Annotated in this window: 52 protein-coding genes and 3 tRNA genes (2 of these 55 cut by a window edge); 26 read left to right on the top strand and 29 right to left on the bottom strand. The window is 68.3% G+C overall.

Annotation, left to right across the window (positions count from 1 at the left end):
• The 4 genes in view from HQ314_RS04270 to era are tightly spaced (at most 52 nt apart) and all read left to right on the top strand, a layout consistent with a single transcriptional unit that may run on beyond the window.
• Positions 1–589: the 3' portion of a PhoH family protein gene (locus HQ314_RS04270; RefSeq protein WP_056446329.1), read on the top strand. Its footprint begins 431 nt before the window's first position; only the last 589 of its 1020 coding nucleotides appear in the window; its start codon lies beyond the left edge, outside the window; it ends in the stop codon at positions 587–589.
• Between the two features lie 52 nt (positions 590–641).
• Positions 642–1205 (top strand): rRNA maturation RNase YbeY, encoded by a 564-nt coding sequence (gene ybeY, locus HQ314_RS04265; protein WP_027505720.1) that lies wholly within the window; start codon positions 642–644, stop codon positions 1203–1205.
• Entirely contained in the window at positions 1202–2539 is a 1338-nt protein-coding gene (locus HQ314_RS04260) for a hemolysin family protein (RefSeq protein ID WP_222649323.1), read from the top strand. Before ybeY ends, HQ314_RS04260 begins: the two co-directional genes overlap by 4 nt.
• Positions 2526–3434: a GTPase Era gene (gene era, locus HQ314_RS04255; protein WP_027505722.1), complete on the top strand. Its 909-nt coding sequence runs from the start codon at positions 2526–2528 to the stop codon at positions 3432–3434. Before HQ314_RS04260 ends, era begins: the two co-directional genes overlap by 14 nt.
• 54 nt (positions 3435–3488) lie before the next feature.
• On the opposite strand, the gene HQ314_RS04250 is transcribed toward era, so the two are convergent.
• Positions 3489–5858 (bottom strand): FdhF/YdeP family oxidoreductase, encoded by a 2370-nt coding sequence (locus HQ314_RS04250; protein WP_027505723.1) that lies wholly within the window; start codon positions 5856–5858, stop codon positions 3489–3491.
• A gap of 139 nt (positions 5859–5997) precedes the next feature.
• Between HQ314_RS04250 and HQ314_RS04245 the strand changes: the two genes are divergently transcribed.
• The 4 genes from HQ314_RS04245 to HQ314_RS04230 are packed head-to-tail and all read left to right on the top strand — an operon-like array spanning position 5998 to position 8548.
• The gene (locus HQ314_RS04245) at positions 5998–6498 is read left to right on the top strand and encodes an SRPBCC family protein (RefSeq protein WP_056445781.1); all 501 of its coding nucleotides are present in this window, start codon (positions 5998–6000) and stop codon (positions 6496–6498) included.
• Positions 6499–6556: 58 nt separating this feature from the next.
• Entirely contained in the window at positions 6557–7390 is an 834-nt protein-coding gene (gene recO / locus HQ314_RS04240; protein WP_027505725.1) for a DNA repair protein RecO, read from the top strand.
• A complete protein-coding gene (locus HQ314_RS04235) occupies positions 7341–8147 on the top strand; it encodes an isoprenyl transferase (protein WP_027505726.1) in 807 nt (268 codons plus the stop codon). The genes recO and HQ314_RS04235 overlap by 50 nt, the downstream gene beginning before the upstream one ends.
• Complete coding sequence (locus tag HQ314_RS04230; protein WP_027505727.1) at positions 8144–8548, top strand: hypothetical protein; 405 nt, start codon at positions 8144–8146, stop codon at positions 8546–8548. The genes HQ314_RS04235 and HQ314_RS04230 overlap by 4 nt, the downstream gene beginning before the upstream one ends.
• 1 nt (position 8549) lies before the next feature.
• Here HQ314_RS04230 and HQ314_RS04225 read toward each other — a convergent pair whose 3' ends face one another.
• Positions 8550–8954: a Fur family transcriptional regulator gene (locus HQ314_RS04225; protein ID WP_027505728.1), complete on the bottom strand. Its 405-nt coding sequence runs from the start codon at positions 8952–8954 to the stop codon at positions 8550–8552.
• Complete coding sequence (locus HQ314_RS04220) at positions 8951–9298, bottom strand: metalloregulator ArsR/SmtB family transcription factor (protein WP_027505729.1); 348 nt, start codon at positions 9296–9298, stop codon at positions 8951–8953. The genes HQ314_RS04225 and HQ314_RS04220 overlap by 4 nt, the downstream gene beginning before the upstream one ends.
• Positions 9299–9500: 202 nt before the next feature.
• Here HQ314_RS04220 and HQ314_RS04215 point away from each other — a divergent pair, with 202 nt between their 5' ends.
• Entirely contained in the window at positions 9501–10886 is a 1386-nt protein-coding gene (locus HQ314_RS04215; RefSeq protein ID WP_027505730.1) for a glycine--tRNA ligase, read from the top strand.
• A 3-nt stretch (positions 10887–10889) separates the two neighbouring features.
• On the opposite strand, the gene HQ314_RS04210 is transcribed toward HQ314_RS04215, so the two are convergent.
• The 3 genes from HQ314_RS04210 to HQ314_RS04200 all read right to left on the bottom strand — a co-directional run bounded on the left by HQ314_RS04210 (position 10890) and on the right by HQ314_RS04200 (position 14223).
• Complete coding sequence (locus tag HQ314_RS04210) at positions 10890–11321, bottom strand: SRPBCC family protein (RefSeq protein ID WP_222649322.1); 432 nt, start codon at positions 11319–11321, stop codon at positions 10890–10892.
• Positions 11322–11390: 69 nt separating this feature from the next.
• The gene (locus HQ314_RS04205) at positions 11391–12197 is read right to left on the bottom strand and encodes a hypothetical protein (protein ID WP_222649321.1); all 807 of its coding nucleotides are present in this window, start codon (positions 12195–12197) and stop codon (positions 11391–11393) included.
• Positions 12198–12201: 4 nt separating this feature from the next.
• Positions 12202–14223, bottom strand: coding sequence for a TPM domain-containing protein (locus tag HQ314_RS04200; protein WP_222649320.1), 2022 nt, complete (start codon positions 14221–14223; stop codon positions 12202–12204).
• A gap of 127 nt (positions 14224–14350) precedes the next feature.
• Here HQ314_RS04200 and HQ314_RS04195 point away from each other — a divergent pair, with 127 nt between their 5' ends.
• Genes HQ314_RS04195 through dnaG form a run of 7 tightly spaced genes read left to right on the top strand, consistent with a single transcriptional unit; the run spans position 14351 to position 21883 of the window.
• A complete protein-coding gene (locus tag HQ314_RS04195) occupies positions 14351–15265 on the top strand; it encodes an ABC transporter ATP-binding protein (RefSeq protein ID WP_056445775.1) in 915 nt (304 codons plus the stop codon).
• Positions 15262–16056, top strand: a complete 795-nt coding sequence (locus HQ314_RS04190) for an ABC transporter permease (protein WP_222649319.1) — start codon at positions 15262–15264, stop codon at positions 16054–16056. The genes HQ314_RS04195 and HQ314_RS04190 overlap by 4 nt, the downstream gene beginning before the upstream one ends.
• 35 nt (positions 16057–16091) lie before the next feature.
• Entirely contained in the window at positions 16092–17291 is a 1200-nt protein-coding gene (locus tag HQ314_RS21625) for a sensor histidine kinase (protein WP_162246772.1), read from the top strand.
• The gene (locus tag HQ314_RS04180) at positions 17288–17896 is read left to right on the top strand and encodes a response regulator transcription factor (RefSeq protein WP_222649318.1); all 609 of its coding nucleotides are present in this window, start codon (positions 17288–17290) and stop codon (positions 17894–17896) included. Before HQ314_RS21625 ends, HQ314_RS04180 begins: the two co-directional genes overlap by 4 nt.
• A gap of 46 nt (positions 17897–17942) precedes the next feature.
• On the top strand, positions 17943–18632 hold the full coding sequence (locus tag HQ314_RS04175) for a YdcF family protein (protein WP_027505738.1): 690 nt from the start codon (positions 17943–17945) through the stop codon (positions 18630–18632).
• Positions 18629–19900 (top strand): deoxyguanosinetriphosphate triphosphohydrolase, encoded by a 1272-nt coding sequence (locus HQ314_RS04170; protein WP_222630427.1) that lies wholly within the window; start codon positions 18629–18631, stop codon positions 19898–19900. Before HQ314_RS04175 ends, HQ314_RS04170 begins: the two co-directional genes overlap by 4 nt.
• Before the next feature lie 57 nt (positions 19901–19957).
• Complete coding sequence (gene dnaG, locus HQ314_RS04165; RefSeq protein WP_027505740.1) at positions 19958–21883, top strand: DNA primase; 1926 nt, start codon at positions 19958–19960, stop codon at positions 21881–21883.
• Here dnaG and HQ314_RS04160 read toward each other — a convergent pair.
• Together HQ314_RS04160 and HQ314_RS04155 are read right to left on the bottom strand one after the other, a co-directional pair.
• A complete protein-coding gene (locus HQ314_RS04160) occupies positions 21880–22116 on the bottom strand; it encodes a hypothetical protein (protein WP_027505741.1) in 237 nt (78 codons plus the stop codon). The genes dnaG and HQ314_RS04160 overlap by 4 nt on opposite strands.
• A gap of 129 nt (positions 22117–22245) precedes the next feature.
• Positions 22246–22318: transfer RNA gene (locus HQ314_RS04155), tRNA-Asn, on the bottom strand.
• A 167-nt stretch (positions 22319–22485) separates the two neighbouring features.
• On the opposite strand from HQ314_RS04155, the gene HQ314_RS04150 reads away from it, so the two are divergent.
• Positions 22486–23379 (top strand): siderophore-interacting protein, encoded by an 894-nt coding sequence (locus HQ314_RS04150; RefSeq protein WP_222649317.1) that lies wholly within the window; start codon positions 22486–22488, stop codon positions 23377–23379.
• Here the strand turns inward: HQ314_RS04150 and HQ314_RS04145 are convergent.
• The 8 genes from HQ314_RS04145 to treS form a co-directional block, all read right to left on the bottom strand.
• Positions 23346–23900 (bottom strand): hypothetical protein, encoded by a 555-nt coding sequence (locus tag HQ314_RS04145; protein WP_222649316.1) that lies wholly within the window; start codon positions 23898–23900, stop codon positions 23346–23348. The two genes, HQ314_RS04150 and HQ314_RS04145, sit on opposite strands and share 34 nt — an antisense overlap.
• Before the next feature lie 4 nt (positions 23901–23904).
• Positions 23905–24837, bottom strand: a complete 933-nt coding sequence (locus HQ314_RS04140) for an SDR family oxidoreductase (protein WP_051613353.1) — start codon at positions 24835–24837, stop codon at positions 23905–23907.
• Positions 24838–25007: 170 nt separating this feature from the next.
• On the bottom strand, positions 25008–26114 hold the full coding sequence (locus HQ314_RS21620) for a diguanylate cyclase (protein ID WP_222649315.1): 1107 nt from the start codon (positions 26112–26114) through the stop codon (positions 25008–25010).
• 51 nt (positions 26115–26165) lie between these two features.
• Positions 26166–27230 (bottom strand): YihY/virulence factor BrkB family protein, encoded by a 1065-nt coding sequence (locus tag HQ314_RS04130; protein ID WP_056445758.1) that lies wholly within the window; start codon positions 27228–27230, stop codon positions 26166–26168.
• 45 nt (positions 27231–27275) lie between these two features.
• Positions 27276–28310, bottom strand: a complete 1035-nt coding sequence (locus tag HQ314_RS04125; RefSeq protein WP_222649314.1) for an NAD-dependent epimerase/dehydratase family protein — start codon at positions 28308–28310, stop codon at positions 27276–27278.
• Positions 28311–28369: 59 nt separating this feature from the next.
• Positions 28370–29470 (bottom strand): diguanylate cyclase, encoded by a 1101-nt coding sequence (locus tag HQ314_RS04120; protein WP_222649313.1) that lies wholly within the window; start codon positions 29468–29470, stop codon positions 28370–28372.
• 103 nt (positions 29471–29573) lie between these two features.
• Positions 29574–30521 carry a methionyl-tRNA formyltransferase gene (locus tag HQ314_RS04115; RefSeq protein WP_056445750.1) on the bottom strand — a complete coding sequence of 316 codons (948 nt, stop codon included), beginning with the start codon at positions 30519–30521 and terminating at the stop codon, positions 29574–29576.
• A gap of 37 nt (positions 30522–30558) precedes the next feature.
• Entirely contained in the window at positions 30559–32742 is a 2184-nt protein-coding gene (treS, locus tag HQ314_RS04110) for a maltose alpha-D-glucosyltransferase (RefSeq protein ID WP_027505747.1), read from the bottom strand.
• A 197-nt stretch (positions 32743–32939) separates the two neighbouring features.
• On the opposite strand from treS, the gene HQ314_RS04105 reads away from it, so the two are divergent.
• Positions 32940–33680, top strand: coding sequence for a GAF and ANTAR domain-containing protein (locus HQ314_RS04105; protein WP_056445747.1), 741 nt, complete (start codon positions 32940–32942; stop codon positions 33678–33680).
• Positions 33681–33683: 3 nt separating this feature from the next.
• Here HQ314_RS04105 and HQ314_RS04100 read toward each other — a convergent pair whose 3' ends face one another.
• Together HQ314_RS04100 and HQ314_RS04095 are read right to left on the bottom strand one after the other, a co-directional pair.
• On the bottom strand, positions 33684–36002 hold the full coding sequence (locus HQ314_RS04100) for an EAL domain-containing protein (protein WP_222649312.1): 2319 nt from the start codon (positions 36000–36002) through the stop codon (positions 33684–33686).
• 223 nt (positions 36003–36225) lie between these two features.
• Positions 36226–36299 (bottom strand) — tRNA-Ile (locus HQ314_RS04095).
• A 67-nt stretch (positions 36300–36366) separates the two neighbouring features.
• Here HQ314_RS04095 and HQ314_RS04090 point away from each other — a divergent pair.
• Positions 36367–36513 (top strand): hypothetical protein, encoded by a 147-nt coding sequence (locus tag HQ314_RS04090; RefSeq protein WP_222649311.1) that lies wholly within the window; start codon positions 36367–36369, stop codon positions 36511–36513.
• 3 nt (positions 36514–36516) lie between these two features.
• Here the strand turns inward: HQ314_RS04090 and HQ314_RS04085 are convergent, their stop codons facing one another.
• The 4 genes from HQ314_RS04085 to HQ314_RS04070 all read right to left on the bottom strand — a co-directional run bounded on the left by HQ314_RS04085 (position 36517) and on the right by HQ314_RS04070 (position 41747).
• Complete coding sequence (locus HQ314_RS04085) at positions 36517–38346, bottom strand: bifunctional diguanylate cyclase/phosphodiesterase (protein ID WP_261781344.1); 1830 nt, start codon at positions 38344–38346, stop codon at positions 36517–36519.
• A 73-nt stretch (positions 38347–38419) separates the two neighbouring features.
• Positions 38420–40525 carry an Rv1355c family protein gene (locus HQ314_RS04080; protein ID WP_222649310.1) on the bottom strand — a complete coding sequence of 702 codons (2106 nt, stop codon included), beginning with the start codon at positions 40523–40525 and terminating at the stop codon, positions 38420–38422.
• A gap of 22 nt (positions 40526–40547) precedes the next feature.
• Positions 40548–41270 (bottom strand): hypothetical protein, encoded by a 723-nt coding sequence (locus HQ314_RS04075; protein ID WP_051613357.1) that lies wholly within the window; start codon positions 41268–41270, stop codon positions 40548–40550.
• A 69-nt stretch (positions 41271–41339) separates the two neighbouring features.
• Entirely contained in the window at positions 41340–41747 is a 408-nt protein-coding gene (locus HQ314_RS04070; protein ID WP_222649309.1) for a PAS domain-containing protein, read from the bottom strand.
• A 241-nt stretch (positions 41748–41988) separates the two neighbouring features.
• Here HQ314_RS04070 and HQ314_RS04065 point away from each other — a divergent pair, with 241 nt between their 5' ends.
• Positions 41989–43833, top strand: a complete 1845-nt coding sequence (locus HQ314_RS04065; RefSeq protein WP_222649308.1) for a bifunctional diguanylate cyclase/phosphodiesterase — start codon at positions 41989–41991, stop codon at positions 43831–43833.
• Here the strand turns inward: HQ314_RS04065 and HQ314_RS04060 are convergent.
• On the bottom strand, positions 43752–45992 hold the full coding sequence (locus tag HQ314_RS04060) for a molybdopterin-dependent oxidoreductase (RefSeq protein ID WP_222649307.1): 2241 nt from the start codon (positions 45990–45992) through the stop codon (positions 43752–43754). The genes HQ314_RS04065 and HQ314_RS04060 overlap by 82 nt on opposite strands.
• A gap of 71 nt (positions 45993–46063) precedes the next feature.
• On the opposite strand from HQ314_RS04060, the gene HQ314_RS04055 reads away from it, so the two are divergent.
• Together HQ314_RS04055 and HQ314_RS04050 are read left to right on the top strand one after the other, a co-directional pair.
• Positions 46064–46891 (top strand): serine hydrolase domain-containing protein, encoded by an 828-nt coding sequence (locus HQ314_RS04055; protein ID WP_308119222.1) that lies wholly within the window; start codon positions 46064–46066, stop codon positions 46889–46891.
• 147 nt (positions 46892–47038) lie between these two features.
• A complete protein-coding gene (locus HQ314_RS04050) occupies positions 47039–47542 on the top strand; it encodes a DUF3145 domain-containing protein (protein ID WP_027505753.1) in 504 nt (167 codons plus the stop codon).
• Between the two features lie 69 nt (positions 47543–47611).
• Here HQ314_RS04050 and HQ314_RS04045 read toward each other — a convergent pair whose 3' ends face one another.
• From HQ314_RS04045 to aceE, 6 genes are all read right to left on the bottom strand, one after another.
• Complete coding sequence (locus HQ314_RS04045) at positions 47612–49045, bottom strand: acyl-CoA carboxylase subunit beta (RefSeq protein WP_222630462.1); 1434 nt, start codon at positions 49043–49045, stop codon at positions 47612–47614.
• Positions 49046–49175: 130 nt separating this feature from the next.
• Complete coding sequence (locus tag HQ314_RS04040) at positions 49176–50426, bottom strand: KasA/KasB family beta-ketoacyl-ACP synthase (protein WP_027505755.1); 1251 nt, start codon at positions 50424–50426, stop codon at positions 49176–49178.
• An 8-nt stretch (positions 50427–50434) separates the two neighbouring features.
• Positions 50435–50746 carry a meromycolate extension acyl carrier protein AcpM gene (acpM, locus tag HQ314_RS04035; RefSeq protein ID WP_027505756.1) on the bottom strand — a complete coding sequence of 104 codons (312 nt, stop codon included), beginning with the start codon at positions 50744–50746 and terminating at the stop codon, positions 50435–50437.
• Between the two features lie 191 nt (positions 50747–50937).
• Entirely contained in the window at positions 50938–51855 is a 918-nt protein-coding gene (locus HQ314_RS04030; protein WP_222649306.1) for an ACP S-malonyltransferase, read from the bottom strand.
• A 128-nt stretch (positions 51856–51983) separates the two neighbouring features.
• The gene (locus HQ314_RS04025) at positions 51984–53348 is read right to left on the bottom strand and encodes a CdaR family transcriptional regulator (RefSeq protein WP_081821256.1); all 1365 of its coding nucleotides are present in this window, start codon (positions 53346–53348) and stop codon (positions 51984–51986) included.
• A gap of 35 nt (positions 53349–53383) precedes the next feature.
• Positions 53384–56170, bottom strand: a complete 2787-nt coding sequence (aceE, locus tag HQ314_RS04020) for a pyruvate dehydrogenase (acetyl-transferring), homodimeric type (protein ID WP_239533026.1) — start codon at positions 56168–56170, stop codon at positions 53384–53386.
• Between the two features lie 370 nt (positions 56171–56540).
• Here aceE and HQ314_RS04015 point away from each other — a divergent pair, with 370 nt between their 5' ends.
• From HQ314_RS04015 to HQ314_RS04000, 4 genes are all read left to right on the top strand, one after another.
• A complete protein-coding gene (locus HQ314_RS04015; RefSeq protein ID WP_027505760.1) occupies positions 56541–56963 on the top strand; it encodes a DUF3052 domain-containing protein in 423 nt (140 codons plus the stop codon).
• The gene (locus HQ314_RS04010) at positions 56963–57427 is read left to right on the top strand and encodes a peroxiredoxin (RefSeq protein ID WP_204868236.1); all 465 of its coding nucleotides are present in this window, start codon (positions 56963–56965) and stop codon (positions 57425–57427) included. Before HQ314_RS04015 ends, HQ314_RS04010 begins: the two co-directional genes overlap by 1 nt.
• A 31-nt stretch (positions 57428–57458) precedes the next feature.
• Positions 57459–57530, top strand: a tRNA-Val gene (locus HQ314_RS04005).
• 4 nt (positions 57531–57534) lie between these two features.
• Positions 57535–57671, top strand: partial view of a DUF1272 domain-containing protein gene (locus HQ314_RS04000; RefSeq protein ID WP_308119221.1) — the 5' portion only. It continues 166 nt past the right edge of the window; 137 of the gene's 303 nt are visible here — the first part of the coding sequence; it begins with the start codon at positions 57535–57537; the stop codon falls past the right edge of the window.

Raw genomic sequence — 57671 nt, 5'->3', positions numbered from 1 at the left:
GGCCATGGCCAAGGCGGTGCAGGCTCTGCAGGCGAAGCAGGTCAGCCGCATCATCCTCACGCGCCCGGCCGTCGAGGCGGGGGAGCGACTCGGGTTCCTCCCCGGCACACTGCACGACAAGATCGATCCGTACCTGCGTCCGCTCCACGACGCGTTGCACGACATGATGGACGTCGAAGCCATCCCGAAGCTCATGCAGGCGGGCATCATCGAGGTCGCACCGCTGGCCTACATGCGTGGCCGCACGCTGAACGACGCGTTCATCATCCTCGACGAGGCGCAGAACACCACGGCCGAGCAGATGAAGATGTTCCTGACCCGCCTCGGCTTCAACTCGAAGATCGTCGTCACCGGTGACATCACCCAGGTGGATCTCCCCGGGGGATCGCGTTCGGGACTGCGTGCCGCCACCGAGATCCTGGTGGACATCGACGACATCCACTTCGCCAAGCTCGACAGCAGCGACGTGGTCCGGCACCGACTGGTCTCCGACATCGTCGACGCCTACGACCGTTTCGACGCCGCGGACGCCAAGTCCGCCAACCGCGCTGCGCGTCGCAGTGGCGGTCCCCGCGCCGCGCACCACTGATGTGGGCGTGCACGGGCACGGGGGCGTCGCCGCGCACTAGTACGGTGTTCGCATGAGCATCGAGGTCTCCAACGAATCCGGGATGGACGTCGGAGAAGAGGATCTGATCGCGGTCGCGCGCTACGCCATCGCGCAGATGGACGTGCACCCGGCAGCCGAGCTGTCCATGGTCCTCGTCGACTCCGCCACCATGGCCGATCTCCACATGCGCTGGATGGACCTGCCAGGTCCCACCGACGTGATGTCGTTCCCGATGGACGAGCTCGAGCCGGGCGGTCGCCCGGACTCACCGGACCCCGGTCCGTCGATGCTCGGAGACATCGTGCTGTGCCCGTCGTTCGCGGCGGACCAGGCCGAGAAGGCCGGGCACCCGCTCGAGCACGAACTCGCACTCCTCACCGTGCACGGTGTGCTGCACCTCCTCGGCTACGACCACGCGGAGCCGGACGAGGAGAAGGAGATGTTCGGCCTGCAGAACAGCATCCTCGAGGACTGGTACGAGAGTCTGCGCCAGGCCGAGCGCGACGCTCTGTCGGCTGCGCGAGACGCGAAATTGTTGGGCAGCACCGGCTTCGCGAATCCCCGGACCGATGCCGGTGGTGAGTCGACCCGGTGACCAGCGCTCCGGCACTGATCGTGCTCGCGGTTGTCCTCGTCCCTCTCGGTGGCCTCTTCGCCGCCATCGACTCCGCCGTCAACACCGTCTCCTCAGCACGCGTCGAGGAGATGGTGAAGGAATCTCGGGGCGGGGCGAGCGAACTGCTCCGCATCCTCGAGGATCGTCCGCGGTACGTCAATCTGATGGTGCTGCTGCGCATCCTGTGCGAGATCGGGTCCACGGTTCTGCTCGCCGGAGCGTTGCTGGACCTGCTCGCGCCGGCGCAGGCACTGGCCATCGCCGCCGGCGTCATGGTGGTGGTCGACTACGTCGTCATCGGCGTGGGGCCCCGCACACTCGGCCGCCAGCACGCGTACTCCATCTCGCTGGGGTCGTCCTACCCGCTGCGCGCCATCGGCATCCTGCTGGGCCCGGTGAGCCGGTTGCTCATTCTCGTCGGCAATGCGATCACGCCCGGCCGCGGCTTCCGCAACGGTCCCTTCGCCTCCGAGATCGAACTGCGGGAACTGGTCGACATGGCGCAGGAGCGCGGCGTGGTCGCCGACGACGAGCGCCGCATGATCCAGTCCGTGTTCGAGCTCGGCGACACCTCCGCACGCGAGGTGATGGTGCCGCGCACCGAGATGGTGTGGATCGAGCGTGACAAGTCCGCCGGACAGGCGACCACCCTCGCCGTGCGGAGCGGGCATTCGCGGATCCCGGTGATCGGCGAGAACGTCGACGACATCCTCGGCGTCGTCTACCTCAAAGACCTCGTGCAACAGACGTACACGTCGTCCGACGGTGGTCGCAGCGTGCGTGTCGACGAGGTCATGCGTCCCGCGGTGTTCGTCCCGGACTCCAAGCCGCTGGACAGCCTGCTCGCCGAGATGCAGAGGGACCGCAAGCACATGGCCGTCCTGGTGGACGAGTACGGCGGCGTCGCCGGACTCGTCACCATCGAGGACGTGCTCGAGGAGATCGTCGGCGAGATCGCGGACGAGTACGACACCGATGAGGTGGCCCCGATCGAGGAACTCGAGGACGGCCGCTTCCGGGTGTCGTCCCGGCTTCCTCTCGAGGACCTCGGCGAACTGTTCGACATCGAGATCGACAACGACGAGGTGGACACCGTCGGCGGCCTGCTGTCCTACGAGATCGGGCGCGTCCCGCTGCCGGGCGCCCGAGTCGAGGCACACGGGTTGATCCTGGTGGCCGAGGGCGGCTCCGATGCGCGCGGACGAGTGCGCGTGAGCACCGTGACCGCCGAGAAGCTTCCCGAACCGGACGCCGACGACGAGCACTCCGAGTCGTCGGACGAGAGAGACGAGATCGACCATGACCGAGACTGACGATTTCCACTCCGGGTTCGTGTGCTTCGTCGGACGGCCCAACACCGGCAAGTCCACCCTGACGAATGCCCTGGTGGGGGCCAAGATCGCCATCACGTCCTCCCGGCCCCAGACCACACGCCACACCATTCGGGGCATCGTGCACCGGGACCACGCGCAGCTGATCCTCGTGGACACCCCGGGTCTGCACCGGCCGAGGACCCTGCTCGGGCAGCGTCTGAACGACCTGGTGCGCGACACCTACTCGGAGGTCGACGCCATCGGTCTCTGCATCCCGGCGGACGAGAAGATCGGCCCCGGCGATCGCTGGATCCTGGAGCAGGTCCGCCACAACGCGGGCAGGACAGCGCTGGTCGGTCTGGTGACCAAGATCGACAAGGTCTCCAAGCAGCGCGTCATGGAGCAGCTGATCGCCGTCTCCAACCTGCTCGGTCCCGACTGCGAGGTGGTCCCCGTGTCCGCCGCGTCCGGCGAGCAGGTGGAGGTCGTCGTCGACGTCTTCGCGAAGGTGCTGCCGCCCGGGCCTGCGTTCTACCCCGACGGTGAGCTGACGGACGAGCCGGAGGAGACCCTCATGGCCGAGTTGATCCGGGAGGCAGCGCTCGAGGGAGTGCACGACGAGCTCCCGCACTCCCTCGCCGTGGTCATCGAGGAGGTCGGGCCCCGCGAGGGGTCGGACACGATGCTGGACGTGCACGCCATTCTCTACGTCGAACGTCAGTCGCAGAAGGCGATCGTCATCGGCAAGGGTGGGGCCCGACTGCGCGACGTGGGCACCGCGGCTCGCGGTCAGATCGAGAAGCTGCTCGGCACCCGCATCTACCTCGACCTCCGCGTCAAGGTGGCCAAGGACTGGCAGCGCGATCCCAAGCAGATGGGCAAGCTGGGCTTCTGACCCCGCGCTACCGTGCCGCGATCGATCGTCGCGACACGGTAGCCGGGTGCAGGTTCAGGACAGGTGCTCAGGCTCCGTCTGGGTCTTGTGGTGCTCGTCGGAGCGCATGGCGTCCTGGCCGCCGTGCCCCACTCCCGGGCTGCCGGCCCTGGCCGGACTCAACGAGACGACGATCGACTTCGACGTGGGGCAGTTGCTGTCGGTCGCCGACGAGTCCAGCGGAACCAGCGGGTTGGTCTCCGGGTAGTAGGCGGCTGCGGACCCCTTGGGCGTCTGGTACTCGACGATCCGGAAGTTCTCGGCGACGCGCACCACGTCGTCGTCGTCCCACTTGGTGGTGATGTCGACGAAGTCGCCGTCCTTCATGCCGAGTTCCGCGATGTCGCCGCGGTTGACGAACACGACGCGGCGGCCGCCCTCGATTCCCCGGTACCGGTCGCTGAGTCCGTAGATCGTGGTGTTGAACTGATCATGGCTCCGGAACGTCTGCAGCAGAAGATGTTTCGGCGGCACCTGCAGAGCCTCGATGGGCGAGACGAAGAACTCGGCGAGGCCGGACTCCGTCTGGAAGGTCCGCGAGTCCCGCGGCGGGTGGGGGAGGACGAAGCCTCCGGGGCGCCGAGCGTTGACCTCGTAGCCCTGGCATCCCGGAACCACCCGCGAGATGTGCTGACGGATGGTGCGGTAGTCGTCGCGCATGCCCTTCCAGTCGAGACCGTACCGGTCGCCGATCGTGGCTTCCGCGATCTGCGTGATGATCTCGACCTCGGACTTGACGTGCGGGCTCGGCGGATCGAGCGGACCGCGGGAGGAGTGCACCGAGCACGTCGAGTCCTCGACGCTGATCCACTGCGGCCCGCTGGCCTGGATGTCCTTCTCGGTGCGGCCCTTGGTCGGCAGGATCAGCGCCACGTCCCCGGTGACGAGGTGCGAGCGGTTGATCTTCGTCGAGATGTGCACCGTCATGTTCGTCTTGCGCATGGCATCGAAGGTGACGGTGCTGTCCGGCGTGGCCTGGGCGAAGTTGCCGCCGAGACCGAGGAAGAACTTCACCTTGCCGTCGCGCATCCCGCGGATCGAGTCGATCGTGTCGAGACCGTTCTCGCGGGGCGGATCGAAGCCGAACTCGCTCTCGAGTGCGTCGAGGAAGTGCTTCGGTACCCGCTCCCAGATGCCCATCGTGCGGTCGCCCTGCACGTTCGAGTGACCGCGCACGGGCAGCACACCCGCGTTCGGCTTACCGATGTTGCCCTGAGCGAACGCGAGGTTGGTGATCTCCTTGACGGTGTTCACGGCGTTGCGGTGCTGCGTGATGCCCATGGCCCAGCAGAAGACGGTGGCCTTCGAGTCGCGCAGGAGCTTCGCTGCGTCTGTGATCTGGGCTCGGGAGAGACCGGTGACCGTCTCCACCTCGTCCCAGTCGACCGCCGAGACGTGCTGCTTCCACAGATCGAAGTTGTTGGTGTACTTCTCGATGAACTCGTGATCGAGGGCGTCCCACTCGACCAGCAGCTTGCCGATGGCCTGGAAGAGCGCCAGGTCGCCGTTGATGCGGATCGGCAGGTGCATGTCCTCGAGATCGGTGCCGGGTCCCACCATGCCCCGCGGGGTCTGCGGGTTCTTGAAGTTGATGAGGCCGGCTTCGCGCAACGGGTTGATCGCCAGGATCTTGGCGCCGTTCTGCTTGGCCTTCTCCAGCGCGGACAGCATGCGCGGGTGGTTGGTGCCCGGGTTCTGTCCGGCCAGGATGATGAGGTCCGCGCCGTACACGTCGTCGAGCACGACGCTGGCCTTGCCGATGCCCATCGACTCCTGCAGGGCGAACGACGTGGACTCGTGACACATGTTGGAACAGTCCGGCAGGTTGTTGGTGCCGTACGCGCGAACGAAGAGCTGGTACACGAACGCGGACTCGTTCGACGCGCGGCCCGACGTGTAGAACGTGGCCTCGTCCGGGTGCAGCGAGCGCAGCTCCTCGCCGATGAGGTCGAAAGCCTCGTCCCACCCGATCGCCTCGTAGTGGGTGCCGCCCGACCGCTTGACCATCGGGTGCGTGATGCGTCCCTGCTGACCGAGCCAGTGCTCACTGTGCGAGTCGAGGTCGGCGATGCTGTGGCGCGCGAAGAACTCCGGGGTGGCGCGGCGCTTGTCGGCTTCCTCGGCGACGGCCTTCGCGCCGTTCTCGCAGAACTCCGCGGCGTGACGGTGACCCGGATCCGGATCGGGCCACGCGCAGCTCATGCAGTCGAAGCCCTCCGCCTGGTTCAGGTCGAGCAGGGTCCGTGCTGTCCGCACCGGGCCCATGCGCTCGAGCGAGCGCTTCATCGAGACGGCGACGGCTGTCGGACCGGCGGCATGTGTCTTCGGCTTCTCGATCGACAGGTCGGCCTCGTCGTAGTCCCGAGAGTCGTGTGTGCGTGTCATCGATCCGTCACTCCTTCATGTCGCGCGTGCCCCTCTGGTCGAGGGTAGTGCGCGGCGCCGACACGACCGGTCGGACGACGCGCTTCCACTCCTGTCTACCCGCGCCGACGATTCCGTACCCGTCGCCTAGCGTGAGGCCATGACGAGAACTCGCACCGTGTCCGATCACGTCGACGTCGCGGCATCGCCCGACGAGGTCTACGCCCTGGTCAGCGACCCGACACAGACGCATCGGTGGAGCCCCGAGAACACGGGAGCGGTGGTGGACGAGCCGCGCCGTGGAGGTACCTACGAGGGTATGACGTTCGTCGGCCGCAACAAGCGCGGCCGGGCGACGTGGAGCACGCGGTGCGTGGTGACGGCCGCCGATCCCGCACGGCGGTTCGCGTTCCGGGTCGAGGTCATCGGACCCGGCAAGCCGATCGTCCGCGCACGGAACGCGAGCTGGGAGTACAGCTTCGCACCCGTGGACGGCGGCACCCGCGTCACCGAGACGTGGACGGACGATCGGCCGTGGCCCGACGCGGTGGCCGCGCTGTTCGACAAGGTGGCCACCGGGGGCAGTTCCTTCGCGTCCTTCCAGCGCCGCAACATCGCGCGGACGCTGGCGAATCTGCAGGCCGAGCTCGGCGCTCCCTGACCTCGCCCGGTCGTCCTGCGTGGGACAATGACATGGTGCCGGCGAGCAGAGGTGGAGTGTGAGGTCGTATCGCGATCATGCCGTCGTCCTGCGCCAGCACAAGCTCGGTGAGGCCGACCGCATCGTCACGCTCCTCACCCGCCGCCACGGACTGGTGCGCGCAGTAGCGAAGGGCGTGCGCCGCACGACGTCGAAGTTCGGCGCCCGGCTCGAGCCGTTCGCCTACATCGACGTGCAGCTGTATCCCGGTCGCAACCTCGACATCGTGACCCAGGTACAGACCGTCGAGTCGTTCGCGTCCGACATCGTCGCCGACTACGGCCGCTACACCACCGGGTGCGCCGTCCTCGAGACCTCCGAGCGACTGGCGGGTGAGGAGCATGCTCCGGCGCCTCGTCTGCATCACCTGACCGTCGGCGCGCTGCGCACCCTGGCCTCCGGGGCTCGCGACTCGGAACTGGTGCTGGACGCGTTCCTGCTGCGGGCGATGAACTTCGCCGGGTGGGCTCCGTCGCTGGACGAGTGCGCGACGTGCGCTGCGCCCGGTCCGCATCGCGCGTTCCACGTCTCCGCCGGGGGAGCGGTGTGCACCCACTGTCGCCCCGCCGGGTCCAGCACACCCTCGGTGGGTGTGCTCGACCTGATGTCGGCCCTGCAGAGCGGCGACTGGGCGGGTACCGAGGCGTCGACCGACTCGATGCGCGTGCAGGCGAGCGGTCTGGTGGCCGCGCACCTGCAGTGGCATCTCGAACGGCAACTGCGGACGCTCCCGTTCGTCGAACGCAGTGGCGGGTCCGGGACCGCCGGGTCCGCACCTGCCGGAGAAACTCCGGTCGGGCAGGATGAGACCCGTGATCCGTCGAAGTCCACGCGAGCAGCCCACCCGGCGTGAGGTCCGCGCGCCCGATCCGCACCCGTCCGGTGCCCGCGCGCCGATCCTGCAGCCGGAGCTGATTCCCCGCCACGTTGCGCTCGTCATGGACGGCAACGGGCGCTGGGCGCAGGATCGCGGACTGCCCCGCACCGCCGGTCACGAGCGCGGCGAGGCCGTCCTCATGGACACGGTCTGCGGATGCATCGACATCGGTGTGCGGTGGCTGTCCGCCTACGCGTTCTCGACGGAGAACTGGCGTCGCAGCCCGGACGAGGTGAAGTTCCTCATGGGCTTCAACCGCGACGTCATCCGCCGCCGCCGCGACGAGATGCACGAGATGGGGGTGCGCGTCCGCTGGGCGGGGCGCCGACCGCGTCTGTGGCGCAGCGTCATCAACGAACTCGAGACGGCCGAGGAGCTCACGAAGGACAACACCGTCATGACGCTGACGATGTGCGTCAACTACGGCGGCCGCGCCGAGATCGTGGACGCAGCCCGCGAGATCGCCCGTCGCGCAGCAGCCGGACAGCTCGATCCCGACAAGATCTCCGAGGCGTCCTTCGCGAAGTACCTCGACGAACCGGACATGCCCGACGTCGATCTCTTCCTGCGGCCGTCCGGCGAGCAGCGCACGTCCAATTTCCTGATCTGGCAGTCCGCGTACGCGGAGATGGTGTTCCAGGAGAAGCTCTTTCCCGATTTCGATCGCCGCGACCTGTGGGCCGCGTGCGTCGAGTACGCCTCGCGTGACCGCAGATTCGGTGGTGTGAAATGACGGAGCAGGACATCGTGGCGGCCCTGCAGGACCGGGCCCGGCTGGCACTCGGACAGTTCGCGGACGTGTCCGTGGGCGACGACGGATCGCTCGGGTTCAGCTACGCGGGCGCACTCTGCTCGCTGCGTGCGGTCGCTCTGAGTCCGGGACTCGAGGTGCTCGCTCTGACGGCCGTGCTGGCCTGGGACCGTCCGTCGTCGGGAACGCTGCGGGCGCGAGTGGCGGTGCGCAACAGCGAGTCCCAGTTCGGCTCGATCTCGCTCACGACGCACGGGTCGCAGGCCGACGTCGTGATGCGCTACACGTTCCCGGCGTCGGGTCTCGACGACGAACCACTCATGACGATGCTCGTCCTGGTGCTCTCGGGTGTGGAGAAGGCGCGCGTCGGCCTGGTGCCGTGACTCATCGCGCGGCGCACTCGCTGCAGGTGCCGAAGATCTCGGCGGTGTGGCTGACGTCGCTGAAACCGTGCTTCGACGCCACCGACTTGGTCCAGCGCTCCACGGCGGCACCTTCCACCTCGACGGTGAAGCCGCAGTCGCGGCACACCAGATGGTGGTGGTGACCGTCGGAGCACCGGCGGTAGACGGACTCACCGGAATCGGTCCGCAGGACGTCGATGGTGCCGGCGTCCGCGAGGGCCTGCAGGGTGCGGTAGACGGTGGTGAGGCCGATACCGTCGCCACGCTTGCGCAGTTCGTCGTGCAGCTCCTGCGCCGACCGGAACTCGTCGACGGTCTCCAGCAGTTCGGAGATGGCGCTGCGCTGCTTGGTCGAGCGCACACCGATGGTGCGGGGAGCGGTCACGAGTGGTTCTCCTCCTGAGCGTGGGCGACGGCGTCGACGACGATGTGGGCGAGGTGGTCGTCCACCAGGCGGTACAGGACCTCGCGTCCGGCACGCTCACCGCGGACGACGCCCGCGGCCTTGAGGACACGCAGGTGCTGGCTGATGAGGGGCTGCGTGACGCCCAGTGCACCGACCAGCTCGTGCACACACCGCTCCGACTCGCGCAGTTGCAGCACGATCGCGATGCGCACCGGAGCGGCGAGTGCACGCAGCAGGTCGCCCGCGCCGCCCAGCACGTCCTTGGACGGCAGCGGAACGGGGCTCGGAGCCGCGGGAGGGACCACCGTGTCGTCGATGCTCATGAAGGTCCTCCTGCACTGTGGGGTGGTGCTTAATGGAAACAGTAACCACTTTCGACATCTACTCTGATATGCGCGGACGTGCATGTCAACTCACCGGTGCTCGAAGACCGGGACGTCGCCGGATAGTCTGATGTGTCGCGAGCAGAGGGACACCCCCTCGCTCGGCAGTACTACCGACCACCCGAGATGGAGAGCTGGCCCCGTGGCACCGAAGTCCAAGATCGATACCGTCGCCAACCTGGCCAAACGCCGGGGACTCGTCTACCAGTGTGGCGAGATCTACGGCGGAACCAAGTCGGCCTGGGATTACGGCCCCCTCGGCGTGGAGCTGAAGGACAACATCAAGAAGCAGTGGTGGCGCAACATGATCACCAGCCGCGAGGACACGGTGGGTCTCGACTCGTCCGTGATCCTGCCGCGCGAGGTGTGGGAGGCGTCCGGCCACGTCGAGACGTTCTCCGACCCGCTGGTCGAGTCGCTCCACACCCACAAGCGCTACCGCGCCGATCACCTGCTCGAAGCGTACGAGGAGAAGCACGGCCACCCGCCGGAGAACGGACTAGCCGACATCCGTGATCCCGAGACCGGGGAGCCCGGTTCCTGGACGGAGCCGCGCGCATTCTCCGGACTGCTCAAGACGTTCCTCGGACCTGTCGACGACGAGGCCGGACTGCACTACCTCCGCCCCGAGACGGCGCAGGGCATCTTCGTCAACTTCGCCAACGTGCTCACCACGTCGCGCAAGAAGCCGCCGTTCGGCATCGGCCAGATCGGCAAGAGCTTCCGCAACGAGATCACGCCCGGCAACTTCATCTTCCGCACCCGCGAGTTCGAGCAGATGGAGATGGAGTTCTTCGTCAAGCCCGGCGAGGACGAGCAGTGGCACCAGTACTGGATCGACTACCGCATGAAGTGGTACACCGATCTGGGCATCGACCCGGAGAACCTGCGCCTGTACGAGCACGCGCAGGAGAAGCTGTCGCACTACTCCAAGCGCACCGTGGACATCGAGTACCGCTTCGAGTTCCAGGGCAGCGCGTGGGGCGAGCTCGAGGGCGTCGCCAACCGCACCGACTTCGACCTGTCGACGCACTCGAAGCACTCGGGCACCGACCTGAGCTTCTACGACCAGGCCAACGACGAGCGTTACACGCCGTACGTCATCGAACCTGCTGCGGGACTGACTCGTTCGCTCATGGCCTTCCTCGTCGACGCGTACCACGAGGACGAGGCGCCCAATGCGAAGGGCGGCGTGGACAAGCGGACGGTGCTGCGACTCGATCGTCGTCTGGCGCCGGTCAAGGCCGCCGTGCTCCCGCTGAGCCGCAACGCCGACCTGACGCCCAAGGCCAAGGACCTCGCGGCGACTCTGCGACAGAACTGGAACGTCGAGTTCGACGACGCCGGCGCCATCGGTCGCCGCTACCGTCGCCAGGACGAGATCGGCACCCCGTTCTGCATCACGGTCGACTTCGACACGCTGGACGACCATGCGGTCACCATCCGCGAGCGCGACAGCATGGCACAGGAGCGGATCGCCCTCGATCAGGTCGAGGGCTACCTCGCCACCCGACTGCTGGGCTGCTGACCGCTACTTCTGCAGAGCAGCGATCATCTGCTCCTCGGTCTCTTTCCCGACCCGCTCGAAGGCGATGCCTGCGAGCGGGTCGGCCAGTTTCGCGAGGCCGTTGAACTCGATATTCGCGTGATAGGTGATCTCGGTGGAGGTCGGGCCGGCCTCGTTCAGCGTGATGTCGTCGGTGCTCGTCGCGGTCTTGTTCGTGCCCTTCAGAACGATGTGGCCGGGCTCGTCGACCTCGAGGCGATACGTCAGCTCGGTCGAGATCCCGTACAGCTTGGACGTGTTGTTCCATTCCGTGCCGACGGCGACAGGTCCGGGTGTGGCCTGCGTGCACGCCACGGTGCCCGGATCCCATTCGGTGGCGTTCGCGAAGTCGCGCAGGTACGCGGCCACGTCCGCCCGTGATCGGGTGACGGTGAAGGTGCGGGTGACATCGACCATGGGTGGGGCTCCTGATGCTAGGTGGGTGACTCCAGAGTGCCCGTTCGCGCGCAGTACTGAAACACCACGTCAGCGGACACAGGAGTGCTGCTGGTACTCCACCAACTGGCGCTGCACCGACACGGGTACCGGGATGCGGGTGTAGACCGGCACACCGTCACCCACTGCGATCCACGCGGGGAACACGAAGGGCTTCCTGGCGTCCGCGATGACATGCGGTTCGCAGGACGCCGTCGACAGCGTGACCGGGACGTCGATGCTCGCTGTTCCCGACGCCAGCGTGACCGGCACCTCCTCGCTGCTCAGCGCGTAGAGGAGGCTGCCGCGAATCTCGTCGAGGCGCAACGGGTCGTCACCGCCTCGGCGATCCAGGGTGAGCACCGCCGACAGAGGCGCCGCGGGGTCCGCCGGTGGAGGGCCGGGAACCAGGGTGACCGCGACGATGTCGGCGAGTTCGGCGGCGGCACATTCTTCGGCGTGGATTCGGTTCAGGGTGTCGTTCTGCGACGCGAGCGGCACCTCGACCGCGATGTCGTCACTCGTCTCGACGACCGCTGCCGCCGGTTCCGCTCCGACATCGCACAGCGCTGTTCCGTACGGCACGGTGACGTCGATGCGGGAGCCGCGGTCGAGCGTGATCTCGCGAGGTGTCGCGTCGACCGTCTCGAAGCCGGGAGAACGCAGTGCGACCGACCGGACGGTGACCGGCTGCTCCGACGCGCCGGTGAGCGTCACCTGAAGCTGTCCGCCCACCGCGTCGTCGTCGCGGCTCCGGTAGGCGGATGCGCTCACCGGGGCACGGACCTCCGGCGGCGGCGGTGCGCAGCCGACGAGGAGAGTCAGGGCGAGGGCGCTCGCCGCGACCCGGGCGGTCACCGGCTCAGAAACGTCCGCCGGACGAGCGTCCGATGCGTCCCGAGCTGCCGGAGCCACCGAACGAGCGCGGGCCGCCGCCGAATCCGCCGTAGCCACCGCCGCGACGGTTCCCGTACGAGCGGCCCCCCGAGAAGCCGCCCCGCAGCACGCTGTCGATGAGCACGCCGGTGAGAATGCCGCCCGCCGAGGACGAGCCGCCGTACCCACCGCTGTGCCGAGGGCGCTGTGTCGCCTCCCAGTCGGCGACGTCCGCCTGAGCGAGGTGCGACGCCTGCGCAGCGAGGGACAGGGCGGCCGCGGCGTGCTGCAGAGCGCGTGGCGCGTCCGTGGCACCCAGCTGCTGGGCGGCTTGGACGTGCCGTTCGGCCTCGGCGAGCCGCGTGCGTGCCTGGACCTTCACCGCGCCGGTGCGGGCGCCGATGTACTCGCTCGCGGCACGCACCTGTGCCTGCGCCGACGCGAGGTCCCGGTCCAGTCGAGCGCGGGCATGGTCGTCCTGTTCCTTGCTCTGTGTGGCGACGGCGAGTGCGGAGTCGAGTTGCGCGTCGGCCGCGACGAGGGCGTTCATACTGCCCAGCGGATCCTGCGTGCCGCGGGTCCGTGCCCGACCCAACGCCTCGGCGACGGCGGCCCGTGCCGCGGCGAGTCGGTCTCCGCCGTGCGAGGCGAGGCGGTCCGCCGACGCGATGTCGGCTTCCGCGTCGGCCATCGCCGCGTCGAGCCCGGAGCGCGCGGCCTCGATGTCGGCGTCGGCGTGCTCGACGGCGTCGAGCAGCGATCGGGCGCGCGACAGCGCACTCTCCGCGGTGCGCACCGCGGCCACCACCGGTCCCTGGTGACCCACCGGTTGCGCGGCGGCATCACGCCCCTCGTCGATGCTCGCGTCGGCGAGCTCGAGCTGTTCCTTCGCCAGGTCGACGTTGTTCGCCACCGGCGCGAGGACGGAGCTGTCGTACCGCCCCGCGAGGCTCGTCAGGGTCGCCGCCGCCGCGTCCAGCCGCGCCGTCTGCTCCACCTGCCCGCGCGTGAGCGCGTCGAGACGGGAGTCCGCGTCGATCAACAGGTTCCGTATCTCGTCGAACTCGGCGACCTTCTCGTCGAGGTGCCGGTCCGCGTCACTGCACGAGGTAATGATCGACAAGAGCATCTGGCGCCGCTCGTCGGGCGACTCGGGGATCGCGTCGTCCAGACGCTGCCTCGTCTCGAACGCGGCCGCGAGCGCGCGGCGGGCGCCGTCGAGAGCCTCGACGAACGGGCGAGCCGCGGCCTGTCCCAGTTCGCCGACGGCAGTGGACAACTCGTCGGCACTGGCCCGGATCGCCTCGTCGGTCTCCACCAGCAGAGCGCGGGAACGCTCGTCCAGGACGTCGAGCGGGAGAGCGGCGAAGGCCGCGGGGTCACTGCCGTCCAACTGCTCGGCGGCCTCCAGTGCATCGGCTCGCCGCCGCCGTGCGCGCAGCCGAGTGAAGGCGAAGGCGCCCAGTACGAGGACGAGGATCACGCCGACGGCGACCCAGAGACCTGCCGATCCCGAGCCGGTGGTCGACGCCGCCTTGCCCAGGCCGGTGGCTGCCGCCGTCGCCGCGCCCGCCCAGTTCTCCTCGCGCAGCGCCGGTTCGATCGAGGCCTGCTCGAGTTCGGAGATCTCCGAGTCCGAGATGCTCGACAGCGCCTGGGGAACGTTCAGGACGTACGAGCGGGCCTTCGTCGCGACCGCCATGAGCACATCACGGTCCCCGAAGTCGCTGGTGGACGCCGTGCGCTCACCCCACGAGGTGGCAGCCTGGCCCGAGAAGTCGTCGAGGAAGACTACCCAGAGCCGGAAGCCCTGCTCGTCGTAGAGGGTGTCGACGGCGGACTGCACCTCGGACACCTCACCGGCATCGAGTGCGCCGGCCTGATCGGTGACCTGCTCGGGCACTCGGAACGGTTCCTCGGCGGAGGCGGGCACGCCCACACCGACCACGGCGAGGACGAACAGGATCGCGGTGGTGGCGGCACGCAGGAGCACTCGGACCCGGGTCATGGTGGGAACCTACCGGGAGCGTGGCCGAACGGTGCGAACGAGGACGAGAGACCCGTGACAACTGTCATGCCGCGGTCGTGACGCACGAACGAGGGGTCGTCCCTCGCATCGGAGCAGTGTTCTTCTCATGACCACACCAGCGATTCACCTCGACCATCTGCGGAAGTCGTTCGCCGGGCCGGGCCACACCCGTGTCCAGGCCGTCGACGACCTGTCACTCGTCGTCCACCCGGGCGAGATCGTCGCGTTCCTCGGGCCCAACGGCGCCGGCAAGACCACCACGATCGACATGATGCTGGGCCTCGGTCGTCCCGACGAGGGCTCCGTCGCCCTCTTCGGCGGATCGCCCGAGGACGCCGTCGCGACGGGCCGCGTGTCGGCGGTGATGCAGAGCGGGGGACTGCTGAAGGACATCACCGTCGAGGAGACCGTGCGCCTCATCGGCACGCTGTACTCGTCCACCCGGCCCGTCTCGGAAGTCCTGGCACGCGCAGGCATCGCGGACATCGGGGGCCGGATGGTGGGGAAGTGCTCCGGCGGTCAGCAGCAGCGGTTGCGGTTCGCGCTCGCCCTGCTCCCGGATCCCGATCTCATCGTGCTCGACGAGCCGACCACGGGCATGGACGTGGAGGGCCGACGTGAGTTCTGGGCCGCCATGCGCGAGGACACCTCGCACGGACGCACGGTCCTGTTCGCCACGCACTACCTCGACGAGGCGGACGCCTACGCCGACCGCATCGTGCTGCTGCGCGACGGGCGCATCGTGGCGGACGGCACCGCGGCCGAGATCAAGAACGTGGCGTCCGGCCGGCGGGTCTCGGCGATCCTGCCGGGCGCGCGGGCAGCCGATCTGCTGGCCGTTCCCGGCGTCGACGACGTCGAGATCCACGGTGACCGGCTCACCGTCCACGCGACGGACTCGGATGCAGTCGCTCGATACCTGTTCGCACACACCGCAGCTCGCGAGGTGGAGATCGTTCCCCACACTCTCGAGGACGCGTTCCTGACCCTCACCACCGACACCACCGGGAGCCTCGCATGACCGCCACCGATTCGACCACCACCACCACCACTGTCCGGACGCTGCCGGCTCGGGGCGGATTCAACGCCGGCTTCCTCGCACTCGAGATGCGCCGGATGTTGCGGAACCGCCGCACCGTCGTCTTCGCACTCGTCGTGCCGCCGATCTTCTTCCTCATCTTCGGGCTGCAGGGTGATCTGAAGACCGAGTCGGCAGGATCGGCGAACGTCACCGGCTACGTCATGGTGAGCATGGCCCTCTACGGCGCGATGCTGGCCACCACGAGCGGCGGCGCCATGGTCTCGATCGAACGCGGACTCGGATGGAGCCGTCAGCTGCGGCTCACCCCGCTGACCCCCACCGCGTACATCGCGGTGAAGGTCGTCGTCGCCATGGCGCTCGGGCTCGTGTCCGTGGCCGTCGTCTTCGCCGTCGGTGCGGCGACAGGCGCGACTCTTCCCGCCGCGGCATGGGTGGAGTGCTTCGTGCTCGCCTGGATCACCTCGATCGTGTTCGCGGCGTTCGGCCTCTTCATGGGGTACCTGCTGCCGTCGGAGAACGTGATGCAGATTCTCGGACCCGGTCTCGCTGTGCTCGCGTTCGCCGGTGGTCTCTTCGTCCCGGCGAGTGGATGGTTCGCGACTGTGGCGAAGTTCGTCCCCACGTACGGGGTGGCCACGTTGGCGCGGTCGCCGCTCGGGGACACCTCGTGGACGTCGCTGGTGGAGGCGCTCGTCAACGTCGCGGTGTGGACGACGATCTTCGTGATCGGCGCGATGACGATGTTCCGCAAGGACACCGCCCGCGTATGACACGTCCGGACACCAGGGGGTCTAGCGTGGCGGCGGTGAGCAGGACCACCGCCGCCGCGCTCGGCCGTCGTCAGGGCCTCGTGCAGTCACTTCGCTCGCATTTCGTCATCGAGCCGCGCGAGGTGAACGTCGACGACAGCGAGGGGACGCGACTGCGCGCCGCCGTGCGCCGAGGCTGGGTCTTCAGTGCGGTGTGGCTGGCCTACCTGATCTATCCGGTACGGGCGGTGTGGAGTTACGACGGGCCCGTCCACTGGCAGGTGGCCGCAGCGCTGTGTCTGCTCGCCTTCGCCGCGGTGTTCCTGGGTGGTTTCCGCGACTTCCGGGGACGGCTGCATGCCGAGGCGCAGGTGCGGGTGCCCCGACAGTGGGCTGTGGTGGTGGCGCTGATGCTGCTGCTGGTTCCGGTCGCTCCCGCAGCCGGTGACTCCGTGTTGACGGGATGCGTGTTCGTGGCGGTTCTCGCCGTCATGACCCTTCCTCGCCGGTCGGGTCTCCTCGTGCTCGCTGCGAACGTCGCCGCGGTCGAGGTGCTTCCCCGTGTCGTCCCGAGTTGGACCCCGGACGATTCCGCCGGGTTCACCGTGGCGGTGGCCGCGTTCGCCGCCTGGGGAATCAGCCAACTCGTCGCTCGCAACATCCAGCTGACCGAGGCGCGCCGCCGCCTGTCCGACCTGGCCGTGGTCGAGGAGCGCGAGAGAGTCGCTCGCGACGTCCACGACATCCTCGGCCACTCGCTGACCGTCATCACCATGAAGGCCGAGCTGGCCGGGCGACTCGTCGAGGTGGATCCGGCGCGTGCCGCCGTCGAGATCGCCGACGTCGAGAGCCTCTCGCGCGCAGCGCTCGCCGACGTGCGATCGACGGTGGGCGGGCTGCGTCACCTGCGACTCGACACCGAGATACGGGGAGTGCGCAGCGCCGTCGAAGCGGCAGGGATGACACTGCACATCGAGGGGTCGGTGCGTGACGTGGCGGAGGAGTTCCGTGAGCTGTTCGCCTGGGCGCTCCGGGAAGCGGTGACGAACGTGGTGCGTCACAGCGGCGGAACCGAATGCCGGGTGCGACTCGATGCCCGCCGCATCACCGTCGCGGACAACGGCATCGGGCCGCAGGGCGAGTCCACGGGCACCGGCCTGCGGGGACTCACCGACCGCGCGGACGCCCTCGGCGCCGCCGTCCGGGTCGCACGGGGAAGTGACGGCGGGTTCACTCTCACGGTGACGGCGCCGTGACGATCCGACTCCTGCTGGCCGACGACCAGGCCCTGGTCCGCGGCGCTCTGGCCGCCCTGTTGGGACTCGAGCACGATCTCGACGTCGTCGCGGAGGTGGGGCGCGGCGACGAGGTGGTGCCCGCAGCGCTCGAGCACCGTCCCGACGTGGCGCTTCTCGACGTCGAGATGCCCGGGGGAGACGGCATCGCGACCACCGCCCTGCTGCGGGCGGCAGTCCCCACGTGTCGCGTGCTCGTGGTCACCACCTTCGGACGGCCCGGGTACGTGCGGCGGGCCATCGACGCCGGTGCCGACGGATTCGTGGTCAAGGACACGCCCGCTCGCCAGCTCGCCGAGGCGGTCCGGCGGGTCCACGCCGGGATGCGCGTCATCGACCCGGCACTGGCGACGGAGACACTGACGGCCGGGAACTCGCCCCTGACACCGCGGGAGCGGGACGTCCTGTCCGCGGCGCGCTCCGGGACCACCGCAGGGTCCATCGCCGCCGCGCTGCACCTCTCCGAGGGCACGGTGCGGAACCATCTCTCCGCCGCCATCGGGAAGACCGGTGCCACCACGCGCGCCGAGGCCGTGCGCATCGCGGAGGACAACGGGTGGTTGTGAGGCGCGCCGGACAGATCTCCGCGGGTGCGGCTGGCAGAATCGACGTGTGAGTACCGACTACCGCTACGACGACCCGTACGTGCCGCAGCCCGATCGTCTCGGCTTCGGCGGCACCGTCGCGCGCTGGCTCCGTCGGCTCGTGGCGGGCGTGGTCCTCGTGGGAGTGCTCCTCGTCGGTGGGACCGCCGTGCGGGTGTGGCAGGTGGCTCGGATCGACGATCACACGCCGTCGGACGCCATCGTCGTGCTCGGCGCGGCCCAGTACGACGGCGTCCCCTCGTCGGTCTTCGAGGCGCGACTCGAACAGGCGTCGGCGCTGTTCTCCAGCGGGGTCGCTCCGCTGATCGTGACGGTCGGTGGCAAGCAGGTGGGCGACAACTACACCGAGGCGGCGTCGGGTCGGAACTACCTGATGGACCAGGGTGTTCCGGGCGAGGACATCGTCGCCGTCGAGGAGGGGTCGGACACCCTGCTCAGCATCGAGGCCGTCGCGGCGGAGTTGCAGTCGCGAGGACTGACCGACATCACCCTGGTGAGCGATCCGTGGCACTCGCTGCGCACCCGCACCATGGCGCGCGACGCCGGTCTGGACGCGTGGACGTCGCCCACCCGCCAGGGCCCCGCCGTGTTCACCCGCGAGTCGCAGATCCACGGGATCGCCAGGGAGACAGCGGCTCTGCTGTGGTACCAGCTGACGCACTACTCCGCGGACTTCCAGTACACGGCCAGCCAGTGACGCAGTACGACGCGGCGGACCTCGAACGACTGGTGGCGGAGGGGCCGAAGACGGCCGCGCTGGTGCTCACCGAGACACCCGGCGATTCGCGAGGACACTTCGCCCGTGATCGCGCCCGGGTGCTGCACTCGGCCGCGTTGCGACGCCTCGCCGACAAGACTCAGGTCACCGGTCCCCGTGAGGGCGACACGCCCCGCACCCGATTGACGCACTCTCTGGAGGTCGCCCAGATCGGGCGCAGCATCGCCGACGGCATCGGGTGCGACCCCGATCTGGTGGAACTGGCCGGGCTGGCCCACGACATCGGCCACCCGCCCTACGGCCACAACGGCGAGCGAGCTCTCGACGAGGTGGCCGAGTCCTGCGGCGGGTTCGAGGGCAACGCTCAGAACCTTCGGATCCTCACGGTGCTGGAACCGAAGGTCCTCACCGAGGACGGCGCCAGCGCCGGGTTGAACCTCACTCGTGCCTCGCTCGATGCCGCGATCAAGTACCCGTGGCTGCGGCCGCGGCCGGGCGCGAAGTTCGGCGCCTACGACGACGACGCCGACACCCTCACCTGGATCCGCGAGGGCGCACCCGAGGGTCGTCAGAGCCTGGAGGCGCAGGCGATGGACTGGGCCGACGACGTCGCGTACTCGGTGCACGACGTGGAGGACGGCATCATCGCCGGGCGCATCGACCTCCGGTCGCTGGCGGACCCCAGCGAGCAGTCGGCCCTCGCCGAGATGTCGGTGAGCGAGTTCCGCGGCTTCGACCGTGACCACATGCGCGAGGCCGCTCAGCGGTTGTCGGAGATGCCGGTGGTCACCGATGCGTCCGGCTACGACGGCACTCTCGTCCGCTCGGTGGCGCTCAAGCGGATGACGAGCGAACTGGTGGGCCGATTCACCACCGCCGCCATCTCCAGCACCCGGGAGGCGGCCGACGGCAGGCCTGTGCGGCGCTACGAGGCGGATCTCTCCGTGCCGTCGCTGGTCCGAGCGGAGGTGGCGTTGCTCAAGACGATGGCGCTGCGTTACGTGATGTCCGACGCCGGGCACCGGCTCCGGCAGGACCGTCAGCGCGATCGCATCCACCGCGTCGCGGCCTGGCTGCTGTACTCGGCGCCGGCCTCGCTCGATCCGATGTTCGTTCCCGTGTGGAACGCCGCCGCGGACGACGCCCAACGCGTCCGCGTCGTGGTGGATCAGATCGCGTCCTACACGGAGTCGCGGCTCGAACGGGTGGACAAGAGCAGCCTCGGAGCGCAGGCGTCCTGGGGTTAGCGGGTCCGGGTCGGTACGGCGGGGGAGCCGTGTCGGACCCGGCACTAGACTGGGCTCGTGGCCGGCCGGATACCTGAACGCGATGTAGCCGCCATTCGCGAACGCACTCGCATCGAGGACATCGTCGGCGAGTACGTCGCACTGAAGGCTCCGCGAGGCGATTCCATGAGCGGGCTCTGCCCGTTCCACGACGAGAAGAACCCGTCGTTCCACGTCCGGCCGAATCACGGCACCTTCCACTGCTTCGGCTGTGGTGAGGGCGGCGACGTGTACACGTTCCTGCAGAAGATCGAGCACATCACGTTCGTCGAGAGCGTCGAGCAACTCGCGGATCGGCTGAGCTACTCCATCTCCTACGAGGGTGGCGGCACCTCGGTCCAGCGTGATCGTGGGACCCGGTCCCGCCTCGTCGCGGCCAATGCGGCAGCGCAGCAGTTCTACGCCGAGCAACTCGGATCACCCGAGGCGCAGGCGGCGCGGGACTACCTGACGCAGCGCAACTTCGATGCCGCCGCGGCACAGGAGTTCGGGTGCGGGTTCGCCCCGAGTGGGTGGGACACGCTCACCAAGCATCTGCTGAACAAGGGCTTCGAGTTCAAGGAACTCGAGGCGGCCGGGCTGTCCCGCGAGGGCAAGCGGGGTCCGATGGACCGGTTCCACCGTCGATTGCTGTGGCCCATCCGCAACCTGTCCGGTGACGTCATCGGCTTCGGCGCACGCAAGATCTTCGACGACGACACGATGCCGGGCAAGTACGTCAACACGCCGGAGACGTTGCTGTACAAGAAGTCTCAGGTGCTGTTCGGCCTCGACCTGGCGAAGAAGGACATCGCCAAGGGGCACCAAGCCGTCGTGGTCGAGGGCTACACCGACGTCATGGCCATGCATCTGGCCGGGGTCAAGACGGCGGTCGCCTCGTGCGGTACCGCCTTCGGTGACGAGCATCTCGCGCTCCTGCGTCGGCTGCTGATGGACGACAAGTTCTGGCGCGGCGAGATCATCTACACCTTCGACGGGGACTCCGCCGGCCAGGCTGCCGCGATGAAGGCCTTCTCGGGAGACCAGAAGCTCGCCGGCCAGACGTTCATCGCGGTGGCTCCGGACGGGATGGATCCGTGCGACCTGCGCCTCGAGAAGGGCGACGCGGCTGTACGTGATCTCGTCGCGCGTCGTACCCCACTCTTCGAGTTCGCCATCCGCGGCGCACTGTCCGAGTGCGATCTCGACACCGCCGAGGGGCAGGTCGAAGCCCTGCGCCGCACCGTGCCGATGGTCGCGCAGATGAAGGACCGTGCGCTGCGCGACAACTACGCGGCTCGGCTCAGCGGCTGGGTGGGTTGGATCGACGAGCGCATGGTGGTCAACCGGGTGCGCGAGGAAGCGGCGAAGATCGCGAAGGGTGGCGCGCCGGCGCCGCTCCGGCGGCCTGTCCGCAGTACCGAGACCGAGAAGGCCGCGCCGGTCGGTCCGGCGCATCCGGCGCGCAACGACCCCACCCTGTGGCCGCAGCGCGAAGCCCTCAAGGCCGTCATGCAGCACCCCGGTATCGCCGGGTCCGTGTTCGATTCGCTGCCGCCCGAGACGTTCGGGCACCCGGCGTACGCCGCGGTGTCCGAGGCGGTCCGCGAGGCCGGTGGAACGGCCGCGGGGCTCGGGGGCGGGGAGTGGCTCGATGCCGTCGGCAAGAAGGCGGAGCCGAAGGGATTGCGCTCACTGGTCACGGAACTGGCCGTCGAGGCCATGCCCATCTCCGACGAGGCGACCCCGCGCTACATCTCGGGTGTGCTCGCGCGCCTGCAGGAAGTGTGGGTAGGCCGGCAGGTCGCGGAACTGAAATCGAAGCTGCAGCGCATGTCACCCATCGACAAGCCGGACGACTACAACGCGCTGTTCGGCGACCTCATCGCGCTCGAGCAGTACCGCCGCAGCCTGTTGGAGCAGGCAGTCGGCAGCACCACGGACGCGGAGTTCCCCGCTGTCTAGAGCTTGTCGTGCGGGATGTAGAGCTGAGTGTCGTCGACCTGCTTCATCGGCTCGAGCTTCGGCTGTGTACTGAGGGTGTCGGCCAACTTCTGGCGTCCGGCCGACACGACCTTCTTCGTCGCGGGACTCGACGCCACCGCCTTCGTCGCGCGGCTGATCTGTTCGTAGCGCGCCCGCCCCGCCTTGGTGCCGAGCACGTATCCGGCAGCGATGCCGGCCAACATTCCCATCATGTGAGCGTGAGTCCTTTCGAGACGTCTGAGACCATCCTGCCCGACGTGACCGGGCACGGCGAACTCCCCGGGGCGGGTGCGGCGAAACGAGAAGAGCCCGTGACCGACAACGGTCACGGGCTCTGCGTGCTCCCCCATCTGGACTTGAACCAGAAACCCTTCGATTAACAGTCGAATGCTCTGCCAATTGAGCTATGGGGGAATGTTCGTGGCTCCGACAGCACCCTCTCGGATGCATCCTCGCCGAGAAGAGACTCTAACCCATGGCACCCGTCGACCACCAAATCGCCCCGTCCTGGCACCACCACACCCGGCCTGGTCAGGGTAACCTAACTCGGAACGACGACCTCGACTGCGGGAGCACCGACGATGACCGACGACACCGAGCCGACCTTCTACTGGGCCGAGGTGGTGGACCGGACGACACTGAGCCCCAACCTCGTTCGCCTCACCTTCGGCGGAGAGGACCTGCGCCGGTACCGGCCGGCCGGTGTGGCCGACGAGTGCGTCGCGCTCTACTTCCCGGCTCCCGGCGACGCTCGGCCGCCGGCCATGCAGTGTGTCGACGGGGTGTGGTGGTACCACGACGACGCCACCCGTCCCGAGGGACGCAACTACACGGTGCGACGGGTGACGGACGCCGGTGAGCTGGTGATCGACTTCGTCGCCCACGACGGCGGGGTGGCCGCGTCCTGGGCGCTGTCGGCGCGACCGGGCGACGTCGTGGTCGTCACTCCGCCGCGGCACTGGTTCGCGCCGCCGGCGGACACCGCGTGGTTCCTCCTCGCGGCGGATCTCGCCGGGCTTCCGGCGCTGGGCCGAGTGCTCGAGGAGTTGCCCGCGAACACTCGGGCCCATGCGATCGTCGAGGTTCTCGACGAGGCCGACGTGCAGACGTTCGAGTCGGCGGCCGAGGTGACAGTGCAGTGGTGCGTCGGGTCCGGTAACGGGCACGGTCCCGGAGTGCTGCCGGACGCGGTGCAGGCGTGGGAGTTCCCGCCGGGCGCGGGTTACGTCTTCTTCGCGGGGGAGGCCGCGGACTCGCGTGCCGTCCGCAAGTACGTGCGCCGCGAGCAGGGTATGGGCGTCGACCGTTTCGACATCATCGGCTACTGGCGCGTGCGAGCCGAGCAGTGGCTCGCGAAGTACACGGCGGTGGAGAAAGAGGTGTCCGCCGTCTACGTGGGCGCGCTGCAGGAGGGCCGTTCGGAGTCCGAGGCGGCTCTGATCTACGACGAAGCGCTGGAGAAGGTGGGGCTCTGACGCACTCCTCGGCGCGCGAACTCCAGGAGCACCGCACCCGAAGCAACCCCTGCCACGATGTCGATCCACATCCGGTCCGACCCGGCGACGGCCAGGACGAAGCCGAGCACCCCGAGAGCGGTCAGCACCGAGCCCAGGACGTCGAACAGTCGCAGGTGCCACAGGCGCGCCAGGACGACGAAGTGCACGCCGACCACGACGGCCACCCAGGCGACCCCGGCCTCGGGCAGTCCGAGAGGCCCCGCCACGATGCTGATGCCGACGAAGAGCAGCACCACCTCGGCGAGCACGATCACGACGTAACCGCGTCCGAACGGTGTGACACCCGCGGGCACCGTGGCCACGGGATTGCGCGCGATTCCCACGAGAACGGTGATCGCGGCCGCCGCAGCGGCCACACAGAACGCGAGACGCAGGAGTGTCGGCGACGACGCCGAGTTGACCACCACGAACACGAGTCCGAACACGGCGCCGATGAGGGATCCGAGCTTCTGTGGGGGCAACCGGCGTCGGGTGGTCATGGACTCAGTGTGGACGGTCTCCGGTCCGCGCGGTCACTTTCCGCGGGGGAGGTGCGGTCCTGGAGTGGAATACATTGCCCTCCGAATCGTCTTTGGGCTCGCGTGCGATGCCGAAACGCCACATCAACGGCCCGACGAGTCGATCGAAGACCGCCGGGACCAGCGAGTAGCCCGCCGACGCGAACTTGTTGACGAGGCCGAACACCGCATCGGCGTCCCGCTCACGCTGTGGGCGCCGGACGACCGCCGCGACGGCACGGGCGATGACCTCGGGCTCCGCGACGGGGGGAGGCGGCGACCCCGCTCTGCCGACGACGGTGGCGGCCTGCTCGTAGATCGGCGTGTTCACGGCACCGGGTGCGACGGCGCTGACGTGGACGCCGGGATACTGCCGAACCTCCTGCTGGAGAACACGGGTGAGGCCGCGCAGCCCCCATTTGGACGTGACGTAGGTGCCCATCCACGGCACCGCGATACGGCCCAGCAACGAGCCGATGACCACGAGGTGGCCGTGCTCCTGGTCGCGGAACACCGTGAGCGTCGACCGTGCGACGTTCGCGGACCCGAGCAGGTCGACCGACACGGCGTGATCGAACACCTCTGCCGGGGTGTCGAGGAACGTCCCGTAGGACATCACCGCGGCGGAGTGCACGCAGACGTCGAGGCGGCCGAACTGCTCGACGACCTCGGTGACGACCTTGGTCACGTCGTCGCCGCGCACCACGTCGACCGGCTTGACGGCCACCGCGGCGGCGCCGCGTTGCAGGCATTCGTCGGCCACGGCGGCCAGACCGTCACGGCCACGGGCACACACGACGATGGACCAGCCGCGCTCGGCGTAGAGGTGGGCGGTGGCGCGGCCGATACCGCTGGACGCGCCGGTGATCAGGATCGTCCCGGCGGATCGACGATCGGTGGGAGAGATGGACTGGGTCATGGATTACCTCGAGTATCGACGCGCTGCCGACGTCGGCGCGCGTCCGGAGAGTCGACGGCCGAGACCGTCGATGGTGACGCCAGTTCTCGACGCCGTCGACGCCGCGGATGTGACCGGCGGCGTCCCAGAGCAGTACCCCGAATTCGGAGTCACGAGCAGGACGAGACCGATCAACGCCGATATTTCTCGCGATACATCGCGTTGTCCGCCCGCCTCATCAGTTCGTCGAGGTCCGGGCCGACGCCGCCGGGGGCGGGGTTCCACACCGCGACCCCCGCACTGACGGAGAGCTGCGCGGCGCCGAGCCCGTCGAGGGCGGTCGCCCCGAGGTCGAGGACCTCCTGTTCGCCGACCCCTGGGAGGACGACCACGAACTCGTCGCCGCCGACGCGGGCGATCAGATCGTCGGAGCGAAAACTTCTGTGGAGAATGCCGGACAGTCGTACCAGCGCCGTGTCGCCCGCGTCGTGGCCGGCTCGGTCGTTGATCTCCTTGAGACCGTCGAGATCGAGATAGAGGACACCGACGGGCACGGCATCACGTTCGCAGTCGGCGAGCGCGGGCGAGGCGCCCCGCGCGAGACCGCGCCGGTTCAGCAGCCCCGTCAGGTCGTCTCGGTGAGACAGCGAATCGGCTCGAGCGCGTGCTCGATCCACCGACCTGTAGCGCTCCCACAGCAGACCGATGGTGCGGATCCGCACGTAGTGGATCAACCCCGCCACCAGAACGGTGCGCACGATCGCGGCCGCGAAGGTGCGCACCCCGACGTCTCCGATCCCGTTGACCGAGGCAAGGGCGATCCAGGCCAGTACGCCCCCGGTGACGACGACGACCACGTGCCATCGTCGTTGCAGCAGCGCGGCGGCGGCGACGATGGAGAGCGCGAGTCCGAAGGCGGGGAAACCGGAGTCCGCATCGGCGTTGCCCAGAACGGGACTGGCGATGATCAGGGCTGCGGCGACGAACGTCACGACGTCCGTGTGACGGTAGAACCACACGGCCCGCGGCGTGTGCAGTGCCCAGAACGTCGTGGCCGCGAGCGCGGCGACCAGCAGGTTGTAGGACTGAACCCACCAGTGGACCGCGTAGTGGGGGTCCGTCACCACCCACAGGAACACCGCTCCGTACAGAACGGTGCTCAGCACGCAGATCGCGGCGAGGCCCTGGACGACCACCACGTCCGATCGCACCGGATCGCCGTCGTGGGCGCTGTCGCGCCACTGCCGACGCGCTCGGCGTGCGGACGCCACCAGCGCGCCCGCCCCCGTGTCACTCACTCGCGCAGACCGCCCTCGCTCCGGGCTCCCATGGCCCGTGTCACCACCACGCTACCGGGCGGACGAGTCCTCGCCGTGGGAGAGGCGCAGGGCGCGACCACGTTCGACGTGTTCGCGATCGGTCTCCTCGTTCTTCTCCGAGACGCGCGTGTCGCGCGGTGGAAGCTGCAGATGGTCCTCGGCCTCGATGCCGGCCTGGAGTTGGCGGCCGCGTTCCAGCTCGGAATCGAGTTCCGCCCCGAACAGCAGAGCGAGGTTCGTGATCCAGAGCCACAGCAGGAAGATGATCACGCCGGCCAACGAGCCGTAGGTCTTGTTGTAGCTGCTGAAGTTCGCGACGTAGAAACCGAAGAGCACGGACGCGAGGATCCACACGACGATGGCCATGCCGGCCCCTGTGCTGATCCATCGGAACTTCGGCTGCTGCACGTTGGGTGTGGCGTAGTAGAGGATCGCGACGGCCAGGACGATCAGCGCGAGGACGACGGGCCACCGCGCGATGTTCCACACCGTCAGTGCGGTGTCGCCGGCACCGATCGCGTCACCCACGGCCGTGGCGACGGGACCGCTGACGGCCAGCATGAGTCCCGCTGCGGCGATGCAGATCAGGCCGACCAGAGTGACGACCAGCATGACCGGTCGCAGCTTCCAGATCGGTCGGCCCTCGTCCACCTCGTACATCCGATTCATGGCGCGGCCGAACGCGCCCACGTAGCCGGACGCCGACCAGAGGGCGCCGGCCAGACCGATGATCAGGGCGAGTCCGGCGGTGGGCGCCTGCACGAGCTGCTCGACCGGTCCGCGCAGTGTGTCGACGGCGGACGAGGGCCCCAGGTCGGACACGATGTCGAGCACCGCGGTGACGGTGCGCTCGCCCTGCCCGAACACGCCGAGAAGGGACACGACGGCGAGAAGAGCCGGGAACAGCGACAGCACCGCGTAATACGTGAGAGCAGCGGCCAGATCGGTGCACTGGTCCTTGGAGAACTCGCGCGCGGTCTTGCGCAGGACGTAGAAGAACGACGGCTTGGTGAGATCGGTGGGTGAATCGGGCTTCCGAGGATCGTCCGGGTCCGCGTGGGCCGGGTCGTCACCCGTCGTCTGCTCTCGGGTCATGGACTGCGGACTACCCGCACTCACCCGACGCAAACCGCCGCCGGGTCACGCGGACAGCGGCGGGGTCGGGGCGTCCTCCACCTCGTGCACGCCGCGGACGAACTCGGCGAGAGCGTCCTGCGCGGTGTGTCGAGGCGCCCACTCCAGCAGGTCGCGGGCGCGACCGGAGTCCATGATGGGAAGCCGCAGCACCGCGTCGAACAGGCCGGGGTCGGTGGGAACGAGGCGTGCGGTGAACAGAGCATCGAGGGCGAGTCGCACCGCGGACGCGGGCAGAGGGATCAACCGCGCGCGGAGAATTTCCGCGAAGGTGGCCGGGGTGATGACGGGGTCCGCCGCGAGGTTGAACGCGCCCGACACCTCGCGCACCGCCGCCGCGGCGAATGCTCGTCCGACATCGCGGGAGTGCACTCCCTGGAACACCAGATCCGCGATGTCAGGGAAGACCGGGACGAACGCGGGTCGCACCAGCCGGGCCGGGATGAAGGGTCCGCCGAACAGTCGACGCTGTTCCGTGGACGCCGACGCCTCGAAGACGAAGGCCGGGCGCATCCGGACGACCCGGAGGTCGGGATTCCGCGTCTCCACCCGGTCGAGCACACGCTCGAGATACGACTTCTCGCGCGTGTAGGCCGCGCCCTGCCAGCCGTGCGTCGGCCAGTCCTCGGTCACCCGAACGTCTTTCGATCCCGGGGAGTAGGCACCGACCGACGACGCGTGCACCAACGCGCTCACTCCGGCCGCCGCCGCGGCGTCGAAGACCCGCATCGCGCCGACGACGTTGACGTCCCAGGTCTGCACCGGATCGCGCGACGGCTGGAACTGCCACGCCAGGTGTACGACGACGTCGACTCCGTCGAACAGCGGAACCAGGTCGTCCCGTGCGATGTCCGCCTCGACGAACGTCGTCCGTGCGGGAGCCCACGCCGGACGACCGTTCGTCGGCACGGGCGAGCGCCGCGCGATCGCACGGACTGCGGAGACCGCCGGGTCGACGACCAGCGCGTCGACGACCGAGGTCCCGAGGTTTCCCGTCGCTCCGGTCACGGCCACGACGAGCCCACTGCGTTGTTCCGGCATGTCGTGGCGATACCCGTGCGTCGGGGAGCCAAACGGGTATCCGGCTCCCGCGTCGCCGTTCAGCGCCGTGACTTGACCCGATACATCGCGTTGTCGGCGCGCCTCGTCAGGTCGTCGAGATCCGGCGCGTGTGGTCCCGGACTCCACACTGCCAGTCCGACACTGACGGACACCTCGGTGGTCATCGAGAGATCGCGGATGGACGCGCCCAGATCCAGCGCCACGGTCCGGTCCGTGTCGGGGAGGACCACGACGAATTCGTCACCGCCGACGCGGGCGACGATGTCACTGCCGCGGAACGCGGTCCCCAGCATCTCGGCGAGTCGTACCAGTACGGCATCTCCGGCATCGTGCCCGAGGGTGTCGTTGACATCTTTGAGACCGTCCACGTCGAGGTAGAGAACGCTCACGGGCCGAGACTCTCGTCGGCACCGATCGAGTTCGGTCGCCGCACGTCGCTGGAGGCCGCGACGGTTCGCCAGGCCGGTGAGATCGTCGACGTGTGACAGGGAGTCGGCCGCGGCACGTTGCTCGTCGACCATCCGATACTTCTCCCACAGCAGGTCGATGGTCTTCATGCGGAAGTAGTGGATGACCGCGACGACGAGAACGGTTCGCAGCACCGACACCGCGAAGGTCTGCACGCTCACGTCCGTGCCGTGAGCCACCGCCAACGCCGTCCACGCGCACACCGCCAGCGTGGTGAACGTGACGATGTGGGCGCGACGTTGGAGTATTCCGGCGAAGGCCACGATGGCCAGAACGAGTCCGAAGGCCGGGTAAGCAGACCCCGCGCTGGCATAGGCGAGGACCGGACTGCCGACGACGAGAATCGCGGCCACCAGGGTGACCGCGTCCGTGTGCCGGTAGAAGATGGCGGCACGCGGGGTGTGCAACGCACACCAGGTGATTGCGGCGGTCACCGTGACCCCGAAGGTGTAGGTCTTCGACCACCAGGAGAACGCGTAGTCGTCGGCCGTCGTCATCCAAACCAGGACAGCGCCGAACAGGAGCGTGCAGAGTGCCGTGATGGTGGCGAGTCCTTCGACGATGACGAGGTCGGAGCGCACCGGATCACCCGCGCGTGCCGTGGATCGCCACACCGTCCGTGAGTGCTGCGCACGGTCCGTCCACGAACCGGGACCGGTGATTCTCGCCATGTAGACCGTCCTCGTGACCAGCCCCGGTCACCCGCTTCCAGGTGAAATGTACTCGACCCGACCCGTTCGTGATCCCGTTCGCCCGACCTGCCGGAACCGAACGTCAGGGAGCGTCGGTGAGGTACCCGCCGCCGCGGGGGAAGTACTCCGCAGCAGGGATCGTGCGGTCGTCGTCCTCGGTGCGCACCGCGTCGATCACGAGCGCTCGGTTACGGCCGAGGTGGGCGTTCGGGCCGGAGACGATCGCCATGCCGTCACCCTCGTGGATGAAGACGCGACCGGGTGTACCGCCGTAGATGCCCTGCGACACATGCGCTTCGACGATGCGGAGCCGACGGCCACGGTGATGGGTCCACGCGTTGGGGTAGGGGTCGGACTGAGCGCGGACCAGACGGTCGATGTCCTCGGCCGGCCACGTCCAGTCGATACGGCTGTCGATGTCGGCACGCTTGTGGAAGAACGTCCGCTGCGAGAGGTCCTGCGGGGTCCACACCGCGGTACCGCTCTCGATCGCGCCGAGCGCCTCGAGCAGTACCTCGGGAATGAGGTCGATGGTCGCCTGCACCAACTGGGTCGCGGTGTCGCGCGGGCCGATCGGAACGGACCGCTGGATGACGACGTCGCCGGTGTCGAGTTCGTCGTCCATACGGTGCGCGGTCAGGCCGGTCTCGGCCGCGCCGCTGATCAGCGACCAGATCACGGGGGAGAAACCCGTGAACCGGGGCAGCAGTGAGTCGTGCAGGTTGAGGGTGCCGTGCGGCGGCATGTCGTAGATGGACCGGGGCAGCTTGGTGCGCCAGTTGTTCGCGACGATGATGTCCGGCTTCGCCTCCTCCAGTGCGACGCGCAGCGCATCGTCCGGAGTGAGGGCGAGGTGGACCGGCACGTCGTGGGCGCGTGCCAGATCTTCCACGGAATCCGACCAGATCGACTCGTACGAGTGCTCGCTGGGAGGATGGGTGACGGCCAGGACCACCTCGTGATCGGACTCGATGACCGTCCGAAGCGTCGTGTGTCCCCAGGTCTGATAGCCGAACATCGCCACTCGCATGCTGGTTAGCCTAACCTTGCCCGACCACCGCTCGGCATCAGCCCCTGAGCATCACCGGGACGCCCTGGTAGGGCTGCAGGGTCATCGGGAAACTGCCCAGCTCGTCGACGACGGCGATGTCCTGGTCGGTGAACAGGTCCACCACCGTGGCCCCGCCGGTGAGGTGCTTCGACTGCACCGTCGCGTGGATCTCGTCGCCCGTGAAGTTCAGCACCGTCGCCGAGATGGATCCGTTGCCCAGCTGGTGCACCAGGACGAGCAGTCCCTTGTGCGACACGGACGGGACGTCGAGTTGGGTGGCCGTCGCGATGCCGTACCTCGTCCGCACATCGAGGATGCGGGACAGCTGACGAGCGAACGACGTCGAGTCCTTCATCTGCTCCGGCAACGAGCCGTAGAGACTGCGGCCGCGGGGGATCCCGGACTCCGACCGGGTGGCGTCGGGCGAGGTGTTCATGAGGTCGTGCGCCCCACGGTTGATCCAGCGGGTGTCGCCCTCGCGGATGAGATCGGCGACCTCCTCCGCCGGCACCGGGAGGATGCCGGTGAGGTCCCAGCCGGACAGCGCGAACACGCCCGGTTGCAGCGCGTTGTACATGGCCAGCATGAGATGGGCGCGCTTGACCGTCTCGATGTCGGTGTCGTCCATCCGGTCGAGGTCACGGATGCCCAACGACGCCGTGATGACCGACGCGGTGGTGCAGGCGATCCCGTTGTTGGTGAACGTGCGGTTGTACGGCGCCCACCGGCCGGTGAGTCGTTCGCACAGTTCGGCGCGGATCTGGTCACCCAGATCGCCGCCCTTGATCACGTCGCCGCCGTACGAGAATTCGTCCTCACGGTGCAGGGTCGCGAAGTGCACCAGCTCGAAGGTCATCTCGTCGTGATTCTGCAGCGCGTGCACCAGCGAGGCGGTGTCCACACCGTGGTCCCGCGCCAGATTCATGGTGAGCCTGAGGAACTCGGTGTTCCCCATGACGAGCGCGTGGTGATAGGCGGGGCGGTTGATGAAGTCGTAGGACAGATCGGCGCCGCTGCTTCCCATCGCCTTGATGTCGTCGATGGTGAGGTTCAGCTCCTGGAAGGTGAAGCCACCCATCTTGCGCACCACACTGGAGATGAGGTGATTGGCGGCCTCCGAGAGCGGGTGGCCCTCGGACCATCCCGGACCCTCGGTCCGGCGCTCGACTCCGAGGAACCCGTTGGCGTCGAGACGCAGTGCGCCGGCGCCGAGGTCCGCGATGGAGTGGCAGGCGTCGCCGATGACGAGGCGCATACCGGCGAACGAGGGATCGAGCCAGTTGATGGAGGGCTGACCCGCCTTGAAGTAATGCAGGTACACCCAGCGGCGCTCGACCCCGTCGACTCCGCGGATGACCGGCGTGGCACTCCAGTTGGTCTCCTTGACGCCCATCTCGTAGAAGATGACGCGCTGGAGCTGGCCGACGATGTACCCGGCACGAGCGAGATTGGCCTCTGACTCGGCATCGATGTTCACCGAGTCCTGGCCCGCCTTCACGCGGGGGAGCAGGTGCCAGTCCTGCGGCTCGATCTCCACCATGTGGTAGATGCCGGGGTAGTCGGAGACGTTCATCTCCGCCAATCGGAAATCGGCGCCCTTGCCGGTGTGTCCGGGGACGATGTCGTCGATGACGATGCCCTCGTAGGCGGACGCGACGACGCACAGCCGCCGGAACTCCTCCTCGGAGCCGAACGCCGGGTCGATCTGCATGCTGACGCGGTCGAAGTGGCCGTCGACCGACGGTGTGGCATGCCACCCGTGCAGTCCGCCGGCCTCCTTGACGGGGCCGGTGTGCACGGCCGTGATGCCGATGTCCGAGAACACCTGCCACAGAGCCTCGTCGCCGAGCGTGCCGAGAAAGCTCTGTCCTGGAGCCGCGATGAGCGAGATGGGATACGCGGTGAACCACACGGGTGCGCGCTCGACGGCTCCGCGCGGATCCGGCGACGCGTAGGGGTTCTGCCACATGCTGCCCTTGCCGGACAACTGTTCCGCGATCAGCTTGGCATCGTGCAGCATCGACCGGTCGACGAGCCACGACACGTACTCGGGATTGGAGGCGTCGGCGTCACCCTGGGGCAGCGCGCCCGCGGTGCGGTACGCACGACGCACCGACGGCTTCAGTGGGCGAGGCCTGGCCGGGTAGAAACTCTCGTCGTACGTGATCTCGCTGGGTTCGTGCTGAACTTCCGGATCCACTGTTCCTCCGATGTGACGGGACGCGCGGACATCTTCGATGGGAAGCTCCCACAGGCGTGCCTGGTCTGCATGCCGTCCGGGGAACTACCCGAGGGTCGACGAACCGAAACGCCGACCGCACCTCAGACTACGCACGGACCGACGGAGTGTGCCGAACACGCCTCGGTGGATCGGCGGGCGTGTGATCGAATGGTGCAATGGACACGGAAGGGCGGGCCGAAGGTGGCCTGACACCCGAACGACTCGGTGAGATCGTCGGCTCGCTGGGTCGACGCATCGAGGACACGGACGAGCTCGGCGAGTTGCTGCAGCGGTCGGTGGATCTCGCGCACGACGTCATCAGAGGCGCCGACAGTTGCGGCGTGACAATCGATTACGACGGCACCACGTACACGGCGGTCTACACCGACAGCACCACCCTCGCGGTGGACGAGATGCAGTACGAGACCGGCGAGGGTCCGTGCCTGGAGGCGTCCCGTACCGACACCACGATCGTCGTCGACTGCGACAGCACCGAGCAGCGGTGGCCGGAGTTCGCGGCCGCGGCGCGCACCGAGGGTGTGCACTCGTTCCTCGCCTCGCCCATCAGGACCCTCGACGGCGTGATCGGCTCGTTCAACCTGTACGGCTCGTCCGCCGACGCCTTCGACGACATGGACGCCGACATCCTGGACAGCCTCACCACCACGGTGGGACGGGCCATCGGAGAGCATGCTCGCTACACCGACGCCACCACCACGGTGAGCGGACTGCGTGACGCCATGGCGCGACGCGCCCCCATCGAGCAGGCCAAGGGCATTCTGATGGCGATGCGCGGTCTCGACGCGGACGCCGCGTTCGACGTGCTCTCGCGTGAGGCGCAGCGCCGGAACGTGCGAGTTCGCGAGGTGGCCGCCGACTTCGTGCGCGACGCCACCAGGACCGATCCGGCCGGCTGACGGTCAGCCGGCGCGTCGCTCCAGCAACATCGAGGTGACCTCGTTCGCGCTGGCCGGGTGGGCGAGCCAGAAGCCCTGGGCCAGATCGCAGCCACTGTCCCGCAGACGGTCGAACTGGGCCTGTGACTCGACACCCTCGCCGACGACGGCGACGTCGAACGCGTGTGCCAGGGACACGATGGCGGACACGATGGCCTCGGGCTGCTTGCCCGGCATGGCCTGGATGTACGTCTGATCGATCTTGAACGCCTCGATGACGGGATAGCGGCTGAGGTAGGTGACGGAGCTGTGGCCGCTGCCCAGATCGTCCAGGAGGATGGACACGCCCATCTCGTGCAGTTCGGTGAGGGCGTCCCGCACCTGCGCCGTGTCCGCGAGCCACACCGTCTCGGTGATCTCCAGGCCGAGTCGGCCCACCGGCAGACCGGAACTGGCGAGGATGCGGGCGACGCTGGCCACGAACTCGGGCTGGCGAAGCTGCAGGGCACTGACGTTGACTCGCACGCCGACGTCCGAGATGGCCTGCCACTCCGCCGCCTGCACGCACGCGGTGTGCAGAGCCCACAGGCCGAGGGTGTTGATCTGGCCCGTGCGCTCGGCGATCCGGACGAAGGTCTCCGGGCTCACCGAGCCGAGGGTGGGGTGCTGCCACCGCGCGAGTGCCTCCACGGCGGTGATGCGGCCGGTCGCGATGTCGAAGATGGGCTGGTACGCGAGCGTCAGGATCTGGCTGTCGAGAGCCGACCGGAGATCGGCCGACAGAGCCAACTGGTTGCGGCGGTGCTCTCGATCGTCGGTGTCGAACACCGCGACGTTCCCGCGACCGGTGTCCTTCGCGCGATACATCGCCACGTCGGCGCGGCGGATGAGCTCGTTGCCGGGCACGGTGTCGTCCGCCAACGCGACGCCGATGCTCGCGGTGATGCGCAGTTCGTTGCCGTCGACGACGATGGCCGCCCGCACGGCGTCCGCGTAGGCCTGCGCCACGGCGATCGACTCCTCCGGACCGGAGAGGTTCTCGCAGACCGCCACGAACTCGTCGCCGCCCAGGCGAGCCACGGTGTCGCCGGGGCGCGATGCCCGGGTGAGGCGGTTGCCGATGGACACCAGAGCCGAGTCTCCCGCCTCGTGCCCCAGCCCGTCGTTGATGGACTTGAAGTCGTCGAGGTCGATGAGCATGACGGCCGTCGTGGTGGCCTTCGCGACGCCCCGCTCGACGGCGGACTCGATGCGGTCGTACGCCAGTGCGCGATTGGGGAGCCCCGTCAACGGGTCCCGGAGGCTGCGGTAGCGCAGTTCGCTCTCGACGCCGACACGATGCACGGCTGCGGACACGACGTCGGACACCGTGTCGAGGGCGCCGGTGTCGAGCATCGGATTGTCCGGGACCAGAATCGGCGGCCCCGCCGTCGTGATGTCGATGATCGGCACGGACGACCCGGTGGCGGACGAGAGATAGCGCGAGTCGACCCCGAGGACGGTCAACACACCCCACGGCTGGCCGGTGCCGTCGATCGGCACGGCGACCGCGTTGTCGACACCACCCGCGACGAGGGCGGCGACGTCGAACCTGGACTCGTGCGCGTCCCCGGACCACACGATCCGGGTGGCCGATCGGCTGGCGAACGCGGTGATCGAGGAGGGCCCGGTGGCGCACAGATCGTGCGGTGCGTCGTCCCCCGTGGCGGCGACGATCTCGAGAGTGGCAGGCAGGTCGTGCGCGCGGGTGATGACGGCGCACCGCGCCCCGTACAGCGTCACGACGGCGTCGGTGGCCGCCGACAGAAGGTCGTCGAGCCGGCCGCGCAGAGCGAGCCTGCTCAGCTCGGCGACGACCCGCTGCTCGGACGCCCGGAAGGTCGACGCGTCCAGAGCCTTCTGCAGGAGATGGTCGTCGGCATTCTGTGCAGAGGCGTCGCGATGGATCGAGACGACCAGGGACGAGTCGTCGTCGTGGCCGCGTACGGCGAATGCTGAGGTGGACACCGCGAGCCTTTCTCCTGTGAGGTGATGCACCAGTTCTGTTCGGCCGAGCCAAGTTCCGTGGAGCTGGACAGCCGAGAGGATGTCCGTGAGCGTCGTGGGGGGAGTGGGGACGACGACGGCGTCCACGGTCGGTTCGTCCGGCGGCCCGTGCTCACCGCCGTCGAGTCCGAGAGTCCTCGACGCCTCGGGATTCGCGTGGACGATCCGGCCGTCGGACGTGGACACGAGCACCACGTCGGGGGAATGGTCGAACACCGTCGCGAGACCGAGTCGCGAGGACATGAAGGCCTCCGACAGCGTCGGGCGCGGGTCTGATCCATCCTCGTCGGGCATCATCGTCGTTCCTCACGGCTCTGCCGTCGGTCCTGCCTCTCTCGTCACCGTTCGGAGTCGACGAACAGACGGGTAGCCGGGTCGATCGCTTCGAAACAAACCTAGAGTTCAAAATATAGCAGACGAACAGCCGAAACGACGGTGTGTGCGTGTCGGGACAACGGTGTCCCGGCGAGGGGGACGTCCTGGCCTGACGACCGAGGTGCGGGAAGGCGAAGGGTCCGAGTGGGGCGGGCGGGGCTCGAACCCGCGACCAATGGATTATGAGTCCACGGCTCTAACCGACTGAGCTACCGCCCCCGGCGCTGACGCGCGCTCACGATACCTGGGCAGGATTAGCGACGGCGGCCGCGGGTACGCGTGCCGCATGACCGAACCGAACGGCGACTCGCCCGTGTCCGACGAACCCTCGACCTCCTCGGAGAAGCCCTACGACTCCTCGCGCGACCCCGACGCGGACCCGTCGGAACTGGACGACGCGGCCGGAACGCAGCCCGACCAGGCGGAGGGCTGACGTTCAGCTCGGTGTGAGCGTTCCGACTCGCAGCATCTCGAGGACGACGTCGGCGGGCTGGGGGCGGGCGTAGAGGTACCCCTGCGCTCGCGTGCACCCCAGTTCCAGCAACACGGCACGGGCGTCGACGTCCTCGAGCCCCTCAGCGATGAGGTCGAGGTCGTAGGCTCGAGCGAGGGCGGTGACGGCCTCGACGATCGCGCGGTCGTCCCTACTGGTCGCGAGGTGGGTGACGAACTCGCGATCGATCTTCACGGCGTCGACCGGCAACGTCTTGAGATGCGAGAGCGAGCTGTACCCGGTGCCGAAGTCGTCGATGGCCACGAGTACCCCGAGTGCACGGATGTCGCGCAGAGCCCGTGCAGCCAGGACGATGTCGTGGACCACCGCCACCTCGGTGATCTCGATGCACAGGTACTGCGGCTCGACGGAGTACCGGGACAACGCCTCTCGTACGGTGTGCACGAAGTCGAGCGAGACCAACTGTGCGGGTGACACATTGACCCGCAGTGCGATGTCCAGTGTTCCCAACGTCGAGCGCCACGACGCGTACGTTCTGCACGCGGTGTGGAGCACCCACCGTCCGAGGTCGGTGGCCAGGTTGACGGCCTCGGCGATGGCGATGAACTCGACGGGCGGCAGCATGCCCCGCGTGGGATGCTGCCACCGCACCAGGGCCTCGACCGCGGTGATGCGGTCTGTCGTGAGGTCGATCTCGGGTTGGAAGTGCAGGAGCAACGACTCGCCCTCGATCGCTGCGCGCAGATGCAGCTCGATGTCGTTCTGCAACTCGTTGCGTTCGCGGATCTCGGAACTGAACAGCGAGACCTGATTGCCCCCGGCCGTTTTGGCGGCCAGCGCAGCCTGGTCGGCGTCCGCGATCACCGAATCGACCGTACCGCTGCCGGGGATGCCCAGTGCGACACCGATACTGGCGGTACGTGAGACGTACTCGCCCGCCATGTCGACCCGTGCGGTCACCACGGTGAGAATGCGGCAGGCCTCGGCGTACGCGTCGTCCTCCGTCATCGGACCGGGAAGAACGACCACGAACTCGTCGCCGCCCCACCGTGCGAGAAGAGTGTCCGCGTCCGAATGCCGCTGCAGCCGTGCACCGACCGTGCGGAGGAACGTGTCACCGGCCGAGTGCCCCAGGAAATCGTTCAGGGCCTTGAGGCGATCGAGGTCGAAGTAGAGCACCGCGAATGCGTCACCGCCCCCGGCGAGTCGAGCGGACAGCAGCTCCGAGACACCCCGCCGGTTGAGCAACCCCGTCAACGCGTCGTGCGTGGCGGCCCACCGCAGGTGCTCCTCGGCGTCGATCCGAGCCTGCAGTTGGGAGAAGAGGGTGGCGATCGCTTTCAGCGCCTCGACCTCCTCGTCGGACCACTCGCGGTCGCCCGACGCGACCAACCCCAGGGTTCCGGTCGTCGTGTCGCGGGTGACGAGCGGGACCGATGCCATCGAGATGCTCTGGTAACCGGAGGCGCTCTCGACGCGTCGGCGGTAGTCCTCCATGGCGGGATCGGGGCGGAAGAGCAGCGGCTCCTTGAGGTGCTCCGTCGCGGCGAACACGGGGTCGGCGTCACGAAAGGTGACGGTCCCCAGTGGGTCGGGATCAGGGACGTCGGTACGAGCGGGCCACTCCGCCACCATCACGGTGGCACGGCGTTGCGCGTCGTGATGCCGGAGATAGGCGGCGTCCACGTCGAAGTAGTCGACGAGATTCGAGAGGACCTTCTCGTAGCCCGCACCGACCGTGGCGGCGTTGACGCCGATCAGATGGGTCGCCACCCGGGTCACCAGCACGTCGAAGCTCGGACGGCGCTCCAACGTCGGGTCTCCTCGCGTGGCTGCGGAGCGCTGGACTGCACTCGTTCAGCCGACTGTACCGCGAAGAGTGCCGTCAGCGAGGTCGACGCCGACTTCGAACGGCGGGAATTGCGCAGTGAGACAGTCGCAATACGAGGCCGACCGGTTTGTCTCGCGGCTGACCAGCGGTATCGAAGAAGCGGTGACGCAGTGCGCGTAGTCGCTCGGCGTAACGCGGGGACAGAGCGTCGAATTCGTGCTCCTCCGAGGCGTAGAGGAACACGGGAGACACGGGATGGACTGCCAGACCGTGCAACTCGGCCGTGATCCACGCACGCTCCACTGCACCGCCGGCGACGACGTGATCGCGGCCGGTGGTTCCCGGCGCGAACACGACGAGTACCGCGGACGTGGTCGCCATCCGATCGCGCGTGTCGTCGCCCAACGCCGTGCCGGCGTCCCAGTCCGCGAGAAGACGCATCACGTCGGGTCGTCGGGCGACGTCGAGCTTGACCAGGTCGGTGGCGTCGAGGGCCAGAGTGGCGACATCGATACCGGTGTCCGGGTCGTCGTCTCCGGGCCACCGCAGTTCGGACATCATCTCGGCGTGCAGCGTGGTGGTGAGGTAGCGGAGTCGGTCCGATTCCGCCAGGATCTCGCCGATCTCGGACAGCGCCGCCCGATCCGTGATCACGACCGCTGAGCCGTCCTCCGCTGCAGCCGCCGCGCACAGGTCGCGCACGACCTCGTCGGCCAGTGCGGTCGGTGTGCCCGGGTGACGGTTCGTCGAACGCCGCATCATGGCCTCGTGGAGGGGAGCGAGGGCAGTGTCCGGCCTTCGCGCCAGTGTCAGTTCGACGCGTACGCGACCGTCCCCCTCGTCGACGACGGTAGGCACCGCCGTGAGTCCGGCTCGGGCCGCGGCGACCCGAGCGTTGAACACCGCGGCGCCCAGGGCGATTCGGCTCCCGCGGTGCGCGACATCGAGACCGGTGGTGCGCAGAGGATCGAGCGTGATCGTGACGACGTCGTCGGACGTGGTCACGATCCACGGCTGAACGTTGCCGCCGGACGGTGCGCGCCGAGCGGCCTCCACCATCGAGTCCACGACCGAGGTCGGTGTCGTGGGCGCCGTCGTCGGTGCCGGCTCGTCGACGGGGTCCCGGGCGCTCTCGGTCGTTCCGAGGGTGTCGAGAGCGCCGTCGACGTCGACACGGGTGCGACCGGACGGTATGGAAAGGCCCAACACGATGCGCCGCACCACCGCTGCGACCGTCGCCCCTCCCAGAGCGACGTCGCTCCCTAGCTGCGGCCACGTCGAGATCGTGCGGTCGACTTCGACCATGGACGCGGCGAACCGCGCGGACACGTCGGATGCACCGAGGATCGACATGACGTGGGGTGCCTTGTCGCGCGTGCTGAGACCGCTGAGGGCGCCCGACGAGAGAGTGCCGACGGCGCCGTGGAAGATCGGACGATCGGGCTCGAGATCGAACCGTTCCACGTCGAGAAGTCCGCGGTCGCTGGTCTCCATGATCACCGGGATGCGATGCCGCTTGGCGGCTTCACGCAGCAGGACCTTCACGTCGAGGGAATCGCATTCCTCGACGACGATGTCGAGGCCGTCCAGGAAGTCGTCGACCGTGTCGGCGGTGATGCCGCGTGCTTCGACGCGCACGGACAGGTAAGGGTCCAGCTCGGCGATGCGCCGGGAGACGATGTCGGTCTTGCTCTCGCCCAGGTCGAGAACGGTCGACGGGATCCGGTTGAGGTTGGAGAGCTCCAACTCGTCGAAGTCGGCGACCCGCAATTCCCCGCACAGTCCCTCGAGGGCCAGGGTGTGCGCGACCGCGTGCCCCACGCTGAGACCCACGACGCCGATCTTCGCCGCGCCGAACCGGTCCTGCTCCTCGGCGGTGATCTTGTTGCGGTTGCGGTCGAGCCGGAGCCGCCGGAACCCGCGAGGCCCGAGAACGCGGACGAGCGTGCGGCGCCACGGATAATGCACCCAGCGAGGGGATTCGTCCAGAACGTCGGCGTCGGGCCGGGGGACCAGCGCGGACAGTCCCCGTACCTGGGCGTCGAGTGTGTCGAGTACGACGGTCACACCGTCGCCGAGCAGAGACTCGACGACCGCTCGATCGTTCTCCGAGTGTGGATCGAGAACGAGTGCAGCAGAGCCTGTCAGCGCATCGGTCACGAGTCGCTCCTTCGTGTCGGGCCTATGTCGTTCCCGTGGACCAGGTGTGGACCAGTTGCGCTGCCGCGTCGTCGATCCGTCGAGCGTGATGCGCGTGAGCGGTCTCTCGGAACGTGTTCAGATCCCACCAGAGGGCCCTCGTGCTGTAGCGGTCGTCCGGATACGGCGTGGGGTCGATCGTATCGGCCACCACGGCCCCCGACTTCTGCCACATCGACACGGCATGGTCCGCAGCGGTGGAGAGTGCGAAACGCACCCCGAGCAGCGAGCACGCCAGCGGCCCTGCGTGCGCGATCATGTCGACGAGTCGCTTGTCGCGTGGCGCTGCACGATCCACCCAGCCCGATTTGAGCTCGATGACTCCCTCTCGCAGACGGTCGTTGACAGCGTCTCGCAAGACGTTCCGCGCCAACGGGTTCCGTTGCCACTCCAGGTCGGCGTGCGTCTGACGGGCGTGCTCGTACGGACCCTGGACGCGGATGCCGGCGAGCATGCGCCCGGACGCATCCAGGGCGCACAGGAAGATTGTCGTGTTCCGCCCGTCGCGGATGGTGTCGTACTCGAGGGCGACGGACACGTCGTGCCGCTCGTAACTGATGCGAGCACCTTCGAGGTAGCGACGCCACAGATCCGGGCGGGAGGTGGGGGAGGTGGCGACCACGGTGCACTCGAACACCGGATCGTCGTAGTACCCGAAGGCGTGTGTGGGGCGTGTGTGCGTGGTCGAGAGTGGCGGGGCCGTCATGGTCTGGCGCTCCTGTACTCGGGATGGTCGTCCACCGGGGTTCAGCGGTCGTGCCTCCGGCTCGGCGAGTCAGGCCGCGGGGGCGACCGGTGTCGACTCGACGAGCAGGTATCGACGGTCCCCGACCTGTACCCGGGAGAGTTCGAGATCCACCTCGACGGCCCCACCGTCCTTGTGGACCAGCCGGAGCCGAGCGTCGGCCGAGCCGTCGAGGGCGGCATACGCCCGCGCGGTCGCATCGGCGAGGGCCTCGGTGTCGGCAGGATGGAGCACTGCGGACGATCCGAGCAGCGCTAGCTCGCCCGAGTCGTAGCCGAGCAGGTTGCTGCACGCGGAGTTGTAGAACGCGAGAGCGCCGGAGCCGTCGTGCAGCGTCGTCGCCCGGTCGGACCGCACGACTCGGTAGTACAGGGACGAGAGGTCAGGGGCAGCCGTGACCGGGCTCGCTGTCGTATTCATCGATACCAGGTCCGACATGGGACCGATAGTGGCACAGTGACTTACGGTTCTGCCACGGTGCAACTGAGGCGAAACCGGTAAAGAGTCGGTTTTTATGTGTGATGTCATGAGTTGCAGGTCACTGCATTTTCGGATCAGATGTTGATCAGAATGCGCGGAAGATGCCTCGAGCTGCGAGTACGACACGCTGCATCGACCGGGTGGGGTGGTGACGGCCGTGCGGGGGCATCGGGCCGATCAGGGGATTTCAGGAGAAGTCATGGATGGGATGGAAGGTCGGACGAGTGTCCGGCGGCCCCTCAACACGCTCGTGTCCGAGTTGGCGACGCGGTTGCTCGGTGCCGACTCCGCGAACGTCGTCGAGGCGTACCGGGCGCTGCTCCGAGACCTGTCCACCGATTTCGGGATGGACACGTGCTTTCTCCGGCACAACGACGAGCGCATCGACGCGTCGATTCTCGTCGCGGAGTGGCCCCCGCGGCCCGTCGTTCCCGACCCGGATCCGTTGGGCGTCGTGTACTTCGACAGAGCGGATCCCGTGTTCGCCCGGTCGCGCAGCCAGACCGAGGTCGAGATCTACCGGCCGAGCGATCAGCCCGAGAACTACCGCGACCGGGTGAAGGACGCATCAGGGGTTCCGGCGACCACGATGGTCGCGGTACCCCTGGTCGGCGACGGCCGCACCCTGGGCGTCCTGGGTTTCGTTCGATTCGCCGACCGCCAGTGGACCGCGGAGGAGCTCGAGGCCGTCACTGCGGTCGGAGCGATGCTCGCCCAGGTGCAGAGGCGCGTGGCCGCGGAGAACGAACTGCGCCACACCGCGATGATCGACGAACTGACCGGGCTGACGAACCGTCACGGGCTGACCGAGCTGCTCGACGGGCGCGCCGGCGACGGCACCGCGGTGGGCGTGCTGTTCGTGGACATCGACCGGCTGGCCGCTCTCAACGACTTCCTCGGCCATCGCATGGGTGACGAGTTCCTGCGCACCGTCGCGGACCGCATCCGCCGCCGACTGCCGGAGGGGGACGTGGTGGCGAGGCTCGGCGGGGACGAGTTCGTCGTCGTCCTCGGTGGTGCGCCCACGGCCGAGGACGGTGCGGAGCGTGCGGAGATGGTCCGGTCGGTGGTCGCCGAGCCGATGGTGGTGGGGGACGACAGGGTGACCCGCACCGCGAGTATCGGCGTGGCCGTGGGAACCGCGGATCCGTCGGAGATGCTGCGCCGGGCGGATCAGGCGGCGCTGCACGTGAAGTCGTCGGGTGGCAACGGCGTCGTCCTCTACTCGGACGAGATCGCGGCGACCAACGACCTGCGGACCGACGTCGAGCTGACGCTGGGCCATGCCATCTCTCACGACCGGTTGGTGCTGCACTTCCAACCCGAGGTGGACCTGCGTTCCGGTGAGATCACCGCAGTGGAAGCTCTCGTCCGCTGGCCGCATCCGACCCGCGGCATGCTCGGGCCCGACGTGTTCGTGCCCATCGCCGACGCGGCGAACCTCGCCCCGGAACTCGGGCGCTGGGTCATCGATGCGGCGTGCCGGGCGTATGTGAGCTGGCGGGACGCCACGGGTCGCACCGACCTGGTTCTGCGCGTGAACATCTCACCGGTCCACCTCGCCGTGCGCGACTTCGCGCAGGAGGTGGCGGACGTCCTGCGGACCCACGGGATCGACCCGGCCTGCTTCTGCCTGGAGCTGTCCGAGGTCGCGGTGGTGGATTCGGTGGCGCGATCGGGCGCAGCCCTCACCTCCCTGCGCGACAGGGGAATCAGGACGGCCATCGACCACTTCGGTGTCGGCTACTCGTCACTGCTGCATCTCAAGAGGTTGCCGCTCGACGTGCTCAAGATCGACAGGCACTTCACCGACGGGCTCGGCGTGGACGGCGACGATCGTGCGCTCGTCTCGGTCATGATCGGACTTGCTCGGTCACTCCGGCTCGACGTCGTCGCCAACGGAGTCGAGACGTCCGCGGCGGCGCGCACTCTGGTCGAGCTGGGCTGCCACCGCGCGCAGGGTCACGCCATTTGTCCGCCCGTCGACGAACCCACCCTCCGCTCGCTGCTCGTCGACGGGACCCGGCTGCTCGACGTGTCCTGATCATCGGTCCTGACGAGCCGGAGCGTCACCGGGACACCGTTGAGGACGGCATTTCCCGCGACGCCCTCGACGCGGTCCGGATCGGTGAGGTCGTTGACGCTCGGTCCGCGGACGTCGCGGGCCACCGTCAGTCGCACACCGTCGCGGTCATGCCCGAAACCGTGCGGGATGCTCACGACGCCGGGCATCACCGAGTCGCTCGCCGTCACCTCGATGCGCACGGAGCCGGCGGCGGACACGACCTCGACGGTGTCCCCGTCGGCGATGCCGAGACGGTCGAGATCGGCGGGATGTGCCAGCAGACCGTGGCGCGGCTTGCCCTTCACGAGACGCGGCGCGTTGTGCATCCACGAGTTGTTGCTGCGAACGTGGCGGCGCCCGATCAGGAGCAGTTCGCCGTCCGCGGACGGCGTCGCGGCGAGTAGAGCGCTCCGCAGTCTGTCGATGTCCGGGGTGATCACGTCGTGCATCAGACCGATACGCCGATCGCGGGTGAGCAGCTTGCCCGGCAGACCGGGACGCAGCGGACCGAGGTCGGTGCCGTGCGGGTTCTTCCGAAGTGTCCGCAGAGTGACCCCGCGAGCGCGCAGCAGCAGGAGTTCGACCGTTCGGGCGGGGGACAGCCGAGTGCGCACCTCACGGACCACGGCCGCGGTGTTCACCCGACCCAGGGTCCGCGCGCGCGTTCCGCGGCGGCGGACGGCGGCGTAGCGCAGACTCAGATCGCGGAAGATCTCCCAGTCGTGGCGCGCGTCGGCCTCTTTCGGCAGGACGGCTGGATTGAACTTGGCGGTGTTCCGCACCGCGAAGGTCGAGAAGATCAGGTCGTAGTGGTCCCGCTCGAGGGCCACCGTGGACGGCAGGATGATGTCGGCGTGGCGTGAGGTCTCGTTGACGTAGATGTCGAAGGACACCATGAAGTCGAGCCCGGCGAACGCGTCGTCGAGTCGGGGGCCGCCTGGCATCGACAGCACCGGGTTGCCCGACGCCACCACCATGGCGCGGACGCGCCCGGGCCCGTCGGTGGTCATCTCGTCCACGAGGGTCGACGCCGGGAGCTCGCCGCTGAACTCGGGCAGATCCCGCACCCGGCTGCGCCACTTGTCGAAATGACCGCGGCCGGTGATCTTGTTCGCGATCAGGTCGACGGCCGGATCGGTGAACAGCACGCCGCCGACCCGGTCGAGATTGCCGGTCAGGATGTTCAGGACGTGCACCGCCCACTGGCACACGGTGCCGAACTCCTGGGTGGAGACACCCATCCGGCCGTAGACCGCGGCCGATCCGGCGCTCGCGAGATCGCGTGCCAGCGTGCGGATCACGTCGGCGTCGATACCGGTGAGGGGTGCCACGGCCTCGGGCGTGAACGCCGCCACCGCCTCGGTCACACCCTCGACGCCGTCGACGTACGGGGCGGGGGTTGCGGCGCCGTCGGCCAGGACGACGTGAACGAGCGCCAGCAGCAGATGCGCATCCGTGCCGGGACGGATGAAGTGGTGGGTGTCGGCGACGTCCGCCGTCTCGGTGCGCCTCGGGTCGATCACCACCATGCGCCCGCCACGTGCGCGCAGTTCCTTCACCCGCTTCCCGAAATCGGGCACCGTCATCATGGATCCGTTCGACGCCATCGGGTTGGCGCCGAGGACGAGGAAGAAGTCGGTGTTGTCGATGTCGGCGATCGGCTGACGGAGCTGATGCCCGTAGAACAACATGTTGGTCAGCTGGTGCGGCAACTGGTCCAGCGACGTGGCGGAGTACCGGTTGCGGGTGCGCAGCATCGACAGGAACGGGATGCCGTGGGTCATGGCGCCGAGACTGTGCACGTTGGGGTTGCCCGCGTAGACACCCACGGCGTCGGCGCCGTGCTCGTCACGGATGGCGGACAGGCGTCGCGCCACGAGGTCCACCGCCTCGTCCCACCCGATCTCGCGCCACCCCGACTCGGTGCGCTGCAGCGGTCGGCGGACACGGTCGGGGTCGTTCAGGATGTCGACGAGCGCGGTCGCCTTGGGGCAGATGTGTCCGCGGGACAACGGATCCTTCTTGTCCCCGCGGACGGACTGCACACCCTCGTCGGTCACCGTGTACTCGAGTCCGCACATGGCCTCGCAGAGGGTGCAGGTGCCGTGGGCGGTGCGGGTGGTTCCAGCCGAGGTCATTCCACGCACGCTAGTCGCGTGTACCCGGACGCATCGAGATTCTGTGACGAGTGTGAATTACAGTCGGGCTCGTGGTCACCGGCAACGCATCCGAGATTCTGTCCTCACTCACCGACTGGCCGGTCCCGGCGGTGTCGGCCGCGGTGATCACCGACGGTCCCGACGTGGCCGCGCGGCACGGTGATCGGGACCGCGTGCAGGAACTGGCCTCGGTCACCAAGCTCCTCGTCGCCTACGCGGCGCTCGTCGCGGTGGAGGAGGGAGCCGTCGAGCTCGACGAGGCGGCGGGACCCGAAGGATCCACCGTCCGACACCTTCTCGCCCACACCTCGGGAGTCGCGTTCGACGACCGACGGTCCACCACGGCGCCGGGGACGAAACGCATCTACTCGAGCGCCGGCTTCGAGATCCTGGCGGAGCACGTGACCGAGCGTTCCGGCATCGAGTTCGGGGAGTACCTGTCCGCCGCCGTGCTCGAACCGTTGGGTATGACCTCGACCGAGCTGCACGGGTCGGCCGGCCACGGAGCCCGGTCCAATCTCCGCGACATGGAGGCGTTCGCGGCGGAACTGCTCGCACCGACGCTCGTCTCCCGCCAGACCGTCGACGAGGCGACGAGCGTGCAGTTCGAGGGACTCGGAGGCATCCTCCCCGGGTACGGGTCGCAGCGACCCAACGACTGGGGTCTGGGCTTCGAGCTCCGTGACCACAAGTCGCCGCACTGGACGGGGGAGACGAACTCGGCGCGCACGTTCGGGCACTTCGGGCAGTCGGGAACGTTCCTCTGGGTGGACCCCGAAGCCCGCGTCTCGTGCGTCGTGCTCGCCGACCGCGCCTTCGGGGACTGGGCCAAGCGGCTGTGGACCGCGTTGGGTGACACGGTGCTCGCGGGCGTGTGACCCGCCGCGACACGCCGCCGGAACCCACCCGACACACCGAACGACTGGTGTAACAGGGGTAACTCGAGGCACACTGGTAGAAGCCGTACATCAGCAGACGCGTCAGGCCGTTGGGGAAGACGTCCCTCGTCGAAGCTGGAGGTAACGGTGAACGCACTGAACCAATTCGCGGACTCGACCACGGGTGTCGTCTACATTCACTCGTCGCCGGCCGCGCTGTGCCCGCATGTCGAATGGGCGCTGTCCGATGCGCTCGACTGCCGAGCAAATCTCAAGTGGACCGCGCAGCCCGCATTCGACGGTCAACTGCGGGCCACCACCAACTGGACCGGCCCCGTGGGCACCGGCGCCCGGTTGGCCAGCGTGCTGCGCTCATGGCAGATGCTGCGTTTCGAGGTCACCGAGGACCCCAGTGAGGGTGTCGACGGTGAACGCTTCGCGCACGTGCCCGGCCTCGGCCTGTGGCACGGCGCCACCAGTGCCAACGGCGACGTCATGGTGGGCGAGCAGCGGCTGCGGTCGATCCTCGAACAGGGACGCGGCGACGTGTACGCGCAGCTGGATCACGTTCTCGGTACCGCCTGGGACGCGGAGCTCGAACAGTTCCGTCTCGGTGGAGTCGGCGGAGAGGTCACCTGGCTCGCGAGTTAGTGGGCCTCCGGCCCCCGTGAGCCTTTTGCGCATCCAGGGATGCGCAAAAGGCTCACGGGGCGACGCCACTCAGAGCGGGATGTTCTTGTGGCGACCACGGCGCGCCGGGGCGTCCGCCAGCGCGCGGGTGAGAGTGCTGCGGGTGGCGGCCGGATCGATGATCGCGTCCACGACGCCGATGCCCACGGCCCGCTCGACACCACCGGCGATGGCCTCGTGCTCGGCCGTCAGACGGTCGTGCAGCGCCTCGCGCTCGTGATCGGGCGCCGCTGCCAGTGCCTTCTTGTGCAGGATGCCCACGGCCGCCTTGGCGCCCATGACCGCGACCTCGGACTCCGGCCAGGCGTAGACGGCCGTTGCTCCGAGAGCCCGTGAGTTCATCGCGATGTACGCGCCGCCGTAGATCTTGCGGGTCACCAGTGTCACGCGGGGCACGGTGGCCTCGGCGAACGCGTGCAGCAGTTTGGCGCCGCGGCGGACCACGCCCTCCCACTCCATGCTGACGCCCGGGAGGTATCCGGGGACGTCCACGACGACGACGAGCGGGATGCCGAAGGCATCGCACAGGCGGACGAAGCGGGCGGCCTTCTCGGCGGACTCGGAGTTGAGGCACCCACCGAGGCGGATCGGGTTGTTGGCGATGACACCGACCGAGCGACCGCCGAGGCGGCCGAGCCCGGTGACGATGCTGCGCGCCCAACCACCCTGGAACTCCTCGAAGGACGACTCGCCCTCGACGTTGTCGAGCAGCTCGTGGACGACCGGGTGCACGTCGTACGCGCGGCGGTTCGACGCGGGCAGGAGTGCCTTGAGATCGGTGTCGCCGTGCTGGGCGGCGGCCAGGTCGAACTCGCCCTGCTCACTGAACATCGACACGAGCCGACGTCCCCGTGCGAGGGCGTCGAGTTCGTCGTCGGCGACGATGTGGCAGACGCCGGACTTGCGGAAGTGGGTGTCGGGCCCACCGAGCGAGGCCATGTCGACCTGCTCGCCGGTGACGCTGCGCACCACGTCGGGACCGGTCACGAAGACCCGGCCCTCGGGGGCCATGATCACGACGTCGGTGAGCGCGGGTCCGTACGCGGCGCCGCCGGCGGCGAATCCGAGCACGACCGAGATCTGCGGAACGGTGCCCGACGCACGCACCATGGCCTCGAAGACCAGCCCGACGGCGTGCAGAGCCTCGACGCCCTCGGCGAGACGGGCCCCACCGGAGTGCCAGATGCCGACGATGGGCGCTCCCGAGTCCAGGGCCTCGTCGATGGCGGAGACGATGTGCTTGCAGCCGTCGACTCCCATGGCGCCGCCCATGACGGTGGCGTCGGAGCAGTAGGCGATGGTGCGGACTCCGTCGATCTCACCCGAGGCGGCCAGCACACCGGACTTGTCACGGTCGTGCAGCGGGGTGGTCGTACCGGAGTCGAAGAGCTTCTCGAGACGAGCGAGGGGGTCGCGCGGGTCACGCGACGAGGAGTGGCGGGTGTGCGGAGCGAGGACGGTCATCGTGTTCTCCCCTTCATACTGCCGCTCCCGGCAGGGGAGTGGTGGTGCGGGCGAAGACCCGGCGACCGCGGTCGCCGGACCTCCGCCCTCGTGCGCGTACGACTGTCACGCCGTGACGGCTGCGGAGCCGTCAGTGGCGTCCGAAGGCGAGCGCAACATTGTGCCCACCGAATCCGAACGAGTTGTTCAGTGCGTACTCGATCTCGCCGCGACGGGCCTCGCCCGACACGACGTCGAGGTCGATCTCCGGATCCTGGTTGTCCAGGTTCAGCGTGGGCGGAACGATCCCGTCCCGGATGCTGAGCACTGTCAGGATCGACTCCAGGGCGCCGACAGCGCCGATGGAGTGCCCAAGGGCCGACTTCGGTGCGTACACCGATGCGTGGTTGCCCACCGCAGCGTTGATCGCGGTGGCCTCGGCCGTGTCCCCGATGGGAGTGGCCGTGGCGTGGGCGTTGACGTGCGAGATGTCCTGCGCCGTCAGTCCCGCCGTCTCGATGGCCCGGCGCATCGCACGCGCCGCACCGGTTCCGGCAGGATCGGGAGCCACCAGGTGGTACCCGTCCGAGGTGATGCCGGCGCCGAGAAGGCGAGCATGGATCGTCGCGCCGCGAGCCTTGGCGTGCTCCTCGCTCTCGATCACCATGAGCGCACCGGACTCGCCGAAGACGAAGCCGTCACGATCCTTGTCGAACGGCCGCGAGGCCGCCTGCGGATCGTCGTTGCGTGTGCTCATGGCACGCATCATCGAGAAGGCCGCGATCGGCACCGCGTCGATGTGTCCCTCGACCCCACCCGTGACCATGATGTCCGCGTCGCCCATGACGATCATCCGCCATGCGTGAGCGATCGCTTCCGATCCCGACGAGCATGCCGAGACCGGTGTGATGACACCGGCGCGTGCACCCAGGTCGAGCCCCACGACAGCCGACGGTCCGTTCGGCATGATCATCTGCACGGCGAGCGGGGACACCTTGCGGTACCCGCCCTCGCGCATCTTCTTGTCGGCGTCGAGCAGCGCGTCTCCGCCGCCCAGGCCGGTGCCGATCGAGACGCCGAACCGCTCCGAGTCGACCTCGGGGCTGCCGGCGTTCTTCCACACCTCCTTGCCCAGGACGTATGCCATCTGCTCGACGTAGCTCATGCGTCGTTGTTCGACGCGAGAGAGAAGAGTTGATGGATTGACGGCCAGATGGCCGCCGATGCGAACCGGAAGATCGAACTCGGTGACGAAATCGTCCTCGAGCACGTCGATGCCGCTCTCCCCGTTCAGCAGTCCCTTCCACGTCGCGTCGACGTCACCGGCGATGGAGGTGGTCACCGCCAGGCTGGTCACGACGACGTTGCGGAAGCCCCCGTTGGCTGTGCTGGGCGTGGTCACGGTCGTGCTCACTCGCCTGCGGAGTCGCTCTGGTTGTCGAGCTTCGCCTTGATGGCCTCGGCGGCCTCGGGGTTCTCGGCTTCGAGCTTCTGGATGTAGTTCACGGCGTCGCCGACGGTGCGGAGGCTGGCGAGATCCTCGTCGGGGATCTTGACGCCGTACTTGTCCTCGGTCTGCACTGCGATCTCGACCATGGAGAGGGAGTCGATGTCCAGGTCGTCGACGAACGACTTCTCGACGGTCACCTCGGACGGCTCGATGCCGGTGACCTCTTCGATGATCTCGGCGAGTCCGGCGATGAGTTCTTCCTGCGTGGCCACGGAGTGGCTCCCTTCGTGTAAGGAACTGTGCACACGGCGCGACTGTGCGCCGGTGCGGATGCTGTCTCGACGAACGCTCGTTCTCGAGTCGGGCCGGCTACGTACCGGCCCCGCTCACCTCACGACGTGTGGTGAGCGATGCGCATCCCCGGCCCGGTCCGTGACGGACCGGCGGGGTTGCGCGCAGTAACCTAACCGACCGATACCGGGGCGGTGAGGCCGGAGACGTCCTCCGGAGTCTTGAGGGCGACCGTCGGGGTGCCGCGCATCTCGCGCTTGGCGATCCCGACGAGGGTGCCGGCCGGCGGGAGCTCGACGATCGAGGCGACCTCGGCCGCGCGCAGCGTCGCGGTGCACAGATCCCACCGGACGGGCCGGGTGACCTGGCCGGCGAGCTTGGCCAGTGCGTCCGCGCCGGAGGTGACCTCGCGGCCGTCGAGGTTGGAGAGCAGGCGACGCGTCGGCTCGGACGGCGTGATGGAGGCAGCTGCGGCGACCACGGCGTCCTGCGCGGGTGCCATGAAGCGCGTGTGGAACGCGCCGGCGACGGGCAGCGGGCGAATGCGCGCCTTCTCGGGCGGGTTCGCGGCGAGCTCGGCGAGGTCGGTGAGGAGACCGGCGGCCACGATCTGGCCGGCGGCGTTCCGGTTGGCGGGCTCGAGGCCGAGCTCGGTCAGACGCTCGAGGACCGCGTCCTCGTCGCCACCGAGCACGGCGGACATGCCGGTCGGAGCCAGTGCGCAGGCCTTGGCCATCTCGGCGCCGCGGATCGCGGCGAGAGCGACGGCGTCGTCGGCGGAGATGACGCCCGCGACGGCGGCTGCGGCGAGTTCACCGACGGAGTGGCCGGCGACGACCATGTTCTCCGGCAGTCCGTGCGTGCGCTCAATCTCCTCGAAGGCGAGGAGCGCAGCGGCCACGACGAGCGGCTGGGTCACGGCGGTGTCGGTGATCTCCTCCGCCGTGGCGGTGGTTCCGAGCCGCGTCAGGTCGAGGCCCGACGCCTGCGACCAGAGGGCGAGACGATCCGCGGCCCCGGGGAGTCCGAGCCACGGCACGAGCATGCCGGGTGTCTGAGAGCCCTGTCCGGGCGAAAGCACTGCAATCACGGAACTAAGAAAACACTGTGAAGGCCGTTTCAGGAGATGTTCTACGCGATGAACCTTGTCGGTCGTATTTGTCAGAACCCTACAAACGCCCTGCAGGATGGGTCGCATCGCTCCTGGCGCAAGATCCGTTACTGTATGAGATTCCCAAATGTTCCGGCTGTGACTGTTGTTATCGGTGATGGGCTTTCGTTATGGGATTGCGACAGGCGACCCACTGTTGCCGCGATTCTCAGGACGTACGCATCACGGGCATTGGTCGGATCCCGACCAGTCACCTCCGCGATTCGCTTGAGCCGATATCGCACAGTATTTGGATGAACAAACAGTGACCTGGCACACGTCTCGACCGCTCCGCCGCAATCGAGATACGCATCGAGCGTGTCCGAGAGTGCCGATCCGGCAGCCTGGAGCGGCTGGACGATGAGCTCGTTGAGCGACGTGACCGCCGCCTGATCGCCCAGCAACGCTCGTTCCGGCAATAGTTCACCCGCGTGCACCGGCCGCGGTGCTCCCCGCCATCCGACCACCGCCTGCATCCCCGCGAACGCCTCCACGGCACTCGAGTGCGCGGCGCCGAGGGTGCGGGTCGTCGGGCCGATGACCACCGGGGTGTCGGAGAAGTTGCGCATGAGGTCGTCGAGGAAGGCGGCACTGGTCGGGTCGCCGGAAAGATGACCGGAGACCACCATGACCAGACGCGTGCCCTGCACGACGGCGAGCGCGGCGCGATGGTGGCGCTGCGCCACCGTGTGCACGGTCCCGACGACGGAGACGCCCTGATCCGGTGGAGGCGATCCGACGAGCACGGTGGCCGGCGCGGTCGCGTCCCAGTTGAGGGTCGCGGCACGCGAGAGCATGTCCGAGCCGGTGTCGCCGCGGACGACGGCGTCCACCACGAGGGCCTCGAGCCGGGTGTCCCACGCGCCACGCGACTCGGCCGCGCTCGCGTACACCGACGCGGCGGCGAATCCGAGCTCGCGCCCGTAGCGCAGCACTGCTTCCGTGAGCGCGACGAGTTGCTGATCGTTGCGCGCCAGGGCCGGGAGCCACTGCTCGAAGAACTCCATGGCGACCCGCACCATGTCGACGGTCTGCCGCAGAGTCAGGCGCCGCGCCAGATCCTGCGGGATGACCTGGAACGCGTCGAGGCTGAAGCGGATGTCGCTGTCGGGGTTCTGCAACCACTCGAGGAAGTTGACGACGGCCGTCTGCACGAGCATCTGCACACTCGCGCGCTGCGACGCATCGAGGTCGCTCACGAACGGCAGCTGATCCTGCATCTGGGTCAGCGCCTCGGTGGAGAGCCTGCTGGAGAACTGTTTCACCCGTCGCAGCAGTGCATCGGGAAGCGGGACTCGTTGTTGTCTCGCGCGGATCGCGCCACCGGGTCGGTGGGCCTCCGCGGCGGCGCGGCGGAGCTCGCGGCGTTCCCGGACACGCTCCGATTCCCCCTCCGGCGAACCGTCGGGGGAATCGGGAGCGATGTCGGCCATGGCCACGAACTTACGCGGCGTGCCTGGTGCAACTGTCAGGCGACGCCCGGATCGGCCGTGGAGATCGGAGCGGCCAGGACGTCGTCGATCTGGTAGCGCTCGGCTGCCTCGACGGCCTTGTCCTTGTCCACCTCACCGGAGCGGGCGAGCGCGGACAGCACGGCGACGACGATCGACTCGGCGTCGACGTTGAAGTGCCGCCGTGCCGCGGTGCGGGTGTCGGAGAAGCCGAACCCGTCGGTGCCCAGCGTCGTGTAGTGGCCGGGAACCCACTGACGGATCTGATCCGGAACAGCACGCATCCAGTCCGACGCGGCGACGAAGGGTCCCTCCGCCTCCTGCAGCTTGCTGGTGACGTACGGGACGCGCGGCTCGTCGCCGGGGTTGCGCAGGGCCTCGGTCTCGGCGTCGACACCGTCGCGGCGGAGTTCGCCCCAGCTGGTCACCGACCAGACGTCCGCGGACACGCCGTAGTCCTCGGCGAGGAGTTCCTGCGCACGCAGCCCGGACGGCATGCCCACACCGGAGACCAGGATCTGCGCCTTCGGGCCGTCGGCCTTGCCCTTCTGGAACAGGTAGATGCCCTTCAGCAGACCCTCGACGTCGAGGTTCTCCGGCTCCGCCGGCTGGCGGTACGGCTCGTTGTACAGAGTGATGTAGTAGAAGATGTTCTCTCCACCGAATCCCTCCACACCCTCGGTGCCGCCGTACATCCGGCGCAGACCGTCCTTGATGATGTGCGCGATCTCGAACGAGAACGCCGGGTCGTACGCGACGGCCGCCGGGTTGGTCGCCGCGAGCAACAGCGAGTGTCCGTCGGCATGCTGCAGGCCCTCACCGGTGAGGGTGGTGCGGCCGGCGGTGGCGCCGAGCACGAAGCCGCGGGCCATCTGGTCGGCAGCGGCCCAGAGGCCGTCGCCTGTCCGCTGGAAACCGAACATCGAGTAGAAGATGTACAGCGGGATCATCGGTTCGCCGTGAGTGGCGTACGACGTGCCGACGGCCGTGAAGGACGACGTCGAGCCGGCCTCGTTGATGCCCTCGTGCAGGATCTGGCCGGTGACGTTCTCCTTGTAGGCGAGCATCAGTTCCGAGTCGACCGAGGTGTAGAGCTGGCCGTTGCGGTTGTAGATCTTGAGCGACGGGAACCACGAGTCCATACCGAAGGTGCGGGCCTCGTCGGGGATGATCGGCACGACGCGATGGCCGATCTCCTTGTCGCGAAGAAGTTCCTTCATGACGCGGACGAGCGCCATGGTCGTCGCGACCTCCTGCTTGCCGGAACCCTTCATGATCGACTTGTAGGTCGAGTCGGGCGGCATGGGCAGCGGCTTCGCCGACGTGCGACGCTCCGGGACGTATCCGCCCAGGGCCTTGCGGCGATCGAGCATGTACTGGATCTCGGGGGAGTCCTCGCCCGGGTGGTAGTACGGGGGCAGGTACGGATCCTTCTCGAGCTCCTCGTCGGAGATCGGGATGTGCTGGATGTCGCGGAACGCCTTGAGGTCGTCCAGCGTCAGCTTCTTCATCTGGTGGGTCGCGTTGCGGCCCTCGAAGTGCTTGCCCAGCGTGTAGCCCTTGATGGTGTGCGCCAGGATCACCGTCGGCTGGCCCTTGTGCTCCATCGCGGCGGCGTACGCGGCGTGGACCTTGCGGTAGTCGTGGCCACCGCGCTTGAGGTTCCAGATCTCGGCGTCGCTCAGATCCTTGACCAGTTCCTTGGTCCGCGGATCGCGACCGAAGAAGTTGTCGCGGACGTAACTGCCGTCGTTGGCCTTGTACGTCTGGAAGTCGCCGTCGGGCGTGGTGTTCATCAGGTTCACCAGCGCGCCGTCGCGGTCCTTGTGCAGGAGCGTGTCCCACTCGCGGCCCCACACGACCTTGATGACGTTCCAGCCGGCGCCACGGAAGAACGACTCCAGTTCCTGGATGATCTTGCCGTTGCCGCGCACCGGGCCGTCGAGGCGCTGCAGGTTGCAGTTGACGACGAAGGTCAGGTTGTCCAGACCCTCGGTGGCAGCCACGTGAGCGAGGCCTCGCGACTCCGGCTCGTCCATCTCGCCGTCGCCGAGGAACGCCCACACGTGCTGATCGGTGGTGTCCTTGATGCCGCGGTCGGCGAGGTAGTGGTTGAAGCGCGCCTGGTAGATGGCGTTCATCGGGCCGAGGCCCATCGACACCGTCGGGAACTCCCAGAAGTCCTGCATCAGACGCGGGTGCGGGTACGACGGCAGGCCGCCGCCCTGATCCGCGTGGCTGTACTCCTGGCGGAAGCCGTCCATACGCTCGGCCGGAATGCGACCCTCGAGGAACGCGCGGGCGTAGATGCCGGGGGAAGCGTGGCCCTGGATGAAGATGTGGTCACCGCCGCCCGGGTGGTCCTTGCCGCGGAAGAAGTGGTTGAAGCCCACCTCGTACAGAGCAGCGGACGAGGCGTACGTGGAGATGTGGCCACCGACGCCGACGCCGGGGCGCTGCGCTCGGTGCACCATGATCGCGGCGTTCCAGCGGATCCAGGCGCGGTAGCGGCGTTCCATGGACTCGTCGCCGGGGAACCACGGCTCGTTCTCGGTGGGGATGGTGTTGACGTAGTCGGTCGACGTCAGCGCGGGAATGGACACACGCTTCTCACCGGCACGCTCGAGCATGCGCAGCATCAGGTAGCGGGCGCGCTGCGGCCCGGAGCGCTCGAGGAGCTGGTCGAAGGATTCCATCCACTCGTCGGTCTCGTCACTGTCGATGTCCGGAAGGTACGACGCCACCCCCTCTCGGATGACGCGAACACGGCCGTCCGTGCTCGCCTTCCTGGCGACAGCGCCCATCGCGGCGTCTGCCGCGTCGGTGCGCTCTTCCTTCGTCGATTCCGACAACGTGTGTTCTCCTCGATGTGGCGGGAGCATGGTGTGCTCCCGGTCCAGTGCGAGCCGGTCCTGTGACGCCGGCCCGCTGTGCAGCTTCACGGTGATCTGGGTCAATCTCGGGTGATCGAGGTCAATCCTGCCCCATCGGACCCCGCTTGGTGCAGGTGGTTCCCGATTGGGTAAGCGTGAAATCAATGCAACGGAAAAACGCGCAGATCGCCGCGTCGGCTTGCGCCGGGGCGCCCGACCCTGTTCGCTTTGACTACTGCACACTTTGCTGTATCGCCCGGTCGGTCTCGATCGGGTTCACGACTCGAAGGAGGACACGACCGTGGTCGCCGCGGCGGACGCCCAGAACTATGCCCAGAAGCTCGGAGTCACCCGCGACATGGTCGTGCAAGAGTTGGGTTGGGACGAGGACACCGACGACGACTTGCGGGCCGACGTCGAGGAGATGATCGGCGGCGAGACCGTCGACGAGGATTCCGACGAGGTGGTCGACGTCGTGCTGCTGTGGTGGCGCGACGGGGACGGAGACCTGGTCGACGCCCTCATGGACGCCATCACCCCCCTCTCCGACGACGGTTTCGTGTGGGTCCTCACTCCCAAGACAGGCCAGTCCGGCCATGTCGAGCCCAGCGAGATCGCCGAGTCCGCACCCACCGCGGGCCTCACCCAGACCTCCACCACGAACCTCGGTGCGTGGATAGGCAGTCGGCTGGTGCAGCCCAAGGCTCAGCCCACGAAGCGCTGATGACGCTCGAGGTGGGAGTCGAGGCTCCCGACTTCACGTTGAAGGACCAGAACAACCAGCCCGTCACGCTGTCGGACTATCGCGGCACCAAGAACGTGCTGCTGATCTTCTTCCCGCTCGCGTTCACCGGCACGTGCCAGGGTGAACTGTGCCGGGTGCGCGACGAGCTGCCGAAGTTCGAGAACGACGACACCGCGGTGCTCGCCGTCTCGGTCGGTCCGCCTCCCACGCACAAGATCTGGTCCGCCGAGCAGGGATACACGTTCCCGCTCCTGTCGGACTTCTGGCCGCACGGCGCCGTGGCGCAGCAGTACGGCGTGTTCAACGAGGACCTCGGGTTCGCCAACCGCGGAACCTTCCTCATCGACACGTCCGGAGTGGTGCGGTTCGCCGAGATGATGGGTCCGGGCGAGGCCCGTGACCAGGGGGCTTGGGAGAAGGCCCTCGCCACGCTAGATTCTTGAGCGCGTTCCCCGGCTCGGTCGGGGAACGACGGGGCGTATAGCTCAGCGGTAGAGCTCTGGTTTTACACACCAGCGGTCGGGGGTTCGAACCCCTCTGCGCCCACATCATGGACATGCGGCCCAACTGCGAACGGTGCGACGTGGATCTGCCCCCGTCGTCCGTCGACGCCCATGTCTGCACCTACGAGTGCACCTTCTGCACCGCCTGCGTCACGCGCCTGTCGAATGTGTGCCCCAACTGCGG

The sequence above is a fragment of the Rhodococcus sp. BP-332 genome (genome assembly GCF_019836065.1).
Taxonomy (GTDB): domain Bacteria; phylum Actinomycetota; class Actinomycetes; order Mycobacteriales; family Mycobacteriaceae; genus Rhodococcoides.
The sequence above is the reverse complement of the archived record's forward strand: the minus strand, read 5'-3'. Positions and strand labels throughout refer to the sequence as shown.

What these genes read in the sequence shown, in the direction of transcription:
- HQ314_RS04045 (WP_222630462.1), bottom strand. Translation starts at nt 49,045, where the DNA reads ATGACCGTCCTCGCTCCGCACACCCGCCACTCCTCGTCGCGTGACCCG.
- era (WP_027505722.1), top strand. Translation starts at nt 2,526, where the DNA reads ATGACCGAGACTGACGATTTCCACTCCGGGTTCGTGTGCTTCGTCGGA.
- HQ314_RS04140 (WP_051613353.1), bottom strand. Translation starts at nt 24,837, where the DNA reads ATGACCCAGTCCATCTCTCCCACCGATCGTCGATCCGCCGGGACGATC.
- HQ314_RS04150 (WP_222649317.1), top strand. Translation starts at nt 22,486, where the DNA reads ATGACCGACGACACCGAGCCGACCTTCTACTGGGCCGAGGTGGTGGAC.
- HQ314_RS04210 (WP_222649322.1), bottom strand. Translation starts at nt 11,321, where the DNA reads ATGGTCGATGTCACCCGCACCTTCACCGTCACCCGATCACGGGCGGAC.
- HQ314_RS04195 (WP_056445775.1), top strand. Translation starts at nt 14,351, where the DNA reads ATGACCACACCAGCGATTCACCTCGACCATCTGCGGAAGTCGTTCGCC.
- HQ314_RS04070 (WP_222649309.1), bottom strand. Translation starts at nt 41,747, where the DNA reads ATGTCGGACCTGGTATCGATGAATACGACAGCGAGCCCGGTCACGGCT.
- HQ314_RS04160 (WP_027505741.1), bottom strand. Translation starts at nt 22,116, where the DNA reads ATGATGGGAATGTTGGCCGGCATCGCTGCCGGATACGTGCTCGGCACC.
- HQ314_RS04235 (WP_027505726.1), top strand. Translation starts at nt 7,341, where the DNA reads ATGAGACCCGTGATCCGTCGAAGTCCACGCGAGCAGCCCACCCGGCGT.
- HQ314_RS04025 (WP_081821256.1), bottom strand. Translation starts at nt 53,348, where the DNA reads ATGGCCGACATCGCTCCCGATTCCCCCGACGGTTCGCCGGAGGGGGAA.
- HQ314_RS04120 (WP_222649313.1), bottom strand. Translation starts at nt 29,470, where the DNA reads ATGGCGAGAATCACCGGTCCCGGTTCGTGGACGGACCGTGCGCAGCAC.
- HQ314_RS04200 (WP_222649320.1), bottom strand. Translation starts at nt 14,223, where the DNA reads ATGACCCGGGTCCGAGTGCTCCTGCGTGCCGCCACCACCGCGATCCTG.
- HQ314_RS04230 (WP_027505727.1), top strand. Translation starts at nt 8,144, where the DNA reads ATGACGGAGCAGGACATCGTGGCGGCCCTGCAGGACCGGGCCCGGCTG.
- ybeY (WP_027505720.1), top strand. Translation starts at nt 642, where the DNA reads ATGAGCATCGAGGTCTCCAACGAATCCGGGATGGACGTCGGAGAAGAG.
- HQ314_RS04105 (WP_056445747.1), top strand. Translation starts at nt 32,940, where the DNA reads ATGGACACGGAAGGGCGGGCCGAAGGTGGCCTGACACCCGAACGACTC.
- HQ314_RS04100 (WP_222649312.1), bottom strand. Translation starts at nt 36,002, where the DNA reads ATGATGCCCGACGAGGATGGATCAGACCCGCGCCCGACGCTGTCGGAG.
- HQ314_RS04250 (WP_027505723.1), bottom strand. Translation starts at nt 5,858, where the DNA reads ATGACACGCACACACGACTCTCGGGACTACGACGAGGCCGACCTGTCG.
- HQ314_RS04060 (WP_222649307.1), bottom strand. Translation starts at nt 45,992, where the DNA reads ATGACCTCGGCTGGAACCACCCGCACCGCCCACGGCACCTGCACCCTC.
- HQ314_RS04065 (WP_222649308.1), top strand. Translation starts at nt 41,989, where the DNA reads ATGGATGGGATGGAAGGTCGGACGAGTGTCCGGCGGCCCCTCAACACG.
- HQ314_RS04145 (WP_222649316.1), bottom strand. Translation starts at nt 23,900, where the DNA reads ATGACCACCCGACGCCGGTTGCCCCCACAGAAGCTCGGATCCCTCATC.
- HQ314_RS04090 (WP_222649311.1), top strand. Translation starts at nt 36,367, where the DNA reads ATGACCGAACCGAACGGCGACTCGCCCGTGTCCGACGAACCCTCGACC.
- HQ314_RS04245 (WP_056445781.1), top strand. Translation starts at nt 5,998, where the DNA reads ATGACGAGAACTCGCACCGTGTCCGATCACGTCGACGTCGCGGCATCG.
- HQ314_RS04220 (WP_027505729.1), bottom strand. Translation starts at nt 9,298, where the DNA reads ATGAGCATCGACGACACGGTGGTCCCTCCCGCGGCTCCGAGCCCCGTT.
- HQ314_RS04075 (WP_051613357.1), bottom strand. Translation starts at nt 41,270, where the DNA reads ATGACGGCCCCGCCACTCTCGACCACGCACACACGCCCCACACACGCC.
- HQ314_RS04125 (WP_222649314.1), bottom strand. Translation starts at nt 28,310, where the DNA reads ATGCCGGAACAACGCAGTGGGCTCGTCGTGGCCGTGACCGGAGCGACG.
- HQ314_RS04010 (WP_204868236.1), top strand. Translation starts at nt 56,963, where the DNA reads ATGACGCTCGAGGTGGGAGTCGAGGCTCCCGACTTCACGTTGAAGGAC.
- HQ314_RS04190 (WP_222649319.1), top strand. Translation starts at nt 15,262, where the DNA reads ATGACCGCCACCGATTCGACCACCACCACCACCACTGTCCGGACGCTG.
- aceE (WP_239533026.1), bottom strand. Translation starts at nt 56,170, where the DNA reads ATGGGCGCTGTCGCCAGGAAGGCGAGCACGGACGGCCGTGTTCGCGTC.
- HQ314_RS04130 (WP_056445758.1), bottom strand. Translation starts at nt 27,230, where the DNA reads ATGACCCGAGAGCAGACGACGGGTGACGACCCGGCCCACGCGGACCCG.
- HQ314_RS04115 (WP_056445750.1), bottom strand. Translation starts at nt 30,521, where the DNA reads ATGCGAGTGGCGATGTTCGGCTATCAGACCTGGGGACACACGACGCTT.